At 65.9% G+C, this 57,671-nt stretch carries 49 protein-coding genes (2 of these 49 only partly in view); 34 read left to right on the top strand and 15 right to left on the bottom strand.

Annotated elements, in window-relative coordinates:
• Positions 1–1,084, bottom strand: the 5' portion of a protein-coding gene (locus tag AC07PE_RS08145) for a zinc-dependent alcohol dehydrogenase (RefSeq protein WP_498762883.1). It extends 101 nt beyond the left edge of the window; the window shows 1,084 of its 1,185 coding nt (coding positions 1–1,084); the start codon lies at positions 1,082–1,084; its stop codon lies beyond the left edge, outside the window.
• A gap of 91 nt (positions 1,085–1,175) precedes the next feature.
• Positions 1,176–2,069 carry a LysR family transcriptional regulator gene (locus AC07PE_RS08140; RefSeq protein WP_498762882.1) on the bottom strand — a complete coding sequence of 298 codons (894 nt, stop codon included), beginning with the start codon at positions 2,067–2,069 and terminating at the stop codon, positions 1,176–1,178.
• Positions 2,070–2,273: 204 nt separating this feature from the next.
• Between AC07PE_RS08140 and AC07PE_RS08135 the strand changes: the two genes are divergently transcribed.
• From AC07PE_RS08135 to AC07PE_RS08120, 4 genes are all read left to right on the top strand, one after another.
• Complete coding sequence (locus tag AC07PE_RS08135) at positions 2,274–2,969, top strand: RraA family protein (RefSeq protein WP_498762881.1); 696 nt, start codon at positions 2,274–2,276, stop codon at positions 2,967–2,969.
• Positions 2,970–2,977: 8 nt separating this feature from the next.
• Entirely contained in the window at positions 2,978–3,913 is a 936-nt protein-coding gene (locus AC07PE_RS08130) for a hydroxyacid dehydrogenase (RefSeq protein WP_498763027.1), read from the top strand.
• A gap of 66 nt (positions 3,914–3,979) precedes the next feature.
• Positions 3,980–5,302 carry an MFS transporter gene (locus AC07PE_RS08125; RefSeq protein WP_498762880.1) on the top strand — a complete coding sequence of 441 codons (1,323 nt, stop codon included), beginning with the start codon at positions 3,980–3,982 and terminating at the stop codon, positions 5,300–5,302.
• Positions 5,303–5,441: 139 nt separating this feature from the next.
• Complete coding sequence (locus tag AC07PE_RS08120; protein WP_498762879.1) at positions 5,442–6,497, top strand: porin; 1,056 nt, start codon at positions 5,442–5,444, stop codon at positions 6,495–6,497.
• A 102-nt stretch (positions 6,498–6,599) separates the two neighbouring features.
• On the opposite strand, the gene AC07PE_RS08115 is transcribed toward AC07PE_RS08120, so the two are convergent.
• Together AC07PE_RS08115 and AC07PE_RS08110 are read right to left on the bottom strand one after the other, a co-directional pair.
• Complete coding sequence (locus tag AC07PE_RS08115) at positions 6,600–7,679, bottom strand: type II asparaginase (RefSeq protein WP_498762878.1); 1,080 nt, start codon at positions 7,677–7,679, stop codon at positions 6,600–6,602.
• 167 nt (positions 7,680–7,846) lie between these two features.
• Positions 7,847–9,118, bottom strand: coding sequence for a dicarboxylate/amino acid:cation symporter (locus tag AC07PE_RS08110; RefSeq protein WP_498762877.1), 1,272 nt, complete (start codon positions 9,116–9,118; stop codon positions 7,847–7,849).
• Positions 9,119–9,289: 171 nt separating this feature from the next.
• On the opposite strand from AC07PE_RS08110, the gene AC07PE_RS08105 reads away from it, so the two are divergent.
• Positions 9,290–10,015: an amino acid ABC transporter ATP-binding protein gene (locus AC07PE_RS08105; RefSeq protein ID WP_498762876.1), complete on the top strand. Its 726-nt coding sequence runs from the start codon at positions 9,290–9,292 to the stop codon at positions 10,013–10,015.
• On the opposite strand, the gene AC07PE_RS08100 is transcribed toward AC07PE_RS08105, so the two are convergent.
• Both AC07PE_RS08100 and AC07PE_RS08095 read right to left on the bottom strand, forming a co-directional pair.
• Positions 10,005–11,201, bottom strand: a complete 1,197-nt coding sequence (locus tag AC07PE_RS08100) for a GAF domain-containing sensor histidine kinase (protein ID WP_498762875.1) — start codon at positions 11,199–11,201, stop codon at positions 10,005–10,007. The two genes, AC07PE_RS08105 and AC07PE_RS08100, sit on opposite strands and share 11 nt — an antisense overlap.
• 88 nt (positions 11,202–11,289) lie before the next feature.
• Entirely contained in the window at positions 11,290–12,039 is a 750-nt protein-coding gene (locus tag AC07PE_RS08095; RefSeq protein WP_498762874.1) for a sulfite exporter TauE/SafE family protein, read from the bottom strand.
• Between the two features lie 151 nt (positions 12,040–12,190).
• Between AC07PE_RS08095 and pyrC the strand changes: the two genes are divergently transcribed.
• From pyrC to AC07PE_RS08065, 6 genes are all read left to right on the top strand, one after another.
• Positions 12,191–13,240: a dihydroorotase gene (gene pyrC, locus AC07PE_RS08090; RefSeq protein ID WP_498762873.1), complete on the top strand. Its 1,050-nt coding sequence runs from the start codon at positions 12,191–12,193 to the stop codon at positions 13,238–13,240.
• A 6-nt stretch (positions 13,241–13,246) separates the two neighbouring features.
• Complete coding sequence (locus tag AC07PE_RS08085) at positions 13,247–14,062, top strand: DUF3025 domain-containing protein (protein WP_498762872.1); 816 nt, start codon at positions 13,247–13,249, stop codon at positions 14,060–14,062.
• Between the two features lie 9 nt (positions 14,063–14,071).
• Positions 14,072–15,070, top strand: coding sequence for a Gfo/Idh/MocA family protein (locus tag AC07PE_RS08080; protein ID WP_498762871.1), 999 nt, complete (start codon positions 14,072–14,074; stop codon positions 15,068–15,070).
• 19 nt (positions 15,071–15,089) lie between these two features.
• Complete coding sequence (locus tag AC07PE_RS08075) at positions 15,090–15,464, top strand: 50S ribosome-binding protein YggL (protein ID WP_498762870.1); 375 nt, start codon at positions 15,090–15,092, stop codon at positions 15,462–15,464.
• Between the two features lie 139 nt (positions 15,465–15,603).
• The gene (locus AC07PE_RS08070) at positions 15,604–16,014 is read left to right on the top strand and encodes a hypothetical protein (RefSeq protein WP_498762869.1); all 411 of its coding nucleotides are present in this window, start codon (positions 15,604–15,606) and stop codon (positions 16,012–16,014) included.
• Positions 16,015–16,086: 72 nt separating this feature from the next.
• Positions 16,087–16,599 (top strand): hypothetical protein, encoded by a 513-nt coding sequence (locus AC07PE_RS08065; RefSeq protein ID WP_498762868.1) that lies wholly within the window; start codon positions 16,087–16,089, stop codon positions 16,597–16,599.
• Positions 16,600–16,641: 42 nt separating this feature from the next.
• Here AC07PE_RS08065 and AC07PE_RS08060 read toward each other — a convergent pair whose 3' ends face one another.
• Entirely contained in the window at positions 16,642–17,325 is a 684-nt protein-coding gene (locus AC07PE_RS08060; protein ID WP_498762867.1) for a DJ-1/PfpI family protein, read from the bottom strand.
• Between the two features lie 88 nt (positions 17,326–17,413).
• On the opposite strand from AC07PE_RS08060, the gene AC07PE_RS08055 reads away from it, so the two are divergent.
• Together AC07PE_RS08055 and AC07PE_RS08050 are read left to right on the top strand one after the other, a co-directional pair.
• Entirely contained in the window at positions 17,414–18,388 is a 975-nt protein-coding gene (locus AC07PE_RS08055) for a GlxA family transcriptional regulator (protein WP_498762866.1), read from the top strand.
• Between the two features lie 77 nt (positions 18,389–18,465).
• Positions 18,466–18,807 carry a hypothetical protein gene (locus AC07PE_RS08050; RefSeq protein ID WP_498762865.1) on the top strand — a complete coding sequence of 114 codons (342 nt, stop codon included), beginning with the start codon at positions 18,466–18,468 and terminating at the stop codon, positions 18,805–18,807.
• A 3-nt stretch (positions 18,808–18,810) separates the two neighbouring features.
• On the opposite strand, the gene AC07PE_RS08045 is transcribed toward AC07PE_RS08050, so the two are convergent.
• Entirely contained in the window at positions 18,811–19,554 is a 744-nt protein-coding gene (locus AC07PE_RS08045; RefSeq protein WP_498762864.1) for a CPBP family intramembrane glutamic endopeptidase, read from the bottom strand.
• 106 nt (positions 19,555–19,660) lie between these two features.
• Positions 19,661–21,733 (bottom strand): ATP-dependent DNA helicase RecG, encoded by a 2,073-nt coding sequence (gene recG / locus AC07PE_RS08040; protein WP_498762863.1) that lies wholly within the window; start codon positions 21,731–21,733, stop codon positions 19,661–19,663.
• Positions 21,734–21,820: 87 nt separating this feature from the next.
• Here recG and queA point away from each other — a divergent pair, with 87 nt between their 5' ends.
• The 5 genes from queA (at position 21,821) to secF (ending at position 27,453) form a co-directional block, all read left to right on the top strand.
• Positions 21,821–22,849 carry a tRNA preQ1(34) S-adenosylmethionine ribosyltransferase-isomerase QueA gene (gene queA, locus AC07PE_RS08035; protein WP_498763023.1) on the top strand — a complete coding sequence of 343 codons (1,029 nt, stop codon included), beginning with the start codon at positions 21,821–21,823 and terminating at the stop codon, positions 22,847–22,849.
• A 7-nt stretch (positions 22,850–22,856) separates the two neighbouring features.
• Positions 22,857–23,996 (top strand): tRNA guanosine(34) transglycosylase Tgt, encoded by a 1,140-nt coding sequence (gene tgt, locus AC07PE_RS08030; RefSeq protein WP_498762862.1) that lies wholly within the window; start codon positions 22,857–22,859, stop codon positions 23,994–23,996.
• 163 nt (positions 23,997–24,159) lie between these two features.
• A complete protein-coding gene (yajC, locus tag AC07PE_RS08025; protein ID WP_498762861.1) occupies positions 24,160–24,495 on the top strand; it encodes a preprotein translocase subunit YajC in 336 nt (111 codons plus the stop codon).
• A gap of 27 nt (positions 24,496–24,522) precedes the next feature.
• The gene (gene secD / locus AC07PE_RS08020) at positions 24,523–26,415 is read left to right on the top strand and encodes a protein translocase subunit SecD (RefSeq protein ID WP_498762860.1); all 1,893 of its coding nucleotides are present in this window, start codon (positions 24,523–24,525) and stop codon (positions 26,413–26,415) included.
• 15 nt (positions 26,416–26,430) lie between these two features.
• On the top strand, positions 26,431–27,453 hold the full coding sequence (gene secF, locus AC07PE_RS08015) for a protein translocase subunit SecF (RefSeq protein ID WP_498762859.1): 1,023 nt from the start codon (positions 26,431–26,433) through the stop codon (positions 27,451–27,453).
• A 353-nt stretch (positions 27,454–27,806) separates the two neighbouring features.
• Here secF and AC07PE_RS08010 read toward each other — a convergent pair whose 3' ends face one another.
• Together AC07PE_RS08010 and AC07PE_RS08005 are read right to left on the bottom strand one after the other, a co-directional pair.
• Positions 27,807–28,640, bottom strand: coding sequence for an HDOD domain-containing protein (locus tag AC07PE_RS08010; protein ID WP_498762858.1), 834 nt, complete (start codon positions 28,638–28,640; stop codon positions 27,807–27,809).
• 7 nt (positions 28,641–28,647) lie between these two features.
• Positions 28,648–28,929 carry a hypothetical protein gene (locus AC07PE_RS08005; protein ID WP_498762857.1) on the bottom strand — a complete coding sequence of 94 codons (282 nt, stop codon included), beginning with the start codon at positions 28,927–28,929 and terminating at the stop codon, positions 28,648–28,650.
• A 109-nt stretch (positions 28,930–29,038) separates the two neighbouring features.
• On the opposite strand from AC07PE_RS08005, the gene AC07PE_RS08000 reads away from it, so the two are divergent.
• The 11 genes from AC07PE_RS08000 (at position 29,039) to AC07PE_RS07950 (ending at position 45,517) form a co-directional block, all read left to right on the top strand.
• Positions 29,039–29,950, top strand: coding sequence for a DMT family transporter (locus tag AC07PE_RS08000; RefSeq protein ID WP_498762856.1), 912 nt, complete (start codon positions 29,039–29,041; stop codon positions 29,948–29,950).
• A gap of 18 nt (positions 29,951–29,968) precedes the next feature.
• Entirely contained in the window at positions 29,969–30,910 is a 942-nt protein-coding gene (locus AC07PE_RS07995; RefSeq protein WP_498762855.1) for a GlxA family transcriptional regulator, read from the top strand.
• Positions 30,911–31,180: 270 nt separating this feature from the next.
• Positions 31,181–32,422 carry an acetylornithine/succinyldiaminopimelate transaminase gene (locus AC07PE_RS07990; RefSeq protein WP_498762854.1) on the top strand — a complete coding sequence of 414 codons (1,242 nt, stop codon included), beginning with the start codon at positions 31,181–31,183 and terminating at the stop codon, positions 32,420–32,422.
• 63 nt (positions 32,423–32,485) lie between these two features.
• Positions 32,486–33,538 (top strand): arginine N-succinyltransferase, encoded by a 1,053-nt coding sequence (locus AC07PE_RS07985; protein WP_498762853.1) that lies wholly within the window; start codon positions 32,486–32,488, stop codon positions 33,536–33,538.
• Positions 33,539–33,561: 23 nt separating this feature from the next.
• Positions 33,562–34,596: an arginine N-succinyltransferase gene (gene astA, locus AC07PE_RS07980; RefSeq protein ID WP_498762852.1), complete on the top strand. Its 1,035-nt coding sequence runs from the start codon at positions 33,562–33,564 to the stop codon at positions 34,594–34,596.
• A complete protein-coding gene (gene astD / locus AC07PE_RS07975) occupies positions 34,589–36,058 on the top strand; it encodes a succinylglutamate-semialdehyde dehydrogenase (protein ID WP_498762851.1) in 1,470 nt (489 codons plus the stop codon). Before astA ends, astD begins: the two co-directional genes overlap by 8 nt.
• Before the next feature lies 1 nt (position 36,059).
• The gene (gene astB / locus AC07PE_RS07970) at positions 36,060–37,403 is read left to right on the top strand and encodes an N-succinylarginine dihydrolase (protein ID WP_498762850.1); all 1,344 of its coding nucleotides are present in this window, start codon (positions 36,060–36,062) and stop codon (positions 37,401–37,403) included.
• 197 nt (positions 37,404–37,600) lie between these two features.
• Positions 37,601–42,301 (top strand): NAD-glutamate dehydrogenase domain-containing protein, encoded by a 4,701-nt coding sequence (locus AC07PE_RS07965; protein ID WP_498762849.1) that lies wholly within the window; start codon positions 37,601–37,603, stop codon positions 42,299–42,301.
• 16 nt (positions 42,302–42,317) lie between these two features.
• A complete protein-coding gene (locus AC07PE_RS07960) occupies positions 42,318–43,328 on the top strand; it encodes a succinylglutamate desuccinylase (RefSeq protein WP_498762848.1) in 1,011 nt (336 codons plus the stop codon).
• 97 nt (positions 43,329–43,425) lie between these two features.
• Entirely contained in the window at positions 43,426–44,541 is a 1,116-nt protein-coding gene (locus tag AC07PE_RS07955) for an NADH:flavin oxidoreductase/NADH oxidase (RefSeq protein WP_498762847.1), read from the top strand.
• A 112-nt stretch (positions 44,542–44,653) separates the two neighbouring features.
• Positions 44,654–45,517, top strand: a complete 864-nt coding sequence (locus AC07PE_RS07950; RefSeq protein ID WP_498762846.1) for a head GIN domain-containing protein — start codon at positions 44,654–44,656, stop codon at positions 45,515–45,517.
• Positions 45,518–45,567: 50 nt separating this feature from the next.
• Here the strand turns inward: AC07PE_RS07950 and AC07PE_RS07945 are convergent, their stop codons facing one another.
• Positions 45,568–46,737 carry a globin domain-containing protein gene (locus AC07PE_RS07945; protein WP_498762845.1) on the bottom strand — a complete coding sequence of 390 codons (1,170 nt, stop codon included), beginning with the start codon at positions 46,735–46,737 and terminating at the stop codon, positions 45,568–45,570.
• A gap of 96 nt (positions 46,738–46,833) precedes the next feature.
• Positions 46,834–47,301 carry an RrF2 family transcriptional regulator gene (locus tag AC07PE_RS07940; RefSeq protein ID WP_498762844.1) on the bottom strand — a complete coding sequence of 156 codons (468 nt, stop codon included), beginning with the start codon at positions 47,299–47,301 and terminating at the stop codon, positions 46,834–46,836.
• A gap of 160 nt (positions 47,302–47,461) precedes the next feature.
• Between AC07PE_RS07940 and AC07PE_RS07935 the strand changes: the two genes are divergently transcribed.
• The 5 genes from AC07PE_RS07935 to AC07PE_RS07915 all read left to right on the top strand — a co-directional run bounded on the left by AC07PE_RS07935 (position 47,462) and on the right by AC07PE_RS07915 (position 54,674).
• Positions 47,462–48,964 carry an APC family permease gene (locus AC07PE_RS07935; RefSeq protein ID WP_498762843.1) on the top strand — a complete coding sequence of 501 codons (1,503 nt, stop codon included), beginning with the start codon at positions 47,462–47,464 and terminating at the stop codon, positions 48,962–48,964.
• 1 nt (position 48,965) lies between these two features.
• Positions 48,966–49,412, top strand: coding sequence for a GNAT family N-acetyltransferase (locus AC07PE_RS07930; RefSeq protein ID WP_498762842.1), 447 nt, complete (start codon positions 48,966–48,968; stop codon positions 49,410–49,412).
• A 123-nt stretch (positions 49,413–49,535) separates the two neighbouring features.
• A complete protein-coding gene (locus tag AC07PE_RS07925; protein WP_498762841.1) occupies positions 49,536–50,933 on the top strand; it encodes an aryl-sulfate sulfotransferase in 1,398 nt (465 codons plus the stop codon).
• Positions 50,930–53,251 (top strand): TonB-dependent receptor, encoded by a 2,322-nt coding sequence (locus tag AC07PE_RS07920; protein ID WP_498762840.1) that lies wholly within the window; start codon positions 50,930–50,932, stop codon positions 53,249–53,251. Before AC07PE_RS07925 ends, AC07PE_RS07920 begins: the two co-directional genes overlap by 4 nt.
• Before the next feature lie 13 nt (positions 53,252–53,264).
• Positions 53,265–54,674 carry a sulfatase family protein gene (locus tag AC07PE_RS07915; RefSeq protein ID WP_498762839.1) on the top strand — a complete coding sequence of 470 codons (1,410 nt, stop codon included), beginning with the start codon at positions 53,265–53,267 and terminating at the stop codon, positions 54,672–54,674.
• Between the two features lie 20 nt (positions 54,675–54,694).
• On the opposite strand, the gene AC07PE_RS07910 is transcribed toward AC07PE_RS07915, so the two are convergent.
• Both AC07PE_RS07910 and AC07PE_RS07905 read right to left on the bottom strand, forming a co-directional pair.
• Complete coding sequence (locus AC07PE_RS07910; protein ID WP_498762838.1) at positions 54,695–55,798, bottom strand: alpha/beta fold hydrolase; 1,104 nt, start codon at positions 55,796–55,798, stop codon at positions 54,695–54,697.
• Between the two features lie 77 nt (positions 55,799–55,875).
• Positions 55,876–57,671, bottom strand: the 3' portion of a protein-coding gene (locus tag AC07PE_RS07905; protein WP_498762837.1) for a S46 family peptidase. 364 nt of this gene lie beyond the right edge of the window; 1,796 of the gene's 2,160 nt are visible here — the last part of the coding sequence; the start codon falls outside the window, past its right edge — the gene reads right to left on this strand; it ends in the stop codon at positions 55,876–55,878.

Genomic DNA, 57,671 nt, shown 5'->3' with positions numbered 1-57,671 from the left:
ACGCGTCCGAAACCTCCTCCAGCGGTACCCGGTGGGTGATGATTTCTTTCGGGTTCAGGTGCCCCTGGCGGATGTGCTCGATCAGGTGGGGCACGTGTCGCTTGACCGCGGCCTGGTTCATGCGCAGCGTGAGCCCCTTGTTCAGGGCGTTGCCGATCGGGACGGCATTGAAGGTCGGCCCGTAGACGCCGACGATCGACACGTTGCCGGCCTTGCGTACCGAGTTGATGGCCCAGAACAGCGCGGTTGCCGCGCCCGCCTGCAGCATGGTCCAGCGTCCGGTGATCGTCTGGCTCAGGCTGCCCGACGCCTCGCAGCCGACGGCATCGATGCACACGTCCGCGCCCAGCCAGTCCGTCATCTTCTTGATGTGCAGGGCGACGTCGCCCACCTCGCGGAAATTGATGATTTCGGCGGGGGCATAGCGCCGCACGAAATCGAGCCGGTAGTCGACATGGTCGACCACGATGACACGGCCGGCGCCGAACAGCCAGGCCGACCTGGCGGCGAAGATGCCCACCGGCCCGGCGCCGAACACCACCACGGTGTCGCCTTCGTGGATGTCGCCCATCTCGGCGGCCTGGTAGCCGGTCGGCAGCGCATCCGTCAGCAGCACCGCGTCGTCGTCGACGATGTCCTCGGGGATCTTGTACGGCCCCACGTCGGCCATGGGCACGCGCACGAACTCGGCCTGGCCGCCGTCGTAGCCGCCGGTGGTGTGCGAATAACCGTAGATGCCGCCGGCCGCGGTCGCTTCCGGATTGGTGTTGTGGCAGTTGCTGTACAGTTCGCGCTGGCAGAAGAAGCAGGAGCCGCAGAACAGGTTGAACGGCACCAGCACGCGGTCGCCCGCCTTGAGCGTCTCGACCGCCGAGCCGACCTCTTCGACGATGCCGACGAATTCATGGCCGAAGGTGTGCCCGATGCGCGTGTCCGGCACCAGCCCATGGTACAGGTGCAGGTCGGAGCCGCAGATGCAGGCGCGCGTCACGCGGACGATGGCGTCGCCCGGGTGCTCGATCACGGGATCCGGTTTTTGCGAGGCCCGGATGCGGTATGGTCCACGATAGTTCGTTGCTAGCATAAAACCTCCTGTCAGGAATGCTCCGCGCGTCCGCAGGTGCGGGCGCTGTGCGGAGGAGGTTTGACACCGGGGATGGCGATACGTGCCCCGCTCAGGTCACCAGCAGATCCTTGCCGTGCGCGCGCAGGATATCGGCGGTGCGCACCGCGACCGGCGACAGGTAGCCGCTCTGGCGGTAGGCCAGGCCGAGGCGCCGCGGCATCTGCGACCCGGCCAGTTCCACCTCGCGCACGCGGGCCCTGCCTGCCACCAGGTTCAGGCGCGACACGAAACCCAGCAAAGCCGTCTTCTCGAGTATGGGCAGGATCGCGTTCAGCACATTCGACTCGATCTGCACCTGCGGCCGCGGCAGGCCATGCCGTTCGAAGGTCTGGTCCAGCCATTGGCGCGAGGCGACCATCGTCGCCGGCAGCATCCATTTGTAGTCCAGCAGGCTGGCGAGCGTGCAGGGCGCGTCGAACACGGGATGGTTCTCGCTTGCCATCACCACCACCGTGTCTTCCGCAATTTTCTCCCAGACGATATCCGGATCGGTTTCCTGCATCGGGCCCAGGACGAGATCCAGGTCGCCGTCGCGCAGGCTGGTCATCAGGTTGGCGTTCATCGCCACGGCCAGGTTGATCTTGATGCCGGGCGCCTCGTGCAGCAGTTGCTGGAACACGGCGGGCATCAGGTGTTCGGCCAGTGTGGGCACGCAGCCGAGGCGCACGGTCCCTTGCAGGCCGCCGGCGTAATCCTGCATCTCACGCGCGGTCTCTTCCACCATCAGCGCCATCTGGCGCGTGCGCCTGACCAGCACCTCGCCGGCGGCGGTCAGGCGCATGCCGCGTCCATCCTTTTCGAACAGCTTCGCACCCAGGTCTTCTTCCAGGCGGTCGATGCACTTGGTCAGCGCCGGCTGGGTGCGGTGCAGGCGTTCGGCGGCCCGTCCGAGGTGGCCTTCCTCGGCGATGACTTCGAAATATTTAAGGTCGCGGAAGTCCATCTATATATTCCTGAAAGTTTAAGAATGCGAAAAATAAGTGAATATACATTATAGGTTGTCCTTCCTATACTCGGCTCATACAAGACACTGCCTTAAAAAAAAGCAGCCGACGACGAGGAGACACTCATGGTCATTCGCATTTCGCGTGCCTTTCCGCGCACGTCTCCCATCCCGGCTGTCTTCTCTTAACCACGAGGACACACCATGAGCCATACCAGCCCGCCCGACGTCATCCGCAACATCGAACGCATCGCTCCCGACCTGGTCGAGCGCGCCGCGCAGTATCCGTCTTCCATCCTGGCCGACGTCGCCGGCCGCCGCGGCGCCCTGAGCAGCCGTATCGCACCGCTGGCGCCCAGCATGCGCCTGGCCGGTTCCGCGCTGACGGTCGAAGTGCGCCCCGGCGACAACCTGATGATCCATGCGGCGATGGCGATCGCGAAGCCGGGCGACGTGCTGGTCATCGACGGCAAGGGCGACGACACCTCCGCGCTGATGGGCGAGATCATGGTCAGCCAGTGCATGGCGATCGGCATCGCCGGCATCGTCGTCTACGGCGCCGTGCGCGACGTCGAGGCGATCCGCGCGCTGGGCTTCCCGATGTACGCCACCGGCGCGAATCCGAACGGCCCGACCAAGCAGGTGCCGGGCCGGATCAACTGGCCGGTGTCGGTGGGCGGCGTGACCGTGCGCCCGGGCGACCTGGTGGTCGGCGACGCCGACGGCATCGTCATCGTCGAACCGGTCAAGGTGCCGGCCATGCTGGAAGCCGCCAAACAGAAGCTGGCCTATGAAACCGCGCGCATCGAAGGCATCCGCAGCGGCACCGAGCTGCGTCCGGCCTGGCTCGATGACGCCCTGCGCAAGGCCGGCGTGCTGGCCGAAGGAGAGACGCTGTGAGCGCCGTCCTGAAAGAGCAGCATCAACGCGACGTGGTGCTGGTCACCGGCGCCGACCTGGCCGAGAAGGCGGTCGCGCTGCTGTCGTCGTATGAGTTGGTCTACGCCGGCAAGACGCCGACCGAGGACGACTTGCTCGCCCTGTGCCGCCAGCACCAGCCGGTCGCGATCATCGTGCGCTACGGCCGCATCACCGAGCGCGTGATCGATGCCTGCACCCGCCTGCGCGTGATCTCCAAGCACGGTTCCGGCACCGACACCATCGACAAGGATGCGGCGGCCAAGCGCGGCATCGCCGTCAAGGCGGCGGTCGGCGCCAATGCGGCGGCCGTGGCCGAACATGCCTGGGCGCTGATCCTGGCCTGCGCCAAGAACGTCACGGAACTCGACCAGCGCATGCACGCGGGCCACTGGGACAAGGCCACGCACAAGAGCCTGGAGCTGAACGGCCGCACGCTCGGCCTGGTGGGCCTGGGTGCGATCGGTGCGCGCGTCGCCACCACCGGCATCGCACTGGGCATGCGCGTGATCGCCCACGATCCGTTCGCGGCCGCCGCGCCGGCCGGCGTCGAGCTGCTGCCGCTGGCGGAAGTCATCGCCGGCGCGGACGTGCTGTCGCTGCATTGCCCGCTCACCAAGGACAACGCCAACATGCTGAACGCCGGCACCCTGGCCACCATGCGCCCGGGCGCGATCGTGGTCAACACGGCGCGCGGCGGTCTGGTCGACGAAGCCGCGCTGGCGGACGCCCTGCGCAGCGGCGCCCTGCGCGCCGCAGGCCTGGACAGCTTCCAGGTCGAGCCTTTCATCCCCGATCACCCCTTCACCGCGATCCCGAACGCCATCCTGTCGCCGCATATCGGCGGCGTGACCGGCGACGCCTATGTCGGCATGGGCACGGCGGCGGCGAACAACGTACTGGCGGTACTGGAACAACAAGTCTGACGCTGCACCAAAAAACCACAAGCGCGCGCCAAGACGCGCTTTAACGATTACAGTTACGGAGACGACATGAGCGATACCGACACCACATCACGCCTCGAGGCGGACACCATGCGCAAGGTCACCTGGCGCATCATCCCCTTCCTGACCATCTGCTACCTGCTGGCCCTGATCGACCGCGGGAACATCGGCATGGCTGCCCTGCAGATGAACGACGACCTTGGCATCACCAAGAAGGTGTTCGGCTTTGCCGGCAGCCTGTTCTTCATCGCCTACTTCCTGTTCGAGGTGCCCAGCAATCTGGCGCTGCAGAAGTTCGGCGCGCGCAAATGGATCGCCCGGATCATGATCACCTGGGGCCTGGTGTCCGCCGGCATGGCCTTCGTCCAGGGCCAGAACTCGCTGTTCGTCATGCGCTTCCTGCTCGGCGCCGCCGAAGCCGGCTTCTTCCCCGGCGTGGTGCTGTACATGACCTACTGGTTCCCTGCCGCCTACCGCGCGCGCATGGTCGCCATCTTCATGGTCGCCGTGCCGATGGGCAGCTTCATCGGCTCGCCGCTGTCCGCACTGCTGCTGCAGGCGGACGGCCTGCTCGGCATGCGCGGCTGGCACTGGCTGTTCATCCTCGAAGGCCTGCCGACGGTGCTGCTGGGCTTTGTCTGCCTGTTCTTCCTGACCGACCGTCCGGAACAAGCCAAATGGCTGTCGGCGGAGCAGCGCAGCTGGCTGACCACTCGCCTGGACAAGGAGCGCCAGGACAAGAAGGCCGTGGGTCATACCTCGATCTGGAAGCTGTTCCGCAGCAAGGAAGTGCTGGGCATGGCCCTGGTCTGCTCGGCCGCCTCGGCCGCCGGCACCGTCCTCGGCGTGTGGCAGCCGCAGCTGCTCAAATCCTTCGGCCTGACCACCATGCAGATCGGCCTCGTGAATTCGGTGCCTTACGTGACCGCCGCGGTCCTGATGATCCTGTGGGGCCGCCATTCGGACAAGACGGCGGAGCGCCGCTGGCACACCGCCATCCCGCTGGCCCTGATCGGCGGCGGCATGCTGGGCACCCTGCTCACGGGCGCGCTCTGGCCGACGGTGTTCCTGCTGTCCTGCATCCTGGTCGGCGCCTACTCCTTCAAGGGACCGTTCTGGGCCCTGAGCTCGAGCTGGATTTCTTCCACGTCGGCGGCCGCCGGCCTGGCCGGCATCAATGCCGCATCGAACCTGATCGGCGGCGGCCTGATGGTCAACGTCTACGGCTGGATCAAGGAAGAAACCGGCAGCTACGCACTGGCCCTGTTGCCGATCGCCGGCCTCGCGCTGGCCAGCATCATCACGCTGCTGGTCCTGAGCAGCAACGCCAGCCAGGCGGCGCGCAAGGCCGCGCTCAAGGCGACCGCGTAGGCGTTCCAACCCGGCGCTTCATCCGGGTGGCCGCGCAGGCCACCCACTCCCGTTTCATCTTCACCGGCAGTCCGCGGAGGGACGCGCACGTCCCCCGTTCACACATAAAACAAGAAACCTACCAAGCAGGAGACAATGCATGACAACCCGTATCCGTTTGCTGATACTGGCGCTCGCGGCCGCGTGCCCGGCCGCCGCGCTCGCCCAATCCAAGGTCCAGGTCTACGGCTCGATCGATGCCGGCTTGCGTTACCAGACCAATGTCGATGCCGCCGGGAAGGGCATGCTTACCATGGGCACCGGTAACTTTTATTCGAACCGGCTCGGCTTTCGCGGCGTGGAACAGCTCGGCAATGGATTGAACGCCCACTTCCAGCTCGAGAGCGGCTTCAAGAGCAGCACCGGTGAGCTGGACAACACCAACAACGTCCTGTTCAACCGGACCGCTGCGGTCGGCGTGGGCGGCGCCTGGGGCTCGGTCGATGTCGGCCGCCAGTACACGATCGGCTTCAGGACCGAAAAATTCCTCGACCCCTTCGACCACGCTTACACCGGCCTCATCCCGCTGTCTTCCGGCGCCGGTACCACGCTGCCGGCGGCAGCCAAGACGGCCGGCTTGAGCGCGTCTTCGTCGTCGGGCACGCGTTACAACAATGACGTCCAGTACGCGGGCAGCTTCGGCGACCTGACCCTGCGCGCCGAATACGCGCTGGGCGAGGTCGCGGGCGACGTCAATAAAGGCAGCGCCAAGGCAGTGGGATTCAGCTACAAGGGCGGCAGGCTGCTGGCGGCGGGCGCCTATACCTACAAGCAGACGGCTACCGGCTTTGCCAACCACGCCTTCGTCGCCGGCGGCGGCGTGAAAGTCGGCGGGGTGACCGCCAAGCTGTCCATGTCGCGCGAGCGCCAGGACACCGCCACCGCCGCGACCTACCAGAACACGACGCGCTTCGGCGGCCTCAGCTACGATGTCGGGGCCTGGAACTTCACCGGTGCGGTGTACCGCTCAAGCTACGACAGCCCGGTGGGGGACGGCACCCGCGAGTTGCGCGTCCTTGGCACCAGCTATGCGCTGTCCAAGCGCAGCAACCTGTATGCGGAAGTCGACACCAACCGTTACGGCGGCGCCTTGATTCCGGCGTCGAAGCAGGCGCGCCAGCGCGGGATGTCGGTGGGTTTGAACCACCTGTTTTGAGAAGTAAAAAAGCCGCCCGGATCGAGCGGCTTTGGTAGGGTGGGCACACTGTGCCCACGGCCCTTCGAATCGGCGGCGTGGGCACGGGGTGCCCACCCTACATCAATAAGTGTAGAACATCCGCTGAATCTCCCTGGTGCTGTTCGTCTTCGTCAACGCCAGCATCAGCAAAATACGAGCCTTCTGCGGATTCAGGGTATCCGACACGACGAAGTCCAGCTCGTCGTCATTCGCTTCGCCATTGCGCGCCACGATGCCCTGGCCGACGCGGCTCGAACGCACCACGATCACGCCCTTCTGGCGCGCGCTCGATAAGGCAGGGCGCACCTTGGTCGGCAGGCTGCCGTCGCCGACGCCGGCGTGGACCAGGCCCTTGACGCCGGCGGCGACGAAGGCGTTGACGGCGGTCGGGCCGACGTTGGCATAGGTGTAGGCGATTTCCACGGCCGGCAGCGCATCGAGTTTCGAAATGTCGAACTCGGTGTCGACGGTGTGCTTGCGCGTCGAGGCGCGGTAGAAGTGCGCCTGGTTGCCGACCACGTAGCCCAGCATGCCCAGCTCCGGCGACTTGAAGGTGTCCGTGGTGACGGTGTTGGTCTTGGTGACTTCGCGCGCGGCGTTGATCTGGTCGTTCATCACCACCAGCACGCCCTTGCCGACGGCGTCTGCGCTGCCGGCGGTCAGCACCGCGTTGTACAGGTTGATCGGGCCGTCGGCCGAGATCGCGGTCGAGGGACGCATCGCGCCGACCACCACCACCGGCTTTTTGCTCTTGACGACCAGGTTCAGGAAGTAGGCGGTTTCCTCGATGGTATCGGTGCCGTGGGTGATCACGATGCCGTCCACGTTCGGCTGCGCCAGCAGGGTGTTGACGCGCTTGGCCAGCACCAGCCACTGCTCGTTGCCCATGTTCTCGCTGGCGATCTGGAAGACCTGCTCGCCGCTCACGCGGGCGACCTTCTGCAGCTCCGGCACGGCCTTGATCAGGGCGTCGACGCCCACCGTGGCGGCGGTGTAGCCGACGGTGGTGGTGCTGGTCGCGCCGGTGCCGGCGATGGTGCCGCCGGTGGCGAGGATCACGACGTTCGGCAGTTTTGCCGGGGCGGACTGGGCTTGCGCGCCGAGTGCGAACAGGCAGAGGAAGAGCGCGAACAGGGAGCGCGCGGATTGCAGATAAGTCATGGGATCTCCGTAATTTCACGTCGTTCCCGCGAAGGCGGGAACCCAAGTTGTACGCGTACCTGCACACTTACCTTGGATTCCCGCCTTCGCGGGAATGACGGTCTCAAAGGCGTCGTTAAAAAAAAGGCTTTCCATCGCTGGAAAGCCTTGTCGGTTCAGTCTCCGCTTCAGCGCAGCGGCGAGGTCGCAATATCCTTCTCGGCCAGGGCCGGATTGGTCAGCTCTCCCTCCCACTTCGCGACCACGGCGGTGGCGATGCCGTTGCCGATCACGTTGGTGGCCGAGCGCGCCATGTCCAGGAAGTGGTCGATGCCCAGCAGGAGCAGCAGGCCGGCTTCCGGGATGTGGAACTGGTTCAGGGTGGCGGCGATCACCACCAGCGAGGCGCGCGGCACGCCGGCCATGCCCTTCGAGGTCAGCATCAGCACCAGCATCATGGTCAACTGGGTCGACAGCGGCACTTCGATGCCGTAGGCCTGGGCGATGAAGATGGTGGCGAAGGTGCAGTACATCATCGAGCCGTCGAGGTTGAACGAATAACCGATCGGCAGTACGAAGGCGGCCAGGCGGTTCTTCACGCCGAAGCGCTCCAGGCCTTCCAGGGTTTTCGGGAACGCAGCTTCCGACGAGGCGCAGGTGAAGGCCAGGATGGTCGGCTCGCGCAGTTCGCGCAGCAGCTGCAGGATGCGCGGGCCGACGAACAGGACGCCGGCTGCGATCAGCACGAGCCACAGCAGCGCGATGCCGAGGTAGAACTCGCCCATGAACACGCCATAGGTCGACAGCACGCCGACGCCGCTCTTGGCGATCACGCTGGCGACCGCGGCGAACACCGCGACCGGCGCGAAGTTCATGACGTAGCCGGTCACCTTCAGCATCACGTGGGCGGCGCCGTCGATGGCGTCGATCAGCGGGGTGGCGCGCGCGCCGACGGCGGCGGCGCCGGTGCCGAAGAAGATCGAGAAGATCACGATCTGCAGGATCTCGTTCTTGGCCATGCCGTCCACGATCGAGGACGGCACCAGGTGGGTGATGAATTCCTTGAGCGTCAGGCCGGTGACGGCGATGCCCGAGGACTCGGTCACGGCCGGCAGGTGGCCGGCGGCGGCCATCGCGTCGCCCGGACGGAACAGGTTTACCAGGACCAGGCCCAGGGTCAGCGACAGGATCGAGGCGATGATGAACCAGCCCAGCGCCTTCACGCCGATGCGGCCGACTTCCGAGGCGTCACCCATCTTGGCGATGCCGACCACCAGGGTCGAGAACACCAGCGGCGCGATGATCATCTTGATCAGGCGGAGGAAGAGGGTGGTCACCAGCGACAGCGTGTCGGCGAAGCCGGCGGGATCCGCAAAGTTAGTGTGCGCGATATAGCCGACGGCGATGCCGAGCACCAGCCCCACGAGGATATAAGTGGTCAGGCGGTTTCGATTGTTCATAGGGCTTCCTTCTGGTGATGGCGGCGGCGCGGTGGAGAACAGGGGAGATCGTCCGTCCCGTTCCCTGGCTTATCGGGCACAATGCTGACTATCTTGACAAGTTCCGCAGTATCCTAGGGGCCGATGGTGCTGTCAAGCACGCTCAAACGCATACAACACGCACATAAGCACATGATTGAAATAGACAATGTCAGCAAGTGGTATGGAACATTCCAGGTCCTCGGCGACTGCAGCACGCGGGTGGAGCGCGGCGACGTGGTGGTGGTCTGCGGCCCCTCCGGTTCCGGCAAGTCGACCCTGATCAAGACCGTCAACGGCCTCGAGCCCTTCCAGCAGGGCAGCATCCGCGTCGACGGCACTTCCGTCGGCGACCCGGCCACCCGCCTGCCGGCGCTGCGCGCGAAGATCGGCATGGTGTTCCAGAATTTCGAGCTGTTCCCGCACCTGTCCGTGCGCGACAACCTGAACCTGGCCCAGATGAAGGTGCTGAAGCGCTCACGCGACGAAGCCACCGCCAACGGCCTGAAATACCTGGAGCGGGTCGGCCTGCTGGCGCATCAGGACAAATTCCCCAGCCAGCTCTCGGGCGGCCAGCAGCAGCGCGTGGCGATCGCGCGGGCGCTGGCGATGGACCCGATCGCGATGCTGTTCGACGAGCCGACTTCCGCGCTCGATCCGGAAATGGTGGGCGAGGTGCTGGACGTGATGACCGGCCTGGCCCAGGACGGCATGACCATGATGGTGGTGACCCACGAGATGGGCTTTGCGCGCCGGGTGGCGGACCGCATCCTGTTCATGGACCACGGCCGCATCGTCGAGGAGAGCGCCAAGGACGACTTCTTCACGGCGCCGAAGTCGGAGCGCGCGCGCGAATTCCTGGCGCGGATTATTCACTGAGCGCGGCGAAATCCATCCTGCGCACTGTGTAGATGAAGGACGTCGCCTTGTCGGAGGTGACGACATCGATGCTGCCGCCGTGCGAGCGTGCGATCTCGGACACGATGAACAGGCCGAGGCCGAGCCCTTCGCGGGCCACTTTGACCGAGCCGCGCCAGAACGGCTTGAACAGTTGGCGCCTGACTTCGTCCGGGATACGCGGACCGGCATTCGTGATCGTCAGCTGGAATACGCCGTTCGCCTCGCTGGCCGTGACCTCGACCGGGGAGGCGGGATCGCCGTGCACCAGCGCATTGTTGAGCAGGTTGGACAGCAGCTGCCCCATGCGGCCGCGATCGCACAGCAGGGTCGCGATCGGCTGCAGATGCGCCTCGATGCGCCGCTCCGGATGCACGCCGCGCAGTTCCTCGATGACCTGCCGGAAGGCCAGCTGCAGATTGTCCTCGCGGCGCAGCTCGAGGGCGATGCCGCCGCCCATGCGTCCGCGTGTGAAGTCGACCACGTCGTCGACCAGCGCCGAAATGCGGTGCGCGCTGCGCCCGATATGGTCGAGCAGGGCCCGCATGCCGCTGTCGGGTTCCTTGCGCTTGCCGACTTCCACGGCCATCAGGATCGATCCGAGCGGCGTGCGCAAATCGTGGCCGAGCACCGCGATGAACTGCTCGCGCAGCTCCGCGGTTTCGCGTTCGTCGGCCAGCAGGCTGCGGGTATCCGCCAGCTGCGCATCGGCATCCATCTGCAGCGAAATCAACTGGGCGAACAGGGTCATGCTGGAGGTGATGGCCGGCGTCGACAGCGTGGCCGGCGCCGGGTCGAGACCGCAGAGGGTGCCGAAGTAGTCGCCGTTCTGGCGGAAGATCGGGATCGAGATATAGCTCTCGAAACCATAGATGCGCGGCGTATGGTGATCGCGGTAGGTGTCGTCGGTACTGACGTGGTTGATGATGATGGCCTTGCCGGTGTCGCGCACTTCCTCGCACAGGGTGGTCGTCACATCGAGCCCGTCGCCGACTTTCAAGCCGAAATCGAGCCTGTCGAGCACGGCGCAGGTGGTCCAGGAATCGCGCGTGACACGCGCGATACAGACGAACCTCAGCCCGGTCGTGGCGGCAACCGTCTCCAGGATGGTGGGGACTGCGCCGATGGCCTGGATGGCGGCCACGTCGCGTAAGACACGGTCCTGCATTGGCGGCCTTTTATCTACTATCGTATGAAGACGATATGCTAGCACCGTGTCTGCCCGGATGACAGCCATGCCGGCGAATATTTTGCGGTCAATACGTGGGCTGGATGTTACGCAGCACCAGGCTGGCGCCGCCCACGATCAGCACCACCCAGATTGCCTGCCGAATACGCTCGGTGGGCAGGCGCTGGTGCAGGCGGTTGCCCAGGTAGAGTCCGCCCAGTGCGCAGGGCAGCAGCACGGCGGCCAGCGCCAGCAGCGATTTCTGTTCATATAAGCCGGCGCTGGAAAACAGCACCAGCCGCGCCACCGCGCTGAAGAACAGCACCCCGCTGATGGTGGCGCGCAGGGTCAGCTTGTCCGGCAGGCGCCGGGTCAGGTAGATTGTATAAAAAGGGCCGCCGGCGCCGAACAGGGCGGTGAAAATGCCGCCGATGGCGCCGAAGGGCGCGGCCCAGGCGCCCGCCAGCGGCTGCGGTTTGCCGCGCACCATCAGGCTCCAGGCCGCATAGCAGAGGATGAAGACGCCGAGGATCACCAGCAGCATGCGCTCGGGCGCCTTGACCAGGGCCAGCACGCCGACCGCCATCCCGCCCAGCATGAAGGGGACGAGGCGCAGCGCTTCGCGGCGCGCGATGAAGCGGCGGTTCTTCAGCCCGAGCAGCAGGCCGGACGCCAGGTCGAACACCAGCATCAGCGGCACCGCCATGCGCAGCGGGATCACCAGCACCAGCATCGGCATGGCCGTGATGGTCGAGCCGAAGCCGGTCAGGCCGAAAACGGTGTAGGCGAAAACGATGATGAACGCGAGCGGGGCCAGCGTGTCGAATCCAATTCCCATTGCCAATGTGTGACGTCTAGATATGCGAAGTTTAACGTCTTTGGCACTTTTCAGTTCTTTCGGGAAACGTATCGTGCGCACCCCAGGGCGGGCGCGTGCCGGGGCCGCCGGCTGCTAGTAGAATGTCGGGGTTCGCAATCCGAGAGCCGCCATGTCCAACATCGAATCCCCCGACACCATCACCCTCATCCGCCCCGACGACTGGCACGTGCACCTGCGCGACGGTTCGCACATGGCCGCCGTGCTGCCGCACACCGCGCGCCAGTTCGCCCGCGCCATCGTCATGCCGAACCTGAAGCCGCCGGTCACCACCGCTGCCGACGCAGCCGCCTACCGCGACCGCATCCTGGCCGCGCTGCCTGCCGGGATGAACTTCGAGCCGTTGATGACGCTGTACCTGACCGATAACACCGACCCGGACGAGATCCGCCGCGCCCAGGAAACCGGCTTCATCCACGCCGTCAAACTCTACCCGGCCGGCGCCACCACCAATTCGGCGGCCGGCGTGACCGACCTGCGCAAGTGCCATAAAACGCTGGAAGTGATGCAGGAACTCGACATGCCGTTGCTGGTGCACGGCGAAGTCACCGATGGCGACATCGACCTGTTCGACCGCGAAGCCGTGTTCATCGAGCGCGTGATGCGCCCGCTGCGCCGCGACTTCCCGGAACTGAAGATCGTGTTCGAGCACATCACCACCCGCGACGCCGCCCAGTACGTGGCCGAGGCCGAAGGCCCGATCGCCGCGACCATCACGGCGCACCACCTGCTGTACAACCGCAACGAGATCTTCAAGGGCGGCATCAACCCGCACTATTACTGCCTGCCGGTGCTCAAGCGCGAAGAACATCGCCTGGCGCTGGTCACGGCCGCCACCAGCGGCGACGAGCGCTTCTTCCTCGGCACCGACTCGGCCCCGCACGCCATCCACGCCAAGGAAAGCGCCTGTGGCTGCGCCGGCTGCTACACGGCCCTGCACGCGATGGAGCTGTACGCCACCGCCTTCGAACAGGCCGGCGCGCTCGACAAGCTGGAAGCCTTCGCCAGCCTGAACGGCCCCAACTTCTACGGCCTGCCGGTCAACGAGGGCACCGTCACCCTCAAGCGCGAAGCCTGGACCATTCCGCCGACCGTGACGATGGGCGAGCACCAGCTGGTGCCGCTCGACGCCGGCGACCAGCTCAACTGGAAGATGCTGTAAGCGCGGATGTCTGCGGAAATCGCGCAGATCGACTGGACGCGCCCGTGGTATGACGCGGTGCGTCCCGCCTTCGACAGCCTGGCGCCCGGCGTCTCCTTCATCGAAGGGTTCAACGCCAACGCCGCCAGGCTGGCGCTGCAGAACCACCGCGGCCTGCCGATCCGCTTCGTGCCCCAGGCCGAGCTGCCGCCGAATACCGCCTACGAAGAATTCATCGGCGCCACCGGCTGCGTGCCGACGCGCGAGAACCTGCACGACTTCTTCAATGGCCTGGTGTGGCAGACCTTCCCGCTCATCAAGCGCGAGCTGAATGCGCTGCAGGCGGCGCAGATCGCCAGCGCCGGCGTTGGCAAGTCGCGCGGGCCGGCGCGCGACGCCGCCACCATCTTCGACGAAAACGCGGCCCTGCTGGTGGTGTGCGACGGCGATGCCGGCCGCGCGCTGGTCGACGGCCTGCGCGCCCACCAGTGGCATGCCACGCTGTTTGCCCGGCGCGCGCTGTTCGGCGCGGAAGGCACTGCGCAGGTCTGGCTGTTCGGCCACGCGCTGATGGAAAAGCTGGTGGCGCCGCGCAAGGCGATCACCGCGCACACGCGGGTGCTGTATGCGCCCGACGCCTGGTTCGGCCTGGCCTGGGAAGACCGGCGCGCCTGGATCGACATGCAGGTGGCCGGCCAGCTGTGCGCGGAGGGCCTGAGCACCGCCGTCTTCACGCCGCTGCCGGTGCTGGGCGTGCCGGGCTGGTGGCCGGCGCAGGACGAAGCCTTTTATCTCGACGACACCGTGTTCCGCCCCAAGCGGACAAACAAGAACCTAAGCTAAGGAGGAAGCATGACTGATGTGGTTCGCTGGGGGATCCTCGGCACCGGCAAGATCGCCAGGGCCTTCGCCCATGCACTCAAGGAGACGCCCGGCGCGGCCCTCGCCGGCGTCGGTTCGCGCAGCCTGGACAGCGCGCAGGCCTTCGCCGATGAATTCGGCGGCGCCGCTTACGGCACCTACGAAGAACTGGCGCAGGCCGGCGACGTCGACCTGATCTACGTCGGCACGCCTCACCCGGCCCACGTCGACAACGTGCGCATGGCCCTGAACGCCGGCAAGGGCGTGCTGTGCGAGAAGCCGTTTACGATGAACCGCCGCGAAGCCGAAGAACTCGTCCAGCTGGCGCGTGCGAAAAAGCTGTTCCTGATGGAGGCGATGTGGACGCGCTTCATGCCGGCGCTGGCGGAAGTGCGCCGCGTGGTGGCATCCGGCGAGATCGGCAAGGTCACGCAGGTGATCGCGGACCTCGGCTTCAAGGCCGACTTCGGCCATGAGCACCGCGTGTACAACCCCGTGCTGGGCGGCGGCGCGCTGCTCGACCTGGGCATTTATCCGCTGTCGATCGCGGTGGCGCTGCTGGGCCCCGTGGCTTCGGTGGCGGCGCAGGCGGAACTCGGCCCGACCGGCGTCGACGAGCAGACCGGCTTCGTGCTGCGCCACGTCGATGGCGGCATGTCGGTGTGCAGCTGCTCGCTGCGCGCGCGCCTGCCGAGCGAGCTGACCATCGCCGGCGAACAGGGACACGTGCGCATGAACACCATGTTCCACCGCGCCCAGACGGTGACGGTGTCACGCGCGGACGGCATTGCGCGCACCGTGCCCACGCCCTTCCTCGGCAACGGCTACGTGCACGAGGCGATCGAGGCGCAGCGCTGCTGGCAGGCGGGCCTGATCGAGAGCCCGGGCATGACCCACGACGATACATTGGCCCTGATGGGCGTGATGGACGAGGTGCGGCGCCAGATCGGCGTGCACTATGCGGCGGACGATGCCGCAAACACGGAATAAACCAACAAGGAGAACAACAATGAAACGCGATCCCCGCTCCACCAGCCGCATGCGGCGCCTGAACAGCCGCCAGCGCAAGAAGCAGCGCGTCGGCGAATTCAAGGAACACTGCTTCGACATCGAACTGGTGTTCCACAGCCCCATGCGCGGCGAACCCTATCACGACTTCATTAACGACTTCTTCGGCTTCCTGGAGCAGCGCGGCCTGCTGGGCGGCGGCTTTGGCGGCAAGGAGCCGTTCAGCGAAACCGAAGGCGTGATCGCCAACATCGATCGCGGCTCGCCCACCGAAGAAGACCGCGAGGCGGTGGTGACCTGGCTGCGTGGCCGTCCGGAAGTAACCGATGCACGCGCGAAAGATTTCAAGGATGCGTGGCACGGCTACAAATTCTGATATCGTCGAGTTGTAAGTATTTGTCAGGCGGGTAAGCCTTTGTAAAGCCCGTCAACAGGGTACCGGTGGTCTTCGTTTTAGGGACAAGTGACACGCAAACGTGCACTGACAACCCCGAGACAAAACTGAGGACCACATCATGCAAAAGACCATCGCTACCCTGATCGCCGGCCTGTTCGCCACCGCAGCATTCGCAGCCCAGACGCCCGCCACCACCACGCCGGCAGCGACGACGCCTGCAGTGGCCAAGGCCGAAGCCAAGCAAGAGAAGCAGGCTGCAAAAGCTGAAGTGAAAGAGACCAAAGCCGCCGCCAAGGCCGATGTCAAGGAAGCCAAGGCCGATGCCAAGGTCAGCAAGGAAGCCGCAAAGACCGACGTGAAGGAAGCGAAAGCCGCCGCCAAGACCGACGTCAAGGAAGCCAAGGCCGATGCCAAGGCGACCAAGGAAGCTGCGAAAGCCGACGTGAAGGAAGCCAAGGCCGAGCACAAGGCTGCCAAGGCAGAAGCGCACAAGGACACCACCGTCGCTGCCGCCACCCCGGCCAAGTAATCGGTTTAATCCGAACGGAAAACCCGCGTGACGCGGGTTTTTTCAACAACAGCTAAAGCGAGGACCACCAACATGAAAAAAGCCATCGTTACCGTGATCGCCGGCCTGTTCGCCACCGCAGCATTTGCACAGGCGCCCGCCCCGAAAACCGCCGTGCTGGTGCCCAATGCGGAACTGAGCAAGGCCAAGACCAGCGACGCCAAAGCCGCGAAGCCTGCTGCAAGCGCCAAGACCGAGGTCAAGACCGCGAATACCGAAGCCAAGGACATGAAGTCCGACGCCAAGCCTGCCAAGGCCGAGGCCAAGAAAACCAAGCATACCGCCCACGCCAAGACCGCACACAAGACCAGCGTGAAGACCGAGGCTGACACCGCCAGCGCCACTCCGGCGACCGCGGCGACGCCTGCGGATCCGGCTGTTCCGGCTACCCCGGCGGCGCCTGCCACCCCGGTCACAACGGATACCCCCGCGACCCAGGCTGCGCCGGCCACGCCGGCCGACCCGGCTGCGCCGGCCAGCCCAGCCAACCCCGCTACGCCGACCACCCAGGCCACGCCGGCTACGCCGACCACGCCGGCCAAATAATCGGCCCCAGCGCATGAAAAGCCCGCCCGTCGCGGGCTTTTTCTATTGCGGCAGGCAGGCCAGGTCGATCGCTTGCTCCACTTGCTGCAAGCGCGCCGCCAGCAAGGCCCGCGAACGCGCCACCCGTTCCGCCCCCGCAGCCTCGGGCGAACCGCAATCGAAGGGCGGCTGCGGATCGTATTCGAAATTCAGCTGCAGAAGCTTCGCCGTTTCCTCGCCCGCCAGCTCGGCGGCCAGCGCCAGCGCGAAGTCGATGCCGGCCGTGACGCCGCCGCCGGACACGCGGTTGCGGTCGCGGACGATGCGCCCGGCCACCGGAATCGCACCGAAGCGCGGCAGGTAGTCGCGCCACATCCAGTGGCAGGCGGACCGGTAGCCCTCCAGCAGGCCGGCCGCGCCCAGCACCAGCGAACCATTGCACACCGAGGTCACGTAGCGCGCCTGTGCGCCCTGGCGGCGCAGGAAATCCAGGGTCTCGCCGTCGCCGAACAGGGCCTGAATGCCGAAGCCGCCCGGCACGCACAGCACGTCGAGCGGCGGGCAATCCTCGAAGGTCGTGGTCGGGTTGATGCTGAAGCCGACGTCGGTCATCACCGGTCCAGGCGTTTTCCACAGCAGGTGAACCCGGGCGCCGGGGATGCGGCTCAGGATCTGCGCCGGACCGGTCAGGTCGAGCTGGGTCACGTGCGGGAACAGCAGGAAGCCGATATGACAGGGCGTGCTCATCGTGGATCTCCATGGCAGGGTGAACGATGAGGAAATTCTAGGCCGGCCAGGCTTGGCAGAAATGCCAATCTCTGGTCAAATTCTGCCAATGAAACCACTCTGCCACATCGCCCTGCTGGCCTTCGACGGCATGCAGGTGCTCGACATCACCGGGCCGGCGGCCGTGTTCGGCGCTGCCAACGATGCGCCCGGCGGGCCGCACTACCGGCTGCACATCGTCTCGCCCGCGGGCGGCGCCATCGCCAGCAATTGCGGGGTCGCGCTGGTGACGGAGGCGATTTGTGATGTGGAGTCACAAATCATGGACACGGTGCTGGTCGCCGGCGGCAGCAGGGAAGGCCTGGTCGCGCTGGCGCAGGACGAGGCCGTGCGCGCCTGGATGGTGAGTGCAAGCGCCCGCGCGCGGCGCTACGGCTCGGTGTGCAGCGGCACCTTCGTGCTGGCGCACTTCGGCATCATCCAGGGCAAGCGCGTCGCCACCCACTGGGAGGGCACCACGCTGCTCGGCAAGCACTATCCGGATCTGCAGGTCGACGCCAATGCCCTGTACGTGGAGGATGGACGGGTATGGACCTCGGCCGGCGTCACCACCGGCATCGACATGTGCCTGGCGCTGGTGGCGCGCGACCTCGGCGAAGCGGTGGCGAACGGGATCGCGCGGCGCCTGGTGCTGTATGCGCGGCGGCCCGGTTACCAGTCGCAGTTCAGTCCCATGCTGGCGGCCCAGGCCAGGGCCGATACCGCCTTCTCCGGCCTGATCGAATGGATCCGCGAGCACCTTGCGGAATCCCTGGACGTCGAACGCCTGGCCGAACGCGCCGGCATGTCGCCGCGCAGCTTCCACCGCCGCTTCCTCGAGGCGACCGGCGAGACCCCGGGCCGCTTCATCGAAACGCTCAGGCTCGATCACGCGCGCCAGCTGCTGCAGACGCGGGCCTCGCTGAAGGAGATCGCCGCCAGGACCGGCTATGCCACCCAGGGCCAGTTCTCGAAAGCCTACACGCGGCGCTTCGGCCTCGGCCCGAACCTGTTCCGCGAGCTGCATGCGCCAAACCCGGAATGAGATGCATATCCGTTTGTGTTTGACACCGCCGGCGGCTGCATCGATACTTTTCGCTGACCCGTCCTGAAAGGAACACCATGATCCGCCGTGCCATCCTGCTCGCCGCCTGCCTGTGCGCGGCCCAACCCAGCTTCGCGGACCCGGTACCGGTCCCCGCCGACAAAGCCGCCTACGTGGGCGAATGGCTGGGCAGGGACATGCGGCTCAACATCAAGCAGGACGGCCACGTCGAGTACAAGCGCAAGCAGCCCGGCAAGGACCTGAGCCTGAACATCGACCTGCAGGGCTTCAACGGCGACAATTTCGACGTCGGCTTCAGCCTGGTCCGCTCCACCTTCGTGGTCAGCAAGCCGCCGCACCGCGAGGGCGGCAAGTGGAAGATGACCGTCGACGGCGTCGAGCTGACCAGGACGGAATAAGCCTCAGGCCACGGCCGGAGCTGCCGGCGTGCGGCGCGCCGCCAGGATCACCCATGCCGCCAGGGCCAGTTCGATGACATTGGCCGCGCGCTCCACCAGGAACACCGTCGATCCGGCGGCGCCCTGTACCTTCGAATACATCATGCACAAGTTCAGCACCATGTGCAGGACCACGCACAGCCACAGGCTGCCGGTGCGGTAGCGCACGGCGGTGAACATCATGCCGCACACCGAGGTCACCAGCATCTGCCCGCAGGCGGTCTTCCAGTCGGTGCCCATGAAGCCGTGGATCAGGTGCATGGCGCCGAACAGCAGGCCGTTCAGCACGATGCCGCGCCAGACCGGCAGCGACAGCAGCAGCGCGAAGATCACGCCGCGGAACAGCAGCTCTTCGCCGAAGGCGTTGAAGAGCTGGATCGTGAAGTCGGACAGCAGCTTGCCACTGTCGGCGCTGCGCAGGCCCCAGGGCAGGAACAGCACGGCGGTGGACAGGCTGGCGAGGAAGAAGGGCGCCGGCCGGATGCGGTCCAGGCCCAGCGCCAGCCGCTTCCACAGCCCGAAGGCGTGGGCCAGCACCAGCGGGTAGATGATGGTCGAGGCGAAGGCGATCAGCTTGACCTTGCCGTAGGCTTCGGGCGCGGCCAGGCTGAAGCCGAACTTGAGGATCGCGATCGTCAGCAGGAACTGGCCGACGGCGCAGGCGATCGCGAAGGGGATGGGGGACTCGGGGTTGCGGTCGGTGTGCATGGATGGTCTCTCGTTGTTGTTGTATTGACGAGCGCACTGTAGGGAACGCCGGTCAAGCACACCATCCATTTGCGACAGGCCGCAGAATTCGCGGAACAGACTGTCATTACACCTTCAGGAATTCCTCGCGTCCACCCAGCCAGCGCAGCAGGTGGGCATCGACGATGGCCTCCGCCTCCGGGCGGTCGGAGCCCAGCAGCCAGGCGGCGACGTCGCGCGCCTGCTCGACGATCCACTGGTCGGTTTCCAGGTTGGCGAAGCGCAGCATGGCTTCGCCGGACTGGCGCGCGCCGAGGAATTCGCCGGGGCCGCGGATCTCGAGGTCGCGGCGCGCGATCTCGAAGCCGTCGGTGGTCTCGCGCATCGTCATCAGGCGCTGCTTGGCCACCGGGCCGAGCGGGCTCTGATACAGCAGCAGGCAGACGCTGGCCGCCGAGCCGCGGCCCACGCGGCCGCGCAGCTGGTGCAGCTGCGACAGGCCGAAGCGCTCGGCGTGCTCGATCACCATCAGCGAGGCGTTCGGCACGTCGACCCCGACCTCGATCACGGTGGTCGCCACCAGCACGTGCACGTGGCCGGCCGAGAAGGCATCCATGATCACCTGCTTTTCCGCCGGCTTCATGCGGCCGTGGACCAGGCCGACCACCAGGTCGGGCAGGGAAGCGGCCAGGGTCTCGAAGGTGTCGGTGGCGGTCTGCAGCTGCAGCGCTTCCGATTCCTCGATCAATGGACACACCCAATACACCTGCCGTCCCTCCAGCGCGGCGGCGTGCACGCGCTCGATCACTTCGTCGCGGCGGTTCTGGTCGATCGCGCGCGTGACGATGGGCGTGCGGCCGGGCGGCAGCTCGTCGATGACCGATACCTCGAGGTCGGCGTAATAGGTCATCGCCAGCGTGCGCGGGATCGGCGTGGCCGACATCATGAGCTGGTGCGGCACCAGGCCGTCGCTGCCCTTGTTGCGCAAGGTGAGGCGCTGGCCGACGCCGAAGCGGTGCTGTTCGTCGACCAGCACCAGGCCCAGTTTCGCGAACTGCACCGAGTCCTGGATCAGGGCGTGCGTGCCGATCACCAGGTTGGCTTCGCCCGATTCCGCCATCTCGCTCGCAAGCTGCTTTTCCTTCTTTTTCAGGCTGCCGGTCAGCCATGCGACTTTTACGCCCAGCGGCTCCATCCAGGCCGCGATCTTGCGGAAGTGCTGCTCGGCCAGGATCTCGGTCGGCGCCATCAGGGCCGCCTGGTAACCGCTGTCGATGGCCTGGGCGGCCGCCAGCGCCGCGACCACGGTCTTGCCGCTGCCGACGTCGCCCTGCAGCAGGCGCTGCATCGGATAGCTCTCGTGCAGGTCCTTGCTGATCTCCTGCACCACGCGCGCCTGGGCATTGGTGAGCTTGAACGGCAGCGCTTCGAGGAAGGCCGAGGACAGGGCGCCGACGGTGCTCAGCTGCGGCGCGCCCTTTTCGCGCCTGGCCTGCTGGGCGCGTTTCAGTGAGAGCTGCTGCGCCAGCAGCTCGTCGAATTTCACGCGGGTCCAGGCCGGGTGGGTCTTTTCGATCAGCGCGTTCTCGTCGACGTCGGGCGGCGGATAGTGCAGCAGGCGCACGGCCGGCTGGAACTCGGCCAGCGACAGCTTTTCGCGCACCGCGCGCGGCACCGTATCCGTCCAGTCGACGCGCTTCATGGCCTCGGCGATCGCGCGCCGCAGAATCGTCTGCGACAGGCCTTCGCCGGCCGGATACACCGGGGTCAGGGAGGCGGGCAGGGGCGCGCCCTCGTTGACGACTTTATAAACCGGATGGACCATCTCGGCGCCGAAGAAGCCGTGGCGGACCTCGCCGCGCGCCCGCACGCGGGTGCCCTCGGCCAGCTGCTTGACCTGGCTGCCGTAGAAATTCATGAAGCGCAGCTGGATGTCCGAGGTCTCGTCGGCGATCGACACCAGCAGCTGCTTGCGCGGTTTATAGGTGATTTCGTTCTTGCTGACGATGCCTTCGACCTGCGAGACGTGGCCGCCGCGCAGGCAGGCCTCGCGGATGGGCACGATCTCGGTTTCGTCCTCGTAGCGCATCGGCAGATGCAGCACCAGGTCCATGTCGGTGCGCAGGCCGAGCTTTGCTAATTTGCTCTCGATCGTCTTCTGGACTGGTGTGGCGGCGGCTTTGGCTTTGGTTGCGGGCATAAAGGCTGGTGTAAAATAGAGGGTTCGCCGCATACGCTTGAGCTTCTATTGTAAGGCTCCTGGCCCTGTTTTCCCATCATGAGCAGAATCTACTCCCTCTCCGATTTCGATTTCGACCTGCCGGAAGAGCGCATCGCGCAGGTGCCGCTGCCTGACCGCAGCGCTTCGCGCCTGTTGCAGCTCGACGGCGACCAGATCACCGACCGCCGTTTTGCCGACATCGTCGACCAGCTCCAGGCCGGCGACGTGCTGGTCATGAACAATACGCGCGTGCTGAAGGCGCGCTTCTTCGGCCAGAAGGAATCCGGCGGCCAGGTCGAGGTGCTGGTCGAGCGCGTGCTCGACAACCGCACCGTGCTGGCCCAGGTCCGCGCGTCGAAGTCGCCGAAACCCGGCAACCGCATCCGCCTGGCCGATGCCTTCGACGTCACCACCGGCGAGCGCGAAGGCGAATTCTTCACCCTGCACCTTCCAGAAGAAGCGGGCGACGTGTTCGAGCTGATCGAGGCCCACGGCCGCCTGCCGCTGCCGCCCTACATCGCCCACGACGCCGACGAATTCGACGAGCAGCGTTACCAGACCGTCTATTCGAAGGAGCCGGGCGCCGTCGCCGCGCCGACCGCCGGCCTGCACTTCGACCAGCCGCTGCTGGATAAACTGGCGGCCAAGGGCGTGAACATCGCCTACGTCACCCTGCACGTGGGCGCCGGCACCTTCCAGCCGGTGCGCGTCGAGAACCTGGCCGAGCACAACATGCACAGCGAGTGGTACACGATCGCGCAGGACACCGTCGATGCCGTGAAGGCCGCCCAGGCTGCGGGCCGCGACGTGGTGGCGGTCGGCACGACCTCGCTGCGCGCGCTGGAATCGGCCTCGCAGTCCGGCGTGCTTGCCGCCGGGAGCGGCGACACCCGCCTGTTCATCACCCCGGGCTACCAGTTCAAGACGGTGACCCGCCTGATCACGAACTTCCACCTGCCCAAGTCGACCCTGATGATGCTGGTCTCGGCCTTTGCCGGCTACGACGAGATCCGCAAGGCCTACGCCCACGCGATCGCCAGCGAATACCGCTTCTTCAGCTATGGCGACGCGATGCTGCTCACCCGTAAAGATTAATAGAACGATGCTGGAATTTACCCTCCTTAAAAAAGACACCAGCGGCCTGTCGCACGCACGGCGCGGCCGCTTGAAACTCAACCACGGCACCATCGAGACCCCGATCTTCATGCCGGTCGGGACTTACGGTTCCGTCAAGGCGATGGACCCGCTCGAGCTGAAGGAAGTCGGCTCGCAGATCATCCTCGGCAATACCTTCCACCTGTGGCTGCGCCCGGGCACCGAGGTGATGGACAAGTTCGGTGGCCTGCACGGCTTCATGGGCTGGGACAAGCCGATCCTGACCGACTCCGGCGGCTTCCAGGTGTTTTCGCTGGGTGCGATGCGCAAGATCACGGAAGAGGGCGTGAAGTTCGCCTCGCCGATCGACGGTTCGCGCCAGTTCCTGTCGCCGGAAATCTCGATGCAGATCCAGCGCTCGCTGAACTCGGACATCGTGATGCAGTTCGACGAATGCACGCCCTACGAGATCGACGGCCGTCCGGCCACCAGCGAGGAAGCGGCGAAATCGATGCGCATGTCGCTGCGCTGGGCCCAGCGCTCGATGAACGAGTTCAATCGCGGCGAGAATCCGAACGCGCTGTTCGGCATCGTCCAGGGCGGCATGTACGAGCGCCTGCGCGACGAATCGCTGGCAGGACTGGAAGACATCGACTTCCCGGGCCTGGCCATCGGCGGCCTGTCGGTGGGCGAGCCGAAGGAAGACATGATGCGCATCCTCGAGCACGTCGGCCCGCGCCTGCCCGAGAACAAGCCGCACTACCTGATGGGTGTCGGTACGCCGGAAGACCTGGTGGCCGGCGTGGCGAATGGCGTCGACATGTTCGACTGCGTGATGCCGACCCGCAATGCACGGAATGGCTGGCTGTTCACCCGCTTCGGCGACCTCAAGATCAAGAACGCGCGCTACAAGGATGATACGGCGCCGCTGGACGAGTCGTGCACCTGCTATTGCTGCAAGAATTTCTCGCGCGCCTACCTGCACCACCTGCACCGCTCGAAGGAAATCCTGGGTGCGCGCCTGAACACCATCCACAACCTGCACTATTACCTGAACCTGATGCAGGAAATCCGCGATGCGATCGATGCGGACAAGTTCCACGAGTTCCGCCTGCAGTTCAACGCCGACCGCGCCCGCAGCGTATAAATTATGCAGCGTGGGCACGGAGTGCCCACCCTACGCATTAATTTTCAAACAACGTCTTGCAATCAGGCATGGCGGTCCCACATCCCCGAAACTGGCTGTTGACAGTTTGCGGGTGCTAGAATACAGCGCTTGTTTTTTCACATTCTTATAAATCGGAGTCCTTGTGTTCATTTCCAACGCTTACGCGCAAACCGCCGCCGGCGCCGCCGATCCTGGTCTGATGGGCAGCCTGACGACGTTCGCCCCGATCATCATCATGTTCGTGGTCATGTACTTCATCATGATCCGTCCGCAGCAGAAGCGTCAGAAAGAACTGAAGACGATGATGGATGCGCTGGCCAAGGGCGACGAAGTGATCACCGTCGGCGGCGTGCTGGGCCGCGTAGCCAAGGTCAGCGACGCCTACGTCACCATCGAAGTGGCCGCCGGTACCGAGATCGTGGTGCAGAAGAACGCCGTCACCACCCTGCTGCCGAAGGGCACGCTGAAGGCCCTGTAACCCGTAACCAGCCGCACGGCCCCTATCATGAATCGCTATCCCCTCTGGAAGTACATACTGATCCTCGCGGCAGTGCTGCTTGGCCTGCTGTACACGGCGCCGAACTACTTCGTCGACTCGCCGGCGCTGCAGGTCACGACCTCGAAAGCGACGGTCAAGGTCAACAGCGACACCGTCGGCCAAGTGGCCGGCGTGCTCCAGCGCGACGCCATCCCGGCTGAAGGCGTGAGCCTGGAAGGTTCCGGCGACACCAGCGCCGTGCGTGCCCGCTTTAACAGCACCGACGCCCAGTTCAAGGCCAAGCTGGCCCTCGAACGCGCCCTGAACCGCGACCCGGCCGACCCCGACTACATCGTCACCGTCGGCCTGGCGAAGAACACCCCGATGTGGATGCAGAAGCTGGGCGCCCAGGCGATGAACCTGGGCCTGGACCTGCGCGGCGGCGTGCACTTCCTGCTGCAGGTCAACGCCAAGGAAATCCTGGAATCGCGCGTTAAGGGCATCCAGTCCTCGGCCCGCACCCTGCTGCGCGACCAGAACGTGCGCCACGCCGGCATCGACCGCGTCGGCGACCGCGTCGAAATCCGCTTCCGCGACGCCGAGACCCGCGCCAAGGCGCGCAGCGTGCTGGCCAACGCCAACCCCGACCTGGCCTTTGCCGAAGCCGCCGACGGCACCGACCTGAAACTGGTCGTGACCCTGAAGCCGGACGCGCTGCAGAAAGCCGTGGACGAGGGCGTCAAGCAGAACATCAGCACCCTGGGCAAGCGCATCAACGAACTCGGCACCACCGAGCCGGTGATTCAGCAGCAGGGCCGCGACCGCATCGTCGTGCAGCTGCCGGGCGTGCAGGACGTCGCCCATGCGAAGGACATCATCGGCCGCACCGCCACGCTGGAATACCGCATCACCGACGACAGCATCACGCCGGGCACCGAACTGAGCGCCGCCATTCCGCTGAACTCGGAACTGTTCACCCAGGGCCGCGACGTGCCGGTGGTGGTATCGAAAGACGCCGTGGTCACCGGTAAATCGATCATCAGCGCGACGCCGGGCTTCGACGAGAACCAGCGTCCGGCCGTGAACATCGAGCTGAACGCCGAAGGCGGCCGCGCCATGCGCGCCATGACCCGCGAACGCACCGGCAAGCGCATGGCCACCCTGCTGAAAGAGAAGGGCAAATACACCGTGCTGCAGGTTGCGACTATCCAGAGCGAATTCGGCGCGAACTTCCGCACCACCGGCATGCGCAGCCCGCAGGAAGCCGCCGAGCTGGCCCTGCTGCTGCGCGCCGGCGCGCTGTCGGCGCCGATGGAATTCATCGAAGAACGCGTGGTCGGCCCGCAGCTGGGCGCCGAAAACATCTCCCGCGGCCTGCACTCGACCGTATGGGGCTTCGTAGCGATCGCGATCTTCATGGTCATCTACTACCAGCTGTTCGGCTTCTTCAGCGTGCTGGCCCTGGCCTGCAACCTGCTGTTCCTGCTGGCCATCCTGTCGACGCTGCACGTCACGCTGACCCTGCCGGGTATCGCGGCAATCGCGCTGGCGCTGGGTATGGCGATCGACGCCAACGTGCTGATCAACGAGCGCATCCGCGAGGAGCTGCGTGCGGGCAATACGCCGCAGGCGGCCATCGCGGCCGGCTTCAGCCACGCCTGGGCCACCATCCTGGACTCGAACGTGACCACCCTGATCGTCGGCCTGGCCCTGCTGGTGTTCGGCTCGGGCGCGGTGCGCGGTTTCGCGGTCGTGCACTGCCTGGGCATCCTGACCTCGATGTTCTCGGCCGTGTTCGTTTCGCGCGGCGTCGTCAACCTCTGGTACGGCCGCAAGAAAAAGCTGGGCAAGATCGCCATCGGTACCGTGTGGGAATCGGGCATCACCGCGGCGGGCGCCAAGTCCGCGGCCAAGAAATAAGCAGCGAGGAAAGACATGGAATTTTTCAAGATTAAACGGGACATCCCGTTCATGCGCCACGCGTTGATCTTCAACGTGATTTCGGCGCTGACCTTCGTCGCCGCGGTATTCTTCCTGATCACCAAGCCGCTGCACTATTCGGTGGAATTCACCGGCGGCACTACCATGGAGCTGCGCTATCCGCATGCGGCCGAGCTGGAAAAGATCCGCCACACGCTGGAAAAGGCGGGCTACGAGCAGCCTGAGGCGACGCCTTTCGGCACCGCCCAGGACGTCCTGCTGCGCCTGCCGACCCGCAAGGACCAGCCGGGCGCGACCGCCTCGACCATGGTCTTCGACGCCCTGTGCGCAGCGGAAGCCGGCACCGTCAAGCAGGTCCAGCAGACCACCGAGAAGGGGGAGAACGTCACCCGCAGCACCTGCGTGAATGCGGCCGGCGCCGAGGCAGTGCACCTGCAGCGCGTCGAATTCGTCGGCCCCTCGGTCGGCGAGGAGCTGGCCCAGAACGGCCTGAACGCGCTGATCATGGTGGTGGTGGGCGTGGTGATCTACCTGGCCGTGCGCTTCGAGTGGAAGTTCGCGGTGGCGGCGATCATCGCCAACCTGCACGACGTCGTGATCATCCTGGGCTTCTTCGCCTTCTTCCAGTGGGAATTCTCGCTGACCGTGCTGGCCGCGGTGCTGGCGGTGCTGGGCTACTCCGTCAATGAATCGGTCGTGATCTTCGACCGGATCCGCGAAACCTTCCGCAAGCAGCGCAAGATGAGCGTGACCGAGGTCATCGACCACGCGATCACCAGCACCATCTCGCGTACCATCATCACCCACGGCTGTACCGAGATGATGGTGCTGTCGATGCTGTTCTTCGGCGGCCAGGCCCTGCATTACTTCGCAGTCGCACTGACCATCGGTATTCTGTTCGGTATCTATTCCTCGGTGTTCGTGGCAGCGGCCATCGCCATGTGGCTGGGCGTGAAGCGCGAAGACTTGATCAAGCCGATCAAGGAACGCGACGAGACCGACGGCGCCGTCGTGTAATCCTCGTGCATACAAAAAAGCCGCCAGGCCTCGGCCTCGGCGGCTTTTTTATTTATTGCGTACGATTTCTTCATGAATGTGAAGCACCGCACAGAGGATCCCTTAAGGCGGACTTAAGATGGACTCGTCTCTTTCAGGACATCCCTAGTTTTGGACTTCACCCGCTCCGCTGGAGCGGGTTTTTTTTGCCTTGCGGCTGCGCAAGTTAAAGAATTTAACAAAATGTGAGTCAGCGCACAGAGTGGCCCCGCTAAGGGAACTAATATGGACTCGTCTCTTTCAGGACATCCCTAGTTTTGGACTTGGCCCGCTCTTGCAGCGGGCGTTTTTTTTGCGCCGCCGCTCTTAACTGTTCAGTCCAGCGCATTCACCAGACTACGCACTTCCTCTCCCGACTCCTGCAGGATCAAGGCCAGGGTGCCGTCGCCGACTGCAAAGTCGATGGTGGCGCTGGCCTGGGTCGGGCTGAAGCCCGGGCGCTCGAGCAGCGGAGAGGGGATGGGCGCCAGGTCCTTGGCCAGCATCAGGGTGTCGCCCAGGGTTTCCGGCGGCAGGGCGCGCATGCCGTTCCACAGGGCTTCGATCGCATCCATCACCGGGCCCGGGACGCCCAGCTTGAGCAGGACGCCGCGGCCGATGTCGACCTGGCCGTATTCGATCCATTCCTCGGCGCCGCCGTCCAGCAGGCCGGGGAACTCGCCCGCTCTCGACAGCAGATAGAAGCCGCCGACTTCGTGCACGATGCCGGCGAACATCGCCGTGTCCGGATCGACGAAGGAGACGCGGCGCGCGATCACCAGCGCCAGCGCGGCGACGTTGGCCGAGTGCTGCCACAGCTGGTCGGCCTTGGCGCGCAGGTGCGGGTCGGTGACGCCGCTGGCCAGCTGGCGCACGATCACCGACGCCGCCAGGGCGCCCAGGGTGCGGAAACCGACCCGCTGCACGGCGGCGCGGACGTTGGTGACGTCGTTGCCGGCACGGTTATAGGCGGCCGAGTTGGCGATGGCGACGGTGCGCGCGGCCAGCAGCGGCTCGGCCTGCACCAGGCGCGCGGCTTCCTCGACGTGGCAGTCGGGGTCGCTCAGCGCGCGCTGCAGCTTGAGCGTGGCGTTGACGTGGGTCGGAAAGGCCAGCTCGCCACGCCCGGCTTGCGCGGCGATGCTCTTGAGGGCGTCGAGTCTGTCCATGAAGAAATTAGGGTTCGCTGAAAATCGCGTCGCAGCCGTCTTTCGGCTCTTCCGTGTCCTGCAATTCGTCGACCAGGCCGAGGTCGAACAGTTCTTCGACCGCGTTCATGAAGCTGTTGAGCTTGGTGGCGCCGATCAGGCGGTAGATCTCGCCGGCGTCGTTGCGCACGCCGATCAGCATCTTTTCCTGGCGCACTTCTTCGGCCGGGGCGACATCGAGCAGGATGTTGCCGATGATGTGCTTGTCGAAATGAGGCGGTTTTTTACCGTCGAGCAGGGCAGTTTTCACGAGTCGGTCTTCCTTTCTGGGTGATGAACGGATTATAGCGGGCTGCGCGCCGCTGCGGCTCGGCGCCGGCATTCGCATTTTACGGCCGGGGCAGGTACCATATTGCGCTATGACCCAGCAGCTGCGCGGCATTGCCGCCCTCATCCTCGTCGTCCTCGTGTGGGGCACGACCTTCCCCGCCATGAAAGATCTCACGGTGACGTTCTCGCCGGTGTGGATCATCCTGACGCGCTTCGCGCTCGCGGTAGTGATTCTTTCGCCCTTCCTGTGGCGCGCCCACCTGGCCGACCTGCGCTCCGGCGTGCTGCTGGGCCTGGTCTTGTTCTTCTGCTACCTGTTACAGGTCGAGGGCCTGGCCCTGACCAGCTCCAACCGCAATGCCTTCATCACCGGACTCAATGTCCTGGTGGTGCCGCTGCTGGGCGTCCTCGGGGGGCGCCTGCCGGAACGCCGCATCGTGTTCGCGCTGGTGCTGGCGGTGGCCGGCCTGGCGGCGCTGTGCTGGGATGGCGGCGCCTGGGGCGCCGGCGATACGCTGGCGCTGCTTGGCGCCTTCTGCTTCGGCGCCTACGTCAAGCTCATGGAAATCCGCACCCGCAGCGCCAAACGCCTGCTGAGCGTGACGGCGGCGCAGATCGGCACCGTGGCCGTGTGCGCGGCCGTCTGGCTGCTGTTGCGCGAAGCGCCACGCGGCTTCGGCGTGCTCGAGGACGGCGGCAATTACTGGCGCTACATCGGCGGCAACCTGCTGGCCTACTGGCCGAATTTCGCCTACCTGAGCGTGGTCTGCACCGCCGCCATCATCTCGCTGCAGACCTGGGGCCAGTCGCGCACCACGGCCAACGAGGCGGCCGTGATCTATGCCTTCGAACCCGGTGCGGCCGCTTTCTTCGGCTATTTCTGGCTGGGCGAGGCGATGACGGCCCGCGGCTGGCTGGGAGCCGCCCTGTTGATCTCCGGTATGATTGTCAGCCAATGGAACGCCGAGAGCCGGCCCGCCGCCGCGCTCGCCCCCGAGTGATGATCCCGACCAAGTCCGATGCAGCACGCTGAACTGTCCAGCCTCGCGCAGGAATTGCCACTGCGTGTACTGCTGGTGAACGCCGGCGAGCCGGATTCCCTGACCTGGGCTGGGATCGTGCAGCCGCTGCGCCTGGCGGCCAAGATGGTGGGGCCGGAGCGCCTGATCGTCGACGTGCGCAGCCCCGACAAATTTGCCGGCGACGGCCAGCGCCACTGGCACCTGGTGCTGCTGGTCGCCGATGAAGCCGAAGCCGGCCTGCGCCCGGCGAACATGCGCCTGCTGGCCCAGCGCTGCCGCGCCGCGCCCTGCTGGGGCGGCGTGGGCGCCGGCGTGCTGTGGCTGGCCGAGGCCGGCGCCTTCATCGGTGCGCGCACCGCGCTGCCGTGGTCGCTGTACCCGGACGCCGACGCCATCGCCGACCAGGCCATGCTGAGCCCCCACCTGTACGAGATCGACGGCGCGCGCCTGAGCTGCTGCGGCGGCGGCGCCAGCATCGACTTCGCGCTGACCCTGGTCGAGGTCCTGTTCGGCGCCACGGCCCAGGCCCAGGTCAAGGAAATCCTCTGCGTCGACCGCGTGCGCGGCCAGGAAGAGCGCCAGCGCGTGGCCCTGCAGGCCCGCTTCGGGGTGCTGCAGCCCAAGCTGACGGAAGCCGTGACCCTGATGGAAGCCAACATCGAAGAGCCGCTCTCGACCGACGACATCGCCCAGCTGGCCGGCATCTCGCGGCGCCAGCTGGAGCGCCTGTTCAAGCAATACCTGGGCAGCCTGCCTTCGCGCTACTACCTCGAACTGCGCCTGAAACGCGCGCGCCAGCTGCTGCGCGACACCAACCACTCCATCGTGCAGGTGGGCCTGATGTGCGGTTTCTCCTCCGGCTCCCACTTCTCCACCGCCTTCGGCGCCCTGTTCGGCAACACCCCGCGCGAAGAACGCCAGCGCAAACTCGCCGAGTAATTGCCCAAATTCGGGGTCAGGTCCATTTTTGTTGGTGGAATCGCCGAGAATGGGCGACGTAGCTCGACCATCGAAGCAGAGTTGAAGAAGTTCACAAATTAAAGTGCTCTGACCCCGAATTTCGCTTGAGATAGCGTAAATGTTGCTCGTCCAAAAATGAAAATGCCTGTCGCAGTTTGAAAAGAACTGCAAGGGTGGGCTTTTTATAATGGGGCGCTCGGCGCGGCTGTTGGAGTTCGCGCGACTCTTATTTGGATGAGGAAGAACGTCATGAATGCTAAGCTCGAATCGGGTGTTACTACGCTGCCTGTCACACGCCAGACTTTCGACGAGGTCCTCGTCCCGACCTACGCCCCGGCCGCCATGGTGCCGGTGCGCGCCGCCGGTCTCGACGTCTGGGACCAGGACGGCAAGCATTACCTCGACTTCACTTCCGGCATCGCCGTTTCGAGCCTCGGCCATTGCAACCCGCTGCTGGTCGACGCCGTCACGCGCCAGATCAACACCCTGTGGCACCTCGGTAACGGCTACACCAACGAGCCGGTGCTGCGCCTGGCCTCGGCCCTGACCGCCGCCACCTTCGCCGACCGCGCCTTCTTCTGCAACTCCGGCGCCGAAGCCAACGAAGCCGCCCTGAAACTGGCGCGCAAGTACGCGCACACCAAGTTCGGCCCGCACAAGTCGCGCATCGTGTCCTGCCTGTCGTCCTTCCACGGCCGCACCCTGTTCACCGTGTCCGTCGGCGGCCAGCCGAAGTACACCGAGGGCTTCGAGCCGCTGCCGCAGGAAATCAACCACATCAACTACAACGACATCGAGTCGGCGCGCGCCGCCATCACCGACGACGTCGCCGCCGTGATCGTCGAGCCGATCCAGGGCGAGGGCGGCGTGATCCCGGGCGACATCGACTTCCTGAAGGCCCTGCGCGAGCTGTGCGACAAGACCGGCGCCCTGCTGGTGTTCGACGAAGTGCAGTCGGGCGTGGGCCGCACCGGCGCCCTGTACGACTACATGAACGTGGGCGTGACCCCGGACATCCTGACCTCGGCCAAGGCCCTGGGCAACGGCTACCCGATCGGCGCCATGCTGACCACCGAGGAGATCGCGCAGCACTTCAACGTCGGCTCGCACGGCACCACCTACGGCGGCAACCCGCTGGCCGCGACCGTCGCCCTGAACGTGGTCGAGCAGATCAACCAGCCGTCCTTCCTGGCGCGCGTGAACGAAGCGAGCGGCAAGCTGTTCGCCCAGCTGGAAAAGCTGTCGAACGACTTCCCTCAGCTGTTCGGCAAGCCGCGCGGCAAGGGCCTGCTGATCGGCCTGCCGATGGCCGAAGGTTTCAAGGGCCGCGCCAAGGACTACACCAAGGCCGCCGAGAAGCTGGGCCTGATGCTGCTGATCGCCGGCCCGGACGTGGTGCGCCTGGCGCCTGCGCTGGTGGTCTCGGACGAACAGCTGATCGAAGCCGACCGCATCATGCGCGACGCCGCCGCAGCCTTCATCGCCGGCTGATAAAGCTGCCCGGCCGGCTGCCCCGCGCAGCCGGCCCGCCCTGACCCAAGATCGGGAGTTCCCATGTATGTTGTCCGTCCGGTAGAGCCCGCGGATGTCGGCGCCCTCGAGACGCTGCTGGCCGCCTCCATGCCGGGAGTGCATACCCTGCCGCGCACGCGCGAGAAGATCGTGGCCCTGGTCGAGCGCTCGGTCGCTTCGTTCGCGGCCCACGTCGACATCCCCAGCGAGGAAACCTACCTGTTCGTGCTGGAAGACGTCGAGAGCCGCGAACTGGCCGGCACCGCCGCGATCCACGCCTCGGCCGGCTCGAACGGCACCTATTTCGCGTTCCGCAACGACGTGATCCAGCAGGTCTCGCGCGACCTGAACATCAGCCACAGCGTGCATGCGCTGACCCTGTGCTCGGAGCTGACCGCGTATTCCCAGCTGTCCGGCTTCACGATCCACCACCGCAACAAGCCCAACTACCGCGCCGGCCACGAAGCGGCCCTGCTGTCGCGCGCCCGCCTGCTGTACGCAGTGCTGGCGCCGCACCGCTTCGGCGACCGTTTCTTCGTGCCGCTGGCCGGCATCACCGACGATAAGGGCCAGTCGCCGTTCTGGGATGCGCTGGGCCGCAAGTTCTTCAAGATGGACTTCCTGGACGCCGAGCGCACCATCGGCGGCGCCCGCAACCGCACCCTGATCGTCGAGCTGATGCCGCACTACCCGGTCTACGTGCCGCTGCTGCCCGGCCCGGCGCAGGAGGCGCTCGGCCAGATCCACCCGAGCGGCCAGCTGGCCTTCGACCTGCTGACGGAAGAGGGCTTCGAGGCCGACGAATACATCGACATCTTCGACGGCGGTCCGATCCTGCAGGCGCACAAGAACGCGCTGCGTTCCTTCCGCAGCTCCATGGTGCGGCGCGTGGCGACCCAGGAGCAGCCGGCCGCCGGGTCCGCGGGCTCGCATCCGCTGGTCGACTACGCGGTGGCCAGCAGCGAGCGCAAGTTCCGCGCCATCGTCGTCGCCTGCGCGCCGGCCGAGAGCAGCGAGTCGCTGTGCCTGCCCGCCTGGGCCCAGCAGGCGCTCGGCGTCGCGCCGGGCGACAACGTCATCTGCGTGCGCATCTGACGCATCCCACCCAAGAGGAATCCATGCTCGTAATCCGCGCAATCACCCTCGACGACATCGATCCGCTGATCGAGATGGCGCGCCAGGTCGGCAGCGGCATGACGACCCTGAAGCCGGACCGCGCGATGCTCGGCGAGCGCGTCGAGACCGCCGTCGCCTCCTTCGCCCAGACCATCCCGCCGGAACAGCGCGACTACATGTTCGTGATGGAGGACACCGCCAACCGCCGCCTGGCCGGCGTATGCGCCATCAAGGGTGCGGTCGGCCTGACGGAACCCTTCTACAACTACCGCATCGGCACCCTGGTCCACTCCAGCCGCGAGCTGGGCGTGTTCACGCGCATGGACACGCTCTACCTGTCGAACGACCTGACCGGATCGAGCGAGCTGTGCTCCCTGTTCCTGATGCCGGAATACCGCACTGGCCACAACGGCAAGTGGCTTTCCAAAAGCCGCTTCCTGTTCATCGCCCAGTTCCAGCAGCTGTTTACCGAAAAGATCATCGCCGAGATGCGCGGCTTCCAGCTCGACGACGGCACCTCGCCGTTTTATGAAGGCCTGGGCCGCCACTTCTTCAAGATGGATTTCGACCACGTCGACGGCCTGACCGCGATCGGCAAGAAGTCCTTCATCGCCGAACTGATGCCGCGCCAGCCGCTGTACGTCGACTACCTGCCGGAAGACGCGCAGGCCGTGATCGGCCAGGTGCACCGCTCCACGCTCCCGGCGAGGAAGCTCCTGGAGCAGGAAGGCATGCACTACGAAGGCTACGTCGACATCTTCGACGCCGGCCCGGTGCTGCAGGGCCGCGTGTCCGAGCTGCGCGCGGTGCGCGACAGCGTGGCAACCGTGGCGGAAGAGGGCGTGCCGGAAGGCGAGTGCGACACCACCCTGGTCTCGAACACGAAGCTCGAGGATTTCCGCATGATCCTCACGCAAACCTGCGACGGCGGCACCAAGGTGGCGCTGAACGTGCGCGAACTGCAGCTGCTGCATTGCCAGGCGGGCGACCCGGTGCGCACGCTGTCACTCAATGTAAGGAAAAATTCGAATGGCTAATCTCTCCAATTACATCAACGGCGAATGGCTCGCCGGCAGTGGCCAGGAGCTGGTCACCATCGATCCGTCCACCGGCCGCCAGACCTGGACCAGCAAGGAGTCCACCGGCGAAGACGTGGCCCGCGCAGTCGCCGCCGCACGCGAGCATTTCGAGGACTGGGCCCTGACCCCGCTCGATCAGCGCGTCGCCATCTGCCAGCGCTTCCGCGATCTGCTGAAGGAACACAACGAGGAACTGGCCGCGATCATCGCCGAAGAAGTCGGTAAACCCTTGTGGGAAGCCCGCACCGAAGTCACGACCATGGCCAACAAGGTCGACATCTCGGTGCAGTCCTTCGGCGCGCGCACCGGCGAAGTCGCCAGCAAGGTCGCCGACGGCAACGCCGTGCTGCGCCACCGCCCGCACGGCGTGTTCGCCGTGTTCGGCCCGTATAACTTCCCCGGCCACCTGCCGAACGGCCACATCGTGCCGGCCCTGATCGCCGGGAATACGGTGGTGTTCAAGCCCAGCGAATTCGCGCCGCGCACGGCCGTGCGCACGGCCCAGCTGTGGGAACAGGCCGGCCTGCCGAAGGGCGTGCTGAACCTGGTCAACGGCGGCCGCGAGACCGGCATGGCGCTGGGCGCCCACCCGGACGTCGACGGCATCCTGTTCACCGGCTCCAGCCAGACCGGCGTCGCGCTGCATAAACAGTTCGGCGGCATGCCGGGCAAGATGCTGGCGCTGGAAATGGGCGGCAACAACCCGCTGGTCGTGTGGGACGTCAAAGAGATCGACCCTGCCGTGCACCACGCGGTGATGTCGGCGTTTATCTCGGCCGGCCAGCGCTGCACGTGCGCGCGCCGCCTGATCGTGCACGACACCCCGGAGGGACAAGCCTTCATAGCCCGCCTGGTGGAAGTCGCCGCCAAGCTGGTGGTCGGCCCCTCGAACGCCGAGCCGCAGCCTTTCATGGGCCCGGTCGTCTCCGCGCAGGTGGCCAAGCGCCTGGTCGAAGCCCAGCAGATGATGGAAGAGAAGGGCGGCAAGGTGCTGCTGCGCATGCGCCAGCTGGACCCGAACAACGGTTTTGTGAGCGCCGGCATCGTCGACGTCACCGATGCGCAAGGCATTCCGGACGAGGAATGGTTCGGCCCCCTGCTGCAGATCGTCCGCGTGCAGGACTTCGATACCGCCATCAAGGTTGCCAACGCCACGGAGTTCGGCCTGGCCGCCGCGCTGCTGTCGCCGTCGGAAGAACTGTGGAAGCGCTTTGCGGTCAAGGCCAAGGCCGGCGTCGTGAACTGGAACCGTCCTACCACCGGCGCGGCTAGCTCGGCGCCCTTCGGCGGCGTCGGCAAATCGGGCAACCACCGCCCGAGCGCCTACTATGCGGCCGACTACTGCGCCTACCCGGTCGCCTCGATCGAAACCTCCGAGCTGGAAATGCCGGCCAAACTGTCGCCTGGACTGAGTTTTTAAGATGCGCAACGCCCGCGAATTCAACTTCGACGGCCTGGTAGGGCCTTCGCACAACTACGCCGGCCTTTCCTTCGGCAACGTCGCCTCCTTCAACAACGTGAAGAGCGCGTCGAACCCGCGCCAGGCCGCCCTGCAGGGCCTGGCCAAGATGCGCGAACTGGCTGCGCGCGGCTTCGCGCAAGCCGTGCTGCCGCCCCAGGCGCGCCCGAACTTCCGCCTGCTGCGCCGTCTCGGCTTTTCCGGCACGGATGCCGACGTGCTGGCGCAGGCGTATCGGGAAGCGCCAGTGATCCTGGCCTGCGCCTATTCGGCCTCGCCGATGTGGACCGCGAATGCCGCCACCGTCAGCCCCTCCGCCGACACCGCGGATGGCCGCGTGCACTTCACCGCCGCCAACCTGAACAACAAGCTGCACCGCGCGGAAGAACACATCCAGTCGACCCGCACCCTGCGCGCGCTGTTCGCGAACAGCGACCGCTTCGTGGTGCACGAGCCGCTGCCGTCCACGCCGGCCTTCGGCGACGAGGGCGCGGCGAACCACACGCGCTTCGCCAGCGCCCACGGCGCGCTCGGGGTCGAGTTCTTCGTCTACGGGAAGGTCGAGTTCGACCCGTCCGCGCCAAGCCCGAAAAAATACCCGGCACGCCAGACCCTGGAAGCCTCGCAAGCCATCGCCCGCCTGCATGGTCTGGATAGTGCGCGCACCGTGTTCGCCTCGCAGAATCCGGACGTCATCGACCAGGGCGTGTTCCACAACGACGTGATCGCGGTTGGCAATGGCAATGTGCTGTTCTACCACGAGCAGGCCTTCGCCAGCGAAGCGGCGACCCTGGATGCGCTGCAGCGCGCGCTGGCCGGCGTCGGCGCGGACCTGCAGGCGGTGCGCGTCGATACCAGCATGGTGCCGGTGGCCGATGCGGTGGCGAGCTACCTGTTCAACAGCCAGCTGCTGTCCAAGCCGGACGGCGGCATGGCGCTGGTGGTGCCGCACGAGTGCCGCGAGAACGCCGCCGTGTCGCGCTACCTGGAAAGCCTGGTCGCCTCCGGCGGCCCGATCGACGAACTGATCGAATTCGACCTGCGCCAGAGCATGCGCAACGGCGGCGGCCCTGCCTGCCTGCGCCTGCGCGTGGCGCTGACCGACGACGAAGCAGCGGCGATGCACCAGGGCGTGATCATGACCGAGGACTTGTACGCCAAGCTGGTGCCCTGGGTCGAGCGCCATTACCGCGACCACGTCGAGCCGAAGGACCTGGCCGACCCGCAGCTGGCGATCGAATGCACCGCCGCGCTGGAAGAGCTGGAACGCCTGCTCGGCCTGCCCGGACTGTACGAACTGAATTAGCAACACCGGCCCCGGAATGTTGCCGCATGGATACCAAACATGCCCGCATGGCTTGCGCGGCATGTTCTAATAGCGGATTAGCTTTCGGGATAAGGAAGCACTGAATCTGGACGGGACAACCCCGTCCGCATAAGCCGGAGGACGCGTGGCCACAAGCTGCGGCGGACCTGGCACAACTATCAGCTCTGGAGAAGCAAATGAATAAAGCACTGCCGCAGGACCTGCGTACCCGCACGCTGGCCTTGGTCAACGATAACAAGCCGACCGAACAGGTAGCCGCACTGATCGGCGCCTGGCTCGGTTCCCTCGACGACGAGGACCTGGCCGGCGTGTCGCCGGACAGCCTGGCGACCATTCTGCAGGACGGTTTCGCACAGGTTGCCCAGCGCACCGTGCCGGGCTGCCAGATCGCGCAGATGCGCTACACCGACGGACGCTGCGGCATGTCGACCGCTCTCCTGATCCTCAACGAGGACATGCCCTACCTGGTCGACTCCTTCGTGATGGCGCTGCGCCGCCAGCGCGTGGTGGCCTCGGGCGTGATGAACGCCGTGCTGCCGGTGCGCCGCGACGCCAACGGCGCCGTGGTCTCGGTCGGCGAAGCCGGCGCCCCACTGGAATCCTACGTGCTCTGCCTGCTGGCCGAAGACCTGCCACAGGATGAGATGAACGCACTGGTCGAGCGCATCCAGATGGTGGCGCGCGACGCCGCCGTCGTGCACCGCGACGCCATCGCCATGGGCGACCGCATGAGCGCAGTCGCCGCCGCGGCGGCAGCCCAGGGCACGCCTTCCGGCCAGGAAGTCGCCGCCTTCCTCGAATGGGCCAAGAACGAAGGCTTCGAGCCCTTCGGTTACGCCTACTACTTCGTCAAGCCGGGCGTGCGCGAACTCGAGCGCGACATCCCGAGCCGCATCGGCGTGCTGCAGGACACCTCGCACCCGGTCTACGCGACCAGCATCCAGAACATCCCGGGCGACTTCGAGATCCTGTCCAAGCGCGAAGAGACCCTGTCGATCGTGAAGGCCGACGTGGCCGGCACCCTGCACCGCGACCAGCCGCTCGATTTCATCGGCGTGCGCGCCACCGACGCCCAGGGCAACACCATCGGCGAACACTGCTTCATCGGCCTGTTCACCCGCGCCGCCACCTCGACCCCGCTGGCGCGCCTGCCGTTCGCGCGCGGCCGCGTGGCCAAGGTGCTGGGCATCGCCGGCGTGCGCCAGGAAGGCTTCCGCGCCGAGAAATTCCTCGAGATTCTGGAATCGCTGCCGCGTACCGAAGCCCTGGAAGCCGATCCGGAATGGCTGGCCCAGGTCTGCAGCTCGGTGGTTTCGCTGTACAAGCAGCCGCGCGCCAAGGTGTTCGCGCGCCGCGACGTCTACAACCGCCACCTGAACGTGCTGATCTACCTGCCGCGCGAGCGCTACAGCGCCGCCGTTGTCGCCTCGCTGGCCCAGGCCCTGAAGGACAGCTCCGGCGCCACCGACGTGCGCACCCAGACCATGGTGGCCGACGGCCCGCTGGCCCGCGTCTACCTGATCGCCCAGGCCGCGCGCTATCCGCTGGACCTCGAAACCGACATCCAGCAGCCGCTGCTGTCCGTGCTGGACGGCTGGCATGACCGCTACACCCTGCTGACCGAGGACATCGAAGACGTCCCGACCCGCAACGCGCTGCGCAAACTGATGCCGACCCTGCCGGTCAACTATGTGGCCGCCACCAATCCGGAAGTCGCCTTCCGCGACCTGTGCGCGCTGCTGAACAACGGCAAGCCGAACCACGTGTCGGTGCGCATCGAGAACGACGCCGCAGCCGGCGCTTCGCTGCGCCTGTACTCGACCGGCAACGTGCCTTCGCTGTCGCGCATCCTGCCGGCCCTGCAGAACGCCGGCGTCGCGATCGACCGCGAGCAGGCCTTCGCCATCACCACCAACGACGGCACCCGCCACTTCGTGACCAGCCTGATCGTCGACGCCGAGAGCGCCGCCAAGCTGGCCAAGCCCGGCATCGCCGACGTCGCCGAAGAGCTGTTCGCCGCCCTGTTCAACGATGAAGCCGAAGACGGCCGCCTGAACGGTCTCACCATCGAAGGCGGCCTGTCGATCCGCGAAGTGCAGCTGGTCCGCGCCTACATCAGCTACTGGCGCCAGGCAGGCAGCAAGTTCTCGACCCGCTACATGGCCGAAACCCTGCGCATGCGCGCCGGCCTGGTCAAGGAACTGGTCGACGGCTTCCTGCTGCGCTTCGATCCGAAGCTGGGCGAAGACCAGCGCGCCGTCGGCGCCGCCAAGCTGGCCGAGCTGAAGGCCGGCCTGGCCAAGGTCAACCACGCCGACACCGAAGAGATCATGGCCGCGCTGGTCGACCTGGTGATGGCGACCGTGCGCACCAACTATTTCCAGAACGACGGTGAGAAGATCATCTTCAAGTTCAACACCAGCAGCCTGGCGCTGGTGCCGGAACCGCGTCCGTTCCGCGAAATCTATGTGTTCTCGCGCCGCTTCGAAGGCGTGCACCTGCGCGGCGGCCCGGTCGCCCGCGGCGGCCTGCGCTGGTCGGACCGCATGGAAGACTACCGCACCGAGGTGCTGGGCCTGGTGAAGGCGCAGATGGTCAAGAACGCCGTGATCGTGCCGGCCGGCTCGAAGGGCGGCTTCGTCTGCAAGCAGATGCCGAAGGATGCCGCACGTGAAGTGGTGGCGGCCGAAGGCGAAGCAGTCTACCGCCTGTTCATTGCCAGCCTGCTGGAAGTGACCGACAACCGCGTGCGCGGCGAGATCGTCCCGCCAAGCGACACCGTGCGCTACGACCAGGACGACCCGTACCTGGTGGTTGCCGCCGACAAGGGCACCGCGACCTTCTCCGACATCGCCAACAGCATCGCCGTCTCGCGCGGCTTCTGGCTGGGCGACGCCTTCGCCTCGGGCGGCTCGAACGGCTACGACCACAAGAAGATGGGCATCACCGCGAAGGGCGCCTTCGAAGCCGTCAAGCGCCACTTCTACGAAATGGGCCACGACATGGCCACCACCCCGATCACCATGGTCGGCGTGGGCGACATGTCGGGCGACGTGTTCGGCAACGGCGTGCTGCTGTCGCGCCAGCTGAAAGTGCTGGCCGCCTTCGACCACCGCCATATCTTCCTGGACCCGAACCCGGACGTCATCGTCTCGTTCAAGGAACGCCAGCGCATGTTCGCCCTGCCGCGTTCGTCGTGGGAAGACTACGACAAGAGCCTGATCTCGACCGGCGGCGGCGTGTTCCCGCGCAGCGCCCGCCACATCGAGCTGTCGCCTGAAGTGCGCGCGGCGCTCGACATCGAAGAGACCTCGCTGACGCCTGAGGAACTGATGCACCGCATCCTGCTCGCGCCGGTCGACCTGTTCTACAACGGCGGCATCGGCACCTACATCAAGGCTTCGAGCGAGACCCACGCCCAGGTGAAGGACCGCGCCAACGACAACATCCGCGTCAATGGCAGCGAACTGCGCTGCAAGGTCGTGGCTGAAGGCGGCAACCTGGGCGCGACCCAGGCCGGCCGTATCGAGTTCGCACTGGCCGGCGGCCGCATCTTCACCGATGCGATCGACAACTCGGCGGGCGTGGACTGCTCGGACCACGAAGTCAACATCAAGATCTGGCTGGATACCGAAGTCAACGCCGGCGAGCTGCCGGAAGAAGACCGTAACCGCGTGCTGAACGAGATGACCGGCGCCGTGGAACACCTGGTCCTGCGCGACAACACCCTGCAGACCCACCTGCTGGTGCGCGAAGCCCAGGCGCAGTCGAACAGCGCGGTGGTCGACGGCTATGCCGCCCTGATCGCCAGCCTCGAAGCCGAAGGCGCCGTGTCGCGCGAACTGGAGCAGCTGCCGTCCGAGACCGAGCTTGCCCGCCGCAAGGCGCTCGGCCTGGGCCTGACCACGCCGGAACTGGCGGTCGTTATCGCCAACGTCAAGAACCGCTTCAAGCGCGTGCTGGCGGCCCTGCCGCTGACCGAGCTGCCGTGGGCCGAGACCATGCTGCGTCCGTACTTCCCGGAACAGCTGGTCGCCACCCGCAAGCCGCTGGCGCACCCGCTGGCCAACGCCATCCTGGCGACCGTGCTGGCCAACGAGTCGGTCAACCGTTGCGGTCCGCTGATGCTGCGCGATCTGGCGCTGGAACACCGCATCGACGACGCCGAAGTGGTCAAGGCCTGGGGCCAGGCCTGGTCGGCGCTGCACCTGGCGCCGGTGTTCGAGGCGCTCGATGCCGACGCCCTGAAAGTGCCGCGCGATGTCTCGCAGACGGTCGACGCCCGCACCCGCACGATGCTGCGCACCGTGATCGAAGGCGTGCTGTCGCTGCCGGCGGAACAGGCCGGCGCCGGCGGCATGGCCGAGCTGGCGAACCTGTTCTCGCAGCCGGAACAGCTGCGCAGCCTGAACCCGACCAAATCGGATGCCGACGCCCACGCCGGCCTGTCGCCGTCCTTCGCACAGGCATGGAAGGCCATCGACACCGTCGAATCGCTGGCGGCCTTCCTGTTCGCCGCGGTGTCGGTGCAGCGCCCGGCCGGCATGTCGCTGGCCGAGTTCCTGCAGGTCGGCATGGTGCTGCGCGCCGCTTCCGGCATCGACACGCTGGAGCGCGGCCTGAAGTTGCCGGCCACCAGCAAGTCGCAGGAACAGCTGCGCAACTACGCGATGCAAGCCCTGCGCCGCACCCAGCAGCGCCTGCTGCTGACCGTGCTGGAACGGACCAAGCAGACCGGCGACATGCAGGCTGCCGTGCGTGACACCACCGGCGCAATGGGCTTGACCGGCTTCGCCCAGCCGACCGACCTCGAACAGGCAATGCTGAACGTCTGGTCGCTGTCGGAAGGTTCGAGCCCGGAACGCCTCGCGGCCTGAGTTGGGAAATCAGGCGATGAGCGCTGGCGAAAGCAAAAGCGCGTTCGACGCGCTGCCGGAATCGGTAAGGGCCCTGGCCCAGGCCGATTTCGGCCAGGTGGCCGGCCTGTTCCGCGATGCCGGCTTCACGGTTGGCATGCCCGCCAAGGGCGTGCTGACCGTGAAGGCAGCGCACGCCGATGCAGCGCGTGCAAGCGTGCTGCTGTCAGTGGGCGTGCACGGCGACGAGACCGGGCCAATCGAGATGGTGGCACATGCGGTGGATGCGCTGTCGCGTTCTCCGCACCAGCTGAAGGTGGACCTGATGCTGTGCGTCGGCAGCATCGATGCGATCGCGGTCGGCAAGCGTTTCATCGACGCCGACCTGAATCGCATGTTCCGACTCGACCGCGGCGACCTTGCCGGCACCTTCGAGGCGGGCAGGGCGGACACATTGATCGCCGCCACCCGTGACTTCTTCGATGGCGCCGGCCCGCAACGCTGGCACCTCGACCTGCACACGGCGATCCGCGCTTCGCGCTATCCGCAGTTTGCGATCGTGCCGGAGCTGATCGCCGATCGGCCCCGTAATGAACTGATCGCATGGCTGGGGCAGGGCGGCATCGAGGCCGTCATCATGAACCCGAAGTCGGCCGGTACCTATTCGTACTGGACGGCGGAGCAGCACGGCGCCGCCTCGAGCACGGTGGAGCTGGGCCGCATCGGCACGCTGGGGCAGAACGATTTGTCGCAGTTTGCAGCGATGAGCGCTGCCTTGCACGCGCTGCTGCGTGGCCTGCCTGCGCCGCAGGGCAAGGCGCCGCTGGTGTTCAACACCGCGCAGTCGATCACCAAGCTGTCCGATGCTTTCAGGATGAGCTTCGGGCGCGACACCGAGAACTTCACGCCCCTGAAACAGGGAGATGTGATCGCCACCGACGGCGATACCGTCTACACCGTCAAGCACGACGAGGAATTCGTCGTCTTCCCCAACCCGGACGTGCGTGTGGGCCTGCGCGCCGGCATCATGGTCGTTAAGGCACAATAAGCGTTTCCGTGGGCACGGGTGCCCACCCTACGATATGTTGTACGGTAGGGTGGGCACCCCGTGCCCACGGCGCGTTGACCAAAACGGGAGTTTTTCCATGAGCATGCTGTTTTCTCCGATCAAGCTCGGCCCGCTCGAGCTGGCCAACCGGATCGCCATCGCGCCGATGTGCCAGTACTCGGCCGAGGAAGGCCTGGCCACCGACTGGCACATGATCCACCTGGGTCACCTGGCCTTGTCCGGCGCCGGCATCCTGATCCTCGAGGCCACCGCCGTCACGCCGGAGGGACGCATCTCGCCCGACGACCTGGGCCTTTGGTCCGACGAACATGCGGCCGCGCTGGAGCCGGTCATCAACGCCATGCGCAAGCACTCTCCGATCAAGATCGGGATCCAGCTGGGCCACGCCGGCCGCAAGGCCTCGAGCGAGGTGCCGTGGCGGGGCGGCGCGAACATCCTGCCCGATCACCCGCGCGGCTGGCAGACCGTGGCGCCGTCCGCGCTGCCGCATGCGCAGGGCGAGACCGTGCCGCTGGCGCTGGATGCCGCCGGCCTGCAGCGCGTCAAAGAGGGATTCGTGGCCGCCGCCCGCCGCGCCGACGCCCTCGGCCTGGATGCGATCGAGATCCACGGCGCCCATGGCTACCTGCTGCACCAGTTCCTGTCGCCGCTGGCCAACCAGCGCACCGACGACTACGGCGGCTCGCTCGAGAACCGCATGCGCTTTCCATTGGAGGTGTTCGACGCGATCCGCGCCGAGGTCTCGCCGGAGATGGTGGTCGGCATGCGCATCTCGGCCACCGACTGGGTCGAGGGCGGCTGGGACCTGGAGCAGAGCCTGGTCTTCACCGCGGCGCTGGAACAGCGCGGCTGCCAGTTCATCCACGTGTCGAGCGGCGGCCTGTCGCCGCAGCAGAAGATCCCGGTGGGGCCGGGCTACCAGATCGAGTTCGCGGCCCGCATCCGCCAGCAGACCAGCATGCCGGTCATCGGCGTGGGCCTGATCACGGAGGCCAAGCAGGCCGAGACCATCGTCCAGACCGGCCAGGCCGACATGGTGGCGCTGGCGCGCGCGATGCTGTACGACCCGCGCTGGCCATGGCATGCGGCCGCCGAACTGGGCGCCAGCGTGAGCGCGCCGCCGCAGTACTGGCGTTCGCAGCCGCACGAGTTCAAGAACCTGTTCGGCGATACCCGGCTCGGCCAACGCTGATCCCTTCCAGCGACCGTTCGTTCCGCATTTCCTGCAGTTTGTCGCACGGGGCGGGATGGCCAGGAAAGCTCTTGTTAGAGTTCATCATCACTAACAAGAAAGGCCATCCTCCATGCGTACCCTGCTTGCCATCGCCTGTCTCGCCGCCCTCGGCGGCTGCGCCATCGTCGTCGCTCCCGGCGCCGACGGCGACTACACCGTCCGTACCCCCTTCAACGGCAATGTGGTCGAAGGCGACGGCATCGCCGGGCGCGACCAGCGCACGATCGGCACCGTGAACGGCCTCGACGTCAACGGCTCCATCGTGGTCGACGTGCGCGTCGGGCCGGCCACCTCGCTGGTGGTGGAAGCCGACGGCAACCTGCTGCCGCTGGTCCGCACCGACGTGCGCGGCGACACCCTGAACATCTATACCGACCGCTCCTATCGCAGCCGCAATCCGGTGCACGTGATCTACACGGTGCCGCGCCTGACCGACCTGCGCCAGAACGGCTCCGGCCGCGTCTCGGTGGAAGGCCTGTCCGGTTCGCCGCTGACCCTGCACCGCAACGGTTCGGGCATGGTGTCCGTGGCCGGCCAGGTGGCCAGCCTGGAAGTCGACAACAACGGTTCCGGCAGCGTGGACGCCAGCCGCCTGCAGAGCGCCAGCGCCAAGCTGTCCATGAGCGGCTCCGGCCGCCTCGAAGTGGGCCAGGTGCGCGGCGACTATGCGATCGTCAACCTGAACGGCTCGGGCCAGCTGCACGTCGGCGGCATGGTGCGCTCGCTGACGGCGCGCTCGAACGGTTCCGGCCACCTCGACCTGGGCAAGCTGTCCAGCGACCAGGCCGACCTCTCGTCCTCGGGCTCGGGCGGCATCACCGCCAACGTGCGGCAATCGCTGATCGCGCAGAATGGCGGCTCGGGCGGGATCCGCGTGTACGGCAATCCGGGGCAGCGCACGGTGAGCGGCAACCACGTTCAAATGTTGAATTGATGTGAAAACGTGGGCACCCCGTGCCCACGCGACCGCATGCAATATGCGGATTACAGCAGGTGGTCGAGCAGCTCCGGCCCGAACACCTCGCGGTGCAGGCGCGCCGCCGGCACACCGGCGTGCAGCAGCGACAGCCATTGTGCCTGCATGAACTTGTGCGGACCGCACAGCCACACTTCCGCTTCCTCGCGCTTCCACACCGGCAGCTTGGCCAAATCCATGCGGCCTTCGACATCTTCATGGAAGGTCACCACCGACAGGTTCGGCATGATGGCCTTCAAGGCGTCCACGTCCGCACTCAGCGCATGGTGAGCCGCATTGCGGGCGGCATGGGCGAAGATCACGCGGCGCTGCGGGTTTACCGCGGCGATACGCTTCACGGCGGACACCATCGGCGTGATGCCGACGCCGGCCGACAGCAGCACGATGGGCTGCGCGTCTTCCGTGTTCGGCGTGAATTCGCCGAAGGGGTGAGAGACGTGCAGGACCGAACCCACCTGCACGTTCTGGTGCAGCCAGTTCGAGACCATGCCTGCCGGGGTGGCGGCGCCATCTTCGCGCTTGACCGAGATGCGCCAGGTAGCGAGTCCGGGGGCGTCCGACAGGCTGTACTGGCGCAACTGGTGGCGGCCATCCGGCAGGTCGACGGCGACGCTGACGTACTGGCCCGCCTGGAAGGCCGGCAGCGGCATCTCGTCGACCGGAACGAAGCGGAAGGACTTCACGTTCGCGCTTTCGGTGACGACTTCCGTGACGCGCATGGCCCGGGTCTCGCCCGGCTCGATGCCGGCGGTGCTGTACATCTCGGCTTCGGCGGCGATTAGCAGCTTGGCCAGCGAGCCATAGGCTTCCGCCCAGGCGTCCAGCAGCGGCTGGGTGGCGGCGTCGCCGAGGGTTTCGGCAATCGCGCCCAGCAGATGGTGGCCGACGATCGGGTAGTGCTCGGCGCGGATGCCGACCGAGACGTGCTTGTGGACGATACGCTTCACCACCGGTCCCAGCGCGCCCGGGTTGCCGATGTTTGCGGCGTAGGCGAACACCGCCGATGCCAGCGATTGCTGCTGCGCGCCGCTTGCCTGGTTGCCCATGTTGAAGAGGCTGGTCAGCTCGGGATGCGCCTTGAACATGTTCGCGTAAAACAGCTTCGTGATGCTCAGGCCGTGCTGGCGCAGGACCGGTACGCTGGCGTCGATGTAAGGGCGGGAAGCGTCGGAAATCATGGTTTTTCCTTATTGGTGCATTTTAAATGCAGATTTAATTTTCAAAAAAATGCCCGTACAAGGGCGCTAGTAAAACAGTAAAGCTAGTACTTACTTCTATTCAATCGCAGCAGGTGTGCCGCTCCAGAACATCTTGTGCATGCGGATCACTTGTTCGCCGGTCGCGCCCGAGGTTGCTTGGGCCAGGGTGTAGCGGTCCATGGCTTCATAGAAGGCGCGCATGCCGGCGCGCAGCATCCCGCGCAGCTGGCAGTCGAGCTTGAGAGCGCAATTCGTGCCCTCGCAATCGACCAGTTCGTCCTCTTCGCCTTCCAGCTTGCGCAGCACCTGGCCGATGGTCAGCGTGGCCGGATCGGCCAGCAGGCGCAGGCCGCCATTGCGTCCACGCGTCGCCTTGATCCAGCCCAGCTTGGCCAGCTGGCCGACCACCTTCACCAGGTGATTCAAGGGAATGTCGAACTGGCTGCTGATTTCGGCCACCGTCACGGGCTGCGAACGTTCGCCGGCCCGCTCCAGATAAATGAGCACGCGCAAGCCAATATCGGAGAAGCGGGTGAGGCGCATCGTAGGTTCTTTGTAATGACAGGCGTATTCTACCTAAATCTGCATCGTAAATGCATCTTTAAGGAAATATTTTTTCCTGGCATTGCAAAATGTTATCTATAAGTGGGCTGCAACTGGCCCTATAATCGCAGGCTTTGGAAGTGCGACCAGAGGACACGCCGTGAATCAGACATTGGGCCAGAAGCTGTTTAGAACCAAGACGTCCGAGCGCAAGCTCGACGACGCGTCCGCCCATGGCGGCGGCCTTGGCCGTACGCTGGGACTGTTCCCGCTGACCATGATCGGCGTCGGCGCCACCATCGGCACCGGCATCTTCTTCACCATGGTCGAAGCGGTGCCAAAAGCCGGCCCGGCGGTTGTCCTGTCGTTCCTGTTAGCTGCAATCACTGCCGGCCTGACCGCGCTGTGCTATGCCGAACTGGCGGACCGCGTGCCGGCTTCCGGCTCGTCCTACTCCTTCGCCTATGCCACCGTGGGCGAATTCGCCGCCTTCATCGTCGCCGCCTGCCTGCTGCTCGAGTATGGCCTGGCCGCCAGTGCCACCGCGATCGGCTGGTCCGACTACCTGAACAACTTCCTGCAAAACGCGATCGGCTGGCAGATTCCAGACGCACTGCGCTCGCCGATGATCGTCTCGGGCAAGAACGGCATCGAACTCCACGCCGGCCACATCAACCTGCCGCCCATCCTGCTGGTGGTGTTGTGCTGCATCCTGCTGATCCGCGGCACCAAGGAATCGGCCACCACGAATGCCATCATGGTCTGCATCAAGCTGGCCATCCTGGTGTTCTTCGCGGCGATCGCCCTGACCGGCTTCGACATCAACAATTTCCACCCCTTCTTCTCGGGCGCGAATGCCCACAGCGCGGGCGGCATGGCCGGCGTGACGGCGGCGGCCGGCACCGTGTTCTTCTCATTCATCGGCATCGACACCATCGCCACCGCCGGCGAGGAAACCCGCAACCCGACCCGCGACGTGCCGCTCGGGATCCTGGCGGCCCTGGTGATCGTGACCGTGTTCTACATGCTGGTGGCGATTGCCGCCATGGGCGCCCAGCCGGCCCACATGTTCGAAGGGCAGGAAGCCGGCCTCGCCGTGATCCTGCAGAACGTGACGGGCAAGGCCTGGCCGGCGCTGGTGCTGTCGGCCGGCGCCGTCATCTCCGTGTTCTCGGTGACCCTGGTGACGATCTACGGCCAGACCCGCATCCTGTACGCGATCTCGCGCGACGGCCTGATCCCGAAGACCTTCCAGCGCGTGAACCCGCGCACCCAGTCGCCGGTGGCCAACACCCTGATCGTCTCGGTGGCGGTGGGCATCGTGGCCGGCCTCGTCGACGCCACCTTCCTGTGGGACATGGTGAGCATGGGCACCCTGGTGGCCTTCATCGTGGTCTCGATCGCGGTGCCGGTCATCCGCCGCAAGCAGCCGGCGGACAGCACGCGCACCGGCCATAAAGGGTTCCGCGTGCCCTTCGGCCCCTACCTGGTGCCGGGCCTGTCGATCCTGGCCTGCCTGTACCTGGTGTTCGGCCTGTCGAAGGTCACCTATACCGTGTTCGCGGTGTGGATGACGGTGGCGGTCCTGACCTATTTCGGCTACGGCATGCGCAACAGCCGCCTGAACAAGGCCGGTGCGCAGCAGACGGAATTGACGCACTGAGATGAGCAGGATCCGGCGCGCCGCCGCCGCCGACCGCGACCGCCTGGTCGAGGTCTGGCTGCGCTCGGTGCGCGCCACCCACGCCTTCCTGGCGGAACAGGACGTGCAGGACCTGCTGCCGGTGGTGCGCGATGTCGTGCTGGCCGGCGAGGCCCTCGAACTGTGGGTGCTCGAATTCGACGCCGGCGAGCCGGCCGCCTTCATGGGCCTGGACGGCGCCGCGCTCGAAGCCCTGTTCGTCGATCCCGCCCACTTCCGCAAGGGCGCCGGCAGGCAGCTGCTGGCGCACGCCCGCGCGCACAAGGGGCCCTTGACGGTCGACGTCAACGAACAGAATCCGCAGGGCCTGGCCTTCTACCTGCAGTCCGGATTCGTGCAGGCGGGGCGTTCGGAACGCGATTCGGCCGGACGGCCTTTCCCCATACTGCATTTGCGTGAAGTCCAGTAATACTTTCAGATAAGCTCATACGGACTCACCAAATAACCATATCCGGATTGATTCGTAGGATGAAGAATAACTTTTAAATATGATTTCTCTTTAGATACTAACTAAAACATCTAAAGGGGTCATATGGCAGTTTCCCATTTCTATTCATTCTCTCTAAGTATTGGAGCGGCGGCTGGCCTGGTATTCGCCATCTCGGCTGCCGCCGCACCCAGTGTCTATCCGACCGGCGTCACCATTTATCAGCCCGATCGCGCCTGGAATGGCTATGTGCTGTTCAGCGGACAGGACAAGAAAACCCACCTGATCGACATGAACGGCAATGAGGTCCATCAATGGCCCTACGAAGGTTTTCCGCCGCTGCTGCTCGATCCTTCGCTGGCGAACGGGAAGAAAGGCAATGTGCTGCTGCAGTTGGCCCAACTGCCCGGCGTGCATGCGGCCGGCAACGGGCTCGGTAACAAGTCGATCGGCGAAGTGGATTGGGATGGCAAGGTGTTGTGGCAGTGGGGTGCGGGCGCGCAGGATGCCTACGCGTCGGCGTCGGTCGGCGGCGATGGGGCACCGGGCGGCGCCGCCAAGCAGCACCACGACTGGCGCCGCCTCCCTGACGGCAACACCCTGGTGCTGGCCAACAAGGTGCATGCCGTTTCCGGCTTCGAGGCAAAGGCGCTGCTGGACGACGTGATCTACGAGGTCACGCCCGCCGGCAAGATCGCATGGCAATGGACCGCCTCCGAACACCTCGAGGAATTCGGCTTCTCGCCCGAATCGCTGAAGCTGGTGAAGGCCGCCCAGCCGAAATACGGTGCGCAAGCCGTGGACTGGCTGCACGTGAATAACATGAGCGTGCTGGGGCCGAACAAGTGGCACAAGGCCGGCGATGCGCGCTTCGCCCCGGACAACATCCTCATCGATTCGCGCGAAGCGAATTTCATCGTCATCATCGACAAGAAGACCGGCAAGGTCGTGTGGCGGCTCGGCCCGGATCTCCCGGTACTCGCCGACACCCGTGTGCCGCGCCCGGTCGACCAGATCATCGGGCAGCACGACGCGCATTTGATTCCCGAGGGCCTGCCGGGCGCCGGCAACCTGCTGGTGTTCGATAACCAGGGCGAAGCCGGTTATCCGAAACTCAGCCCCGGCATCTTCCCGCACTCGCGCGTGCTCGAGATCGATCCGGTGAAGCGCGAGATCGTATGGCAATACACCGCGGTCGACTCGGGCCGCGTGCAATGGAGCTTCTACAGCGCCTTCATCAGCAGCGCGCGCCGCCTGCCGAACGGGAACACCCTGATCGACGAGGGCATGAACGGCCGCTTCTTCCAGGTCACGCCGAAGGGCGAGATCGTGTGGGAATACGTCAGTCCCTACTTCGGTAAATCCGCCGTCGGCGGCACCGGGCGGCAGGTCGACGCCAACTGGGTCTACCGAGCGCAGCCCGTGCCCTACGACTGGGTGCCCGCCGGCACGCCGCACAGCGAGACCGCGGTCGCCCTGCACACGGCAGGAGGGAATCCATGAACCGCAAGACGATGTCCCTTGCCCTGCTGGCTGCATTCGCCGGCGCCGCCCACGCGACCGATGACAAGAACGCTGCAGCCACCGCCGCCATCAATGCGGCGACTGCGGCGGAGGCGCCTGCCGATCCCGGCGCCCAGCCCCTCACGGGAGCGATCCAGACCGTGCTGGTGAGCACCCGCCGCCGCGTCGAAAGCTCGCAAAGCGTGCCGACGCCGATGACGGTGCTGAGCGATGCCGCGCTGGAAGGCAGCCGTATCTACCGCGTGCAGGACCTGCAGCAGCTGCTGCCCAGCACCACCATCAACTACGTGCACGCGCGCCAGCTGAGTTTTGCCGTGCGGGGGCTCGGCAACAACCCGGCCAGCGACGGCCTCGAAGGCAGCGTCGGCGTCTATCTCGACAACGTCTACCTGGCGCGGCCCGGCATGGCGGCCTTCGATGCGCTCGACGTGCAGCAGCTGGAACTGCTGCGCGGCCCGCAGGGTACGCTATTCGGCAAGAACACCACGGCCGGCGTGCTGAACATCGCCACCAAAAAGCCGGGCTTCACGCCGGAACGCAGCGTCGAGCTGTCCGCCGGCGGCTTCGGCTACGTCCAGGGCAAGCTGGTGCTGTCCGGTCCCGTGAGCGATGGCGTGGCGGCGCGCATTTCCGCCTACAAGACGCACGACGATGGCTACATCACCAACCTGTACAACGGCAGCAAGGTGCAGGGCGGCGACCGCGAAGGCGTGCGCGGCCAGGTGCTGGTCGAGCGGGGGCGTGACTTCAGCCTGCGCGTGATCGCCGACTACAACCAGGAAAAATCCAACAACGGCACGCTGGTCTTCTACAGCGCCGGTCCGAGCGGCGCCGCCATCAAACAGGCTGCGCTGGCTGGCGCGTCGCCGGTGCTGGACCCGGAGCAGCGCGCCGTCAACCTCGATTCCGGCTCCAGCGTCACCGTACACCAGGGCGGCGTCTCGGCCGAGGCCAACTGGACTTTCGCGGACGAGGCCAAACTCACGTCGATCACCGCCTGGCGCCGCTGGAACTTCGTGCCGCACAACGACGACGGCCTGCCCGTGCCGATCACGCTGAACGTGGGCGCCTCGGCGAACCACAAGCAGTTCACCCAGGAGCTGCGCTGGGCCACGCCGTCCGGCAGGCCGGTCGAATCCGTGTTCGGCGCCTATTACTACTACCGGGAGCTGTCGAACAATTCGTTCACCGTCAACGGCCCGCTGGCGGACGTCTACAACGGCACCCCGGCCGGCGCCTGGAACAACCTGGTCAGCAACGCGCCCGGTACCCTGCGCGTGAACAGCTACGCGCTGTTCGGCCAGTCGACCTGGCACGCGACCCAGCGCCTGGATCTGAGCGCCGGCGTGCGCGCCAGCTACGAGGACAAGCGGGCGCGCGTGGTCCGCTACGCGCCTACCGGCGGCGCGGCGGTGAGCGGCCCCGCGCTGGCTTCCCGCAACGCCCGCTACGGCGTGTTCGATTCGGGCGACCTTGGCCTGGTCCAGGCCAGTCCCACCGCGCTGCTGTCGGTCGGCTACAAGCTGCAGCCGGACGTGCTGCTCTATTCGAGCCTGTCGCACGGCGAAAAATCCGGCGGCATCAACCTGACCGTGCCGGGCGCCGGCGGCATTCCCTCGATGCTGGTCGGGGCCGAGCGCGCGAATGCCTTCGAGCTGGGCGTCAAGAGCGCATGGCTGGCCAACCGCCTGCAGCTGAACGGCAACCTGTTCGCCACCATCGTGCGCGGCTACCAGAGCAATGCCTACGACCCCGTCACCCGTGCGTCCTACCTGACCAATGCGGGCGATGTGCGCACCCGCGGCGTCGAACTCGAGGCGATCGCCACGCCGGCGCGCGGCCTGACCCTGCGCGCCAACGGCTCATTCAACGACGCCAGCTACCTGCGCTACACCAACGCGCCCTGCCCACCGGAGAGGACCGGTACGTTCTGCGACCTGTCGGGCCGCAACGCGCTGGTCAACGCGCCGCGCTGGATCGGCAACCTGGGCGCGCAATACGCGCACGGCGTGAGCGATGGCCTGCAGGGTTTCGTCAACGCCAACTATGCCTATCGCAGCAGCACCTACGGCACGCTGGACGCCTCCGCGTATTCCCGCATTCCGGCCTACAGCGTCAGCAACCTGTCGCTTGGCGTGCGCAGTACGCACGGCGCGGCCTGGGACGTATCGGTGTGGGTGAAGAACGCGTTCGACAAGCATTACTACACCAGTATGTGGAACAGCAATTTCGGTTCCTATAACGCCGTCATCGGCACGCCGCGCACGGCGGGCGTCACCGGCCGCTACGAATTCTGAGAAAGGGTATCGCATGAGTTTCGACCGCAAGCGCCGCATGGCGATCAAGGGCCTGTCCACGCTGGCCGTCCTGCCTGCCGCCGCGCTGGCAAAAGCAGGGCAGGACAGCAGGCAGCCGAACATCCTGTTCATCCTGGCCGACGACCTCGGCTACGCCGACCTGTCCGTGTATGGGCAGACTGACTTCCGCACGCCCAACCTGGACCGGCTGGGGGCCCAGGGCCTGCGTCTGACCCAGGCCTACTCGAATTCGGCGGTATGCTCGGCCACGCGCTTCGGCCTGATCACGGGACGTTACCAGTACCGCCTGCGCGGCGGCCTGGAAGAACCGATCGCCGGCGCCTCCGACACCATCGGCCTGCCGCCGGATCATCCGACCCTGCCGTCCCTGCTGAAGGCGGCCGGCTACCGCACTGCGCTGATCGGCAAGTGGCACCTCGGCTCGCTGCCGAACTTCGGCCCGCTCAAAAGCGGCTACGACAGCTTCTATGGGAACTACGGCGGCGCGATCGATTATTTCACGCACAAGCCGGGCGTGGGCCCGAACGTCAAGGAAGACCTGTACGAGGGCGAAGTGGCGGTGCACGAAGTAGGCTACTACACCGACCTGCTGGGCGACCGTGCGGCCGCCTTCGTCAGGCAGCAGGACAAGGACAAGCCCTTCTTCCTGTCCCTGCACTACACGGCGCCGCACTGGCCCTGGGAAGGCCCGAAGGACGAAGAGGTGTCGAAACAGATCGACAACATCTTCCATTACGACGGCGGCGACCTGGCCACCTACGCGAAGATGGTGGTGGCACTGGACGCCTCGATCGGCCGGGTGCTGAAGGCGCTCGAGCAGAAGGGCCAGGCCGGGAACACGATCGTGATCTTCACCAGCGACAACGGCGGCGAGCGCTTCTCCAAGACCTGGCCCTTCTCCGGTCAGAAGACGGAACTGCTGGAGGGCGGCATCCGCGTGCCCGCCATCGTGCGCTGGCCGGCCAGGATCAAGCCGGGCCAGGTGAACGAACAGGTGGCGATCAGCATGGACTGGCTGCCGACGCTGCTGGCCGCCGCCGGTACCGCACCGGCTGCTTCGCACCCGCCCGACGGCAAGAACCTGCTGCCTGTGCTGCTCGGCGAACTGCAGCCGCAGGAGCGCACGCTGTTCTGGCGCTACAAGGCGAATGCGCAGCGCGCGGCCCGCGCCGGCAACTGGAAATACCTTAAGCTGAACGGCAACGAGTTCCTGTTCGACGTGACGAAGGACCAGCGCGAACGCGCCAACCTGGCGTACAGGCATCCGGACAAGCTGGCCGACCTGAAACAGCAATGGGAGCGGTGGAATGCCGACATGCTGCCGATCGGCCCCGAGGTCCGCACCCACGGCGTCAGCGGCAAGGTCCAGGCGGACAAGTACGCGCCGCAGGGCACCGACTGAGCGGATCCGCTGTCAGCCCGCTACCGCGCCAGCGGCTTCACGTAGTTCAGCAGGCTGACCAGGGTCTTGCCCGGCTCTTCCCACGGAATCATGTGGGCCGAATGCTCGAACCACACCGCCTGCTTCGAGGGCGCCTGCACCTGCGCCAGCCAGGCTTCGGTCGGCGCCGTCGGCGTGGTGTAGTCGTGCCGGCCGAGGAACATCACGACCGGGATCGGGAAGCGCTTCACGCCTGAAAAATCGACGTTCACGAATTCCGGCAGCACCCGGCCCAGGGTGAACAGGTTGCCCTCGTCGATGTCGCGCACCTGCTTGCGGTCATACTCCGGCGAGAGCAGCGGACCGTCAAAGAAATAGGCCGAATTGCTGCGGAAGGCGCTCAGGCCCCCGTAATACTGCGGCCATTTGCGCGCCACGATGATGCGCTCGCGCGTGATCGGCTGGTCGCCGGGGTAGGGCGCGATCGAGGCTAGCTCGCGCAGCGCTTCCTGATTGTTCTCCGCCTTCGCCCGTGACACAGCGTACTCGAAGCTGATGCGTTCGTTTTCGCGGGTGCTGATCACCTGGCCCATGCCGACATAGGCAAAGAACAGGTCGGGGCGCTTCAGGGCCGCCTTCATGCTGACGATGGTGCCCCAGCTGTGGCCCATCAGGATGAGCTTCTTCTTGCCGTAGCGCTGGCGCAGGTGTTCGGCCACTTCGATCGCATCGTCGACGTAGCGTTCGATGCGGATGCTGTCGGCCACCAGCTTCGGATCGGTTTCGCCATAGGTCTTGCCGGCGCCGCGCTGGTCGTAATTCGCGACCGTGAAATATTCCTCGATCGGACGCTGGAACTGCCACATGGTCGGCGTGACGGGCGAGGCCGGGCCGCCGTGCACGAACAGGATCATCGGGTTGGCGCGGTCCTGGCCGCGCACATTGATCCATTGGTCGATGCCGCCGATGCGCGTCTTGTACGAGTCCTGCACACCCTCAGGTGCGGCGATCTTTTCCAGGTCCGCCACCGCGGCCCGGGCGTCGCGCCAGTCCCTGGCCTGCGCTTTCGTATCGGCGTCCTGTGCCGCGGCGCCCGTCCCCAGAATGCCGAGCAGTGCCCAGCACGCGATCCATCGCTTGTTCATGCATTCTCCTCCTCGATAAAAAAAGCCACGCGGCCCGGAGGCGGCGTGGCTTTGCGGTCAGCTGTGCGGAGAGCGCCTTACTTGACGCCCATCTCCTTCAGCAGGTTATCCGCGTGGTCGACCTTCTCCATGTTCCACAGGATGTAGCGGATGTCGACCTGGATGTCGCGGGTGGCGGCCTTGTTGAAGTCCCAGTCCGAGATGATCGAATCCAGGGTGCCGTCGAAGGCCAGGCCGATCAGCTCGCCCTTGGCGTTCAGTGCGGCCGAACCCGAGTTGCCGCCGGTGATGTCCAGCGTCGCCAGGTAGTCGACCGGCACGGTGCCCAGCTTCGGATCGGCGTACTTGCCGAAGTCCTTGCTGCGGATCGCGGCCAGCTGCTTCTCCGGGGCGTTGAATTCGCCTTCGCCGGTGTGCTTGGCAACCACGCCCTTCACGGTGGTGAAGGCGGTCCAGGCGCCGGTGCCGTCGGCGCCGTAGCTGCGGCCCTTGATGTTACCGAAGGTCACACGCAGGGTTGAGTTGGCGTCCGGGTAGACGGCTTGACCCTTGCTGTTCATGTAGGCGATCTTGGCCTTCATGTAGCTGGCATAGGCCTTCTGGATGTTGCCGCCCAGTTCCTCTTCCTCGGCTTCGTCCTTGCGGTCGGCGTCGTACAGGGCGACGGCGGCCTTGATGAAGGCGTCGTTGCTTGCCTGGAACTCGGCCGGCGACTTGTTCAGCCACTGCACGCGGAAGTCCTTGTTGGCCAGCTGCGAACCGGCGTACAGCTTGTCCAGCGCGGCCTTCAGTTCGGCTTCGCTCATGCCCGCCTTGATGCCGAGGGCGTTATCGAAGGCGACATTGTGCTCGTTGGCCGGCTGTGCGTTGTACTGTTTCAGGAAGTTCAGCACCAGCGCCTTGTCGACTTTTTCGTCGTAGGTGCGGTCCTGGCCGGTGATGCTTGACGTCATGCGCGGCATGTCGCGGTCCTGGTAGCCCGATTTGCGATCGGCGTCCGGCTTGGCGCGCTCGTTGGCAAGACGGTACAGGGTACGCGCCGAGTTCAGGAAGCGCGGGGTCGAGTAGCTCAGGAAGAACTCGCGCTTCACGTTGGCGTCGCGCTCGGCGATCAGCTTTTCGACAGCCTCGATGTCGGCGCCGAATTCGGCTTTACGGGCCGCGTTCGAATTGATCCAGGCCTTCAGCGCATTGTGCTCGGCGGTCTTGCGCGCCAGGATGTCGCTGCCTTCGTAGCTGGCGATCATGCCCTTGCGGTTCTTGTAGTAGTTGTTGACGCCCGCGACCTGGCCCGCGTATTTCAGCTTGGCGGCCGGGTCGTTCTTGGTCTCGCGCTCGATGATGGCCAGGGTCTCGCCCGACGCCTTCACGAAGGCCGGGTAGTTCCAGTCGAAGGTGAACGCCACTTCCGACGGCAGGCGGTGACGGTTGGTGCGGCCCGGGTAGCCCAGCGCCATGATGAAGTCGCCTTCCTTCACGCCTTCCTTGGCGATCTTGAGGACGTGCTTCGGCTTGTACGGGACGTTGTCCTTCGAGAACTCGGCCGACTTGCCATCCTTGCTCACATAGCCGCGGTAGAAGCCGTAGTCGCCGGTGTGGCGCGGCCACATCCAGTTGTCGGTGTCGCCGCCGAATTTACCCACGCCCGACGGCGGGGCGTGCACCAGGCGCACGTCGCGGATTTCCAGCTGCTTGATGCGGTAGAACTCGAGGCCGCCGTAGAAGCTCGGCACCGTGCAGCGGTAGCCCGGCTCTTTTTCGCACTCGGCCACCAGCGCCTTCTGGTTCTTTTCGATTGCGTCGACGCGGGCCTTGCCGGTCAGCTTGGCGACTTCCGGCGTGATCACGCGGTTGCTGACGTTGGTCACTTCCT

This window comes from Telluria sp. GW821-FHT07G12 (genome assembly GCF_059418525.1).
This window is presented reverse-complemented; position numbering and strand designations above follow the sequence as displayed.

Coding starts and splice junctions, on each gene's coding strand:
- AC07PE_RS08140 (WP_498762882.1), bottom strand. CDS start 2,069: ATGGACTTCCGCGACCTTAAATATTTCGAAGTCATCGCCGAGGAAGGC.
- AC07PE_RS08135 (WP_498762881.1), top strand. CDS start 2,274: ATGAGCCATACCAGCCCGCCCGACGTCATCCGCAACATCGAACGCATC.
- AC07PE_RS08125 (WP_498762880.1), top strand. CDS start 3,980: ATGAGCGATACCGACACCACATCACGCCTCGAGGCGGACACCATGCGC.
- AC07PE_RS08120 (WP_498762879.1), top strand. CDS start 5,442: ATGACAACCCGTATCCGTTTGCTGATACTGGCGCTCGCGGCCGCGTGC.
- AC07PE_RS08115 (WP_498762878.1), bottom strand. CDS start 7,679: ATGACTTATCTGCAATCCGCGCGCTCCCTGTTCGCGCTCTTCCTCTGC.
- AC07PE_RS08110 (WP_498762877.1), bottom strand. CDS start 9,118: ATGAACAATCGAAACCGCCTGACCACTTATATCCTCGTGGGGCTGGTG.
- AC07PE_RS08105 (WP_498762876.1), top strand. CDS start 9,290: ATGATTGAAATAGACAATGTCAGCAAGTGGTATGGAACATTCCAGGTC.
- AC07PE_RS08100 (WP_498762875.1), bottom strand. CDS start 11,201: ATGCAGGACCGTGTCTTACGCGACGTGGCCGCCATCCAGGCCATCGGC.
- AC07PE_RS08095 (WP_498762874.1), bottom strand. CDS start 12,039: ATGGGAATTGGATTCGACACGCTGGCCCCGCTCGCGTTCATCATCGTT.
- pyrC (WP_498762873.1), top strand. CDS start 12,191: ATGTCCAACATCGAATCCCCCGACACCATCACCCTCATCCGCCCCGAC.
- AC07PE_RS08085 (WP_498762872.1), top strand. CDS start 13,247: ATGTCTGCGGAAATCGCGCAGATCGACTGGACGCGCCCGTGGTATGAC.
- AC07PE_RS08080 (WP_498762871.1), top strand. CDS start 14,072: ATGACTGATGTGGTTCGCTGGGGGATCCTCGGCACCGGCAAGATCGCC.
- AC07PE_RS08075 (WP_498762870.1), top strand. CDS start 15,090: ATGAAACGCGATCCCCGCTCCACCAGCCGCATGCGGCGCCTGAACAGC.
- AC07PE_RS08070 (WP_498762869.1), top strand. CDS start 15,604: ATGCAAAAGACCATCGCTACCCTGATCGCCGGCCTGTTCGCCACCGCA.
- AC07PE_RS08065 (WP_498762868.1), top strand. CDS start 16,087: ATGAAAAAAGCCATCGTTACCGTGATCGCCGGCCTGTTCGCCACCGCA.
- AC07PE_RS08060 (WP_498762867.1), bottom strand. CDS start 17,325: ATGAGCACGCCCTGTCATATCGGCTTCCTGCTGTTCCCGCACGTGACC.
- AC07PE_RS08055 (WP_498762866.1), top strand. CDS start 17,414: ATGAAACCACTCTGCCACATCGCCCTGCTGGCCTTCGACGGCATGCAG.
- AC07PE_RS08050 (WP_498762865.1), top strand. CDS start 18,466: ATGATCCGCCGTGCCATCCTGCTCGCCGCCTGCCTGTGCGCGGCCCAA.
- AC07PE_RS08045 (WP_498762864.1), bottom strand. CDS start 19,554: ATGCACACCGACCGCAACCCCGAGTCCCCCATCCCCTTCGCGATCGCC.
- recG (WP_498762863.1), bottom strand. CDS start 21,733: ATGCCCGCAACCAAAGCCAAAGCCGCCGCCACACCAGTCCAGAAGACG.
- tgt (WP_498762862.1), top strand. CDS start 22,857: ATGCTGGAATTTACCCTCCTTAAAAAAGACACCAGCGGCCTGTCGCAC.
- secD (WP_498762860.1), top strand. CDS start 24,523: ATGAATCGCTATCCCCTCTGGAAGTACATACTGATCCTCGCGGCAGTG.
- secF (WP_498762859.1), top strand. CDS start 26,431: ATGGAATTTTTCAAGATTAAACGGGACATCCCGTTCATGCGCCACGCG.
- AC07PE_RS08010 (WP_498762858.1), bottom strand. CDS start 28,640: ATGGACAGACTCGACGCCCTCAAGAGCATCGCCGCGCAAGCCGGGCGT.
- AC07PE_RS08000 (WP_498762856.1), top strand. CDS start 29,039: ATGACCCAGCAGCTGCGCGGCATTGCCGCCCTCATCCTCGTCGTCCTC.
- AC07PE_RS07995 (WP_498762855.1), top strand. CDS start 29,969: ATGCAGCACGCTGAACTGTCCAGCCTCGCGCAGGAATTGCCACTGCGT.
- AC07PE_RS07990 (WP_498762854.1), top strand. CDS start 31,181: ATGAATGCTAAGCTCGAATCGGGTGTTACTACGCTGCCTGTCACACGC.
- AC07PE_RS07985 (WP_498762853.1), top strand. CDS start 32,486: ATGTATGTTGTCCGTCCGGTAGAGCCCGCGGATGTCGGCGCCCTCGAG.
- astA (WP_498762852.1), top strand. CDS start 33,562: ATGCTCGTAATCCGCGCAATCACCCTCGACGACATCGATCCGCTGATC.
- astD (WP_498762851.1), top strand. CDS start 34,589: ATGGCTAATCTCTCCAATTACATCAACGGCGAATGGCTCGCCGGCAGT.
- astB (WP_498762850.1), top strand. CDS start 36,060: ATGCGCAACGCCCGCGAATTCAACTTCGACGGCCTGGTAGGGCCTTCG.
- AC07PE_RS07965 (WP_498762849.1), top strand. CDS start 37,601: ATGAATAAAGCACTGCCGCAGGACCTGCGTACCCGCACGCTGGCCTTG.
- AC07PE_RS07960 (WP_498762848.1), top strand. CDS start 42,318: ATGAGCGCTGGCGAAAGCAAAAGCGCGTTCGACGCGCTGCCGGAATCG.
- AC07PE_RS07955 (WP_498762847.1), top strand. CDS start 43,426: ATGAGCATGCTGTTTTCTCCGATCAAGCTCGGCCCGCTCGAGCTGGCC.
- AC07PE_RS07950 (WP_498762846.1), top strand. CDS start 44,654: ATGCGTACCCTGCTTGCCATCGCCTGTCTCGCCGCCCTCGGCGGCTGC.
- AC07PE_RS07945 (WP_498762845.1), bottom strand. CDS start 46,737: ATGATTTCCGACGCTTCCCGCCCTTACATCGACGCCAGCGTACCGGTC.
- AC07PE_RS07940 (WP_498762844.1), bottom strand. CDS start 47,301: ATGCGCCTCACCCGCTTCTCCGATATTGGCTTGCGCGTGCTCATTTAT.
- AC07PE_RS07930 (WP_498762842.1), top strand. CDS start 48,966: ATGAGCAGGATCCGGCGCGCCGCCGCCGCCGACCGCGACCGCCTGGTC.
- AC07PE_RS07925 (WP_498762841.1), top strand. CDS start 49,536: ATGGCAGTTTCCCATTTCTATTCATTCTCTCTAAGTATTGGAGCGGCG.
- AC07PE_RS07920 (WP_498762840.1), top strand. CDS start 50,930: ATGAACCGCAAGACGATGTCCCTTGCCCTGCTGGCTGCATTCGCCGGC.
- AC07PE_RS07915 (WP_498762839.1), top strand. CDS start 53,265: ATGAGTTTCGACCGCAAGCGCCGCATGGCGATCAAGGGCCTGTCCACG.
- AC07PE_RS07910 (WP_498762838.1), bottom strand. CDS start 55,798: ATGAACAAGCGATGGATCGCGTGCTGGGCACTGCTCGGCATTCTGGGG.